The sequence below is a fragment of the Pseudoalteromonas sp. JC28 genome (genome assembly GCF_013319255.1).
Classification (GTDB): domain Bacteria; phylum Pseudomonadota; class Gammaproteobacteria; order Enterobacterales; family Alteromonadaceae; genus Pseudoalteromonas.
The window spans coordinates 691,706-749,376 of sequence record NZ_QOKX01000001.1 but is presented as its reverse complement, the minus strand read 5'-3'; the positions used below and the strand labels follow the sequence as shown (position 1 = coordinate 749,376).

47 protein-coding genes and 1 pseudogene (1 of these 48 cut by a window edge) are annotated in these 57,671 nt (G+C 42.5%); 14 read left to right on the top strand and 34 right to left on the bottom strand.

Annotated features, from left to right (window positions below; all coding sequences use genetic code 11):
- The 8 genes in view from tssC to tssJ are tightly spaced (at most 58 nt apart) and all read right to left on the bottom strand, a layout consistent with a single transcriptional unit that may run on beyond the window.
- Positions 1 to 253 carry the 5' end (the start) of a type VI secretion system contractile sheath large subunit gene (gene tssC / locus DS891_RS03235; RefSeq protein WP_174168826.1) on the bottom strand. It extends 1,274 nt beyond the left edge of the window, so the window shows 253 of its 1,527 coding nt (coding positions 1-253); it begins with the start codon at positions 251 to 253; the stop codon falls past the left edge of the window.
- An 11-nt stretch (positions 254 to 264) separates the two neighbouring features.
- Positions 265 to 783: a type VI secretion system contractile sheath small subunit gene (gene tssB, locus DS891_RS03230; RefSeq protein WP_174168825.1), complete on the bottom strand. Its 519-nt coding sequence runs from the start codon at positions 781 to 783 to the stop codon at positions 265 to 267.
- Positions 784 to 841: 58 nt separating this feature from the next.
- The gene (locus DS891_RS03225) at positions 842 to 2,425 is read right to left on the bottom strand and encodes a TssA family type VI secretion system protein (RefSeq protein ID WP_174168824.1); all 1,584 of its coding nucleotides are present in this window, start codon (positions 2,423 to 2,425) and stop codon (positions 842 to 844) included.
- Positions 2,422 to 3,414: a type VI secretion system-associated protein TagF gene (gene tagF, locus DS891_RS03220; protein WP_010604829.1), complete on the bottom strand. Its 993-nt coding sequence runs from the start codon at positions 3,412 to 3,414 to the stop codon at positions 2,422 to 2,424. The genes DS891_RS03225 and tagF overlap by 4 nt, the downstream gene beginning before the upstream one ends.
- 7 nt (positions 3,415 to 3,421) lie before the next feature.
- Entirely contained in the window at positions 3,422 to 7,132 is a 3,711-nt protein-coding gene (tssM, locus tag DS891_RS03215; RefSeq protein ID WP_174168823.1) for a type VI secretion system membrane subunit TssM, read from the bottom strand.
- Positions 7,133 to 7,136: 4 nt separating this feature from the next.
- A complete protein-coding gene (gene icmH / locus DS891_RS03210; protein WP_010604831.1) occupies positions 7,137 to 7,859 on the bottom strand; it encodes a type IVB secretion system protein IcmH/DotU in 723 nt (240 codons plus the stop codon).
- Positions 7,860 to 7,875: 16 nt separating this feature from the next.
- Positions 7,876 to 9,216, bottom strand: a complete 1,341-nt coding sequence (tssK, locus tag DS891_RS03205; protein ID WP_174168822.1) for a type VI secretion system baseplate subunit TssK — start codon at positions 9,214 to 9,216, stop codon at positions 7,876 to 7,878.
- The gene (tssJ, locus tag DS891_RS03200) at positions 9,216 to 9,647 is read right to left on the bottom strand and encodes a type VI secretion system lipoprotein TssJ (protein ID WP_010377046.1); all 432 of its coding nucleotides are present in this window, start codon (positions 9,645 to 9,647) and stop codon (positions 9,216 to 9,218) included. The genes tssK and tssJ overlap by 1 nt, the downstream gene beginning before the upstream one ends.
- Positions 9,648 to 10,819: 1,172 nt before the next feature.
- On the opposite strand from tssJ, the pseudogene DS891_RS03195 reads away from it, so the two are divergent.
- A pseudogene (locus DS891_RS03195) lies at positions 10,820 to 11,847 on the top strand (IS3 family transposase).
- Positions 11,848 to 12,442: 595 nt separating this feature from the next.
- Positions 12,443 to 12,763 (top strand): hypothetical protein, encoded by a 321-nt coding sequence (locus DS891_RS03190; RefSeq protein WP_010604838.1) that lies wholly within the window; start codon positions 12,443 to 12,445, stop codon positions 12,761 to 12,763.
- 74 nt (positions 12,764 to 12,837) lie between these two features.
- Here the strand turns inward: DS891_RS03190 and pyrF are convergent, their stop codons facing one another.
- From pyrF to gyrA, 9 genes are all read right to left on the bottom strand, one after another.
- Entirely contained in the window at positions 12,838 to 13,548 is a 711-nt protein-coding gene (pyrF, locus tag DS891_RS03185) for an orotidine-5'-phosphate decarboxylase (protein WP_010604839.1), read from the bottom strand.
- 28 nt (positions 13,549 to 13,576) lie between these two features.
- A complete protein-coding gene (locus DS891_RS03180; protein WP_010604840.1) occupies positions 13,577 to 14,713 on the bottom strand; it encodes a lipopolysaccharide assembly protein LapB in 1,137 nt (378 codons plus the stop codon).
- A 2-nt stretch (positions 14,714 to 14,715) separates the two neighbouring features.
- Positions 14,716 to 14,979 carry a lipopolysaccharide assembly protein LapA domain-containing protein gene (locus tag DS891_RS03175; protein WP_010377035.1) on the bottom strand — a complete coding sequence of 88 codons (264 nt, stop codon included), beginning with the start codon at positions 14,977 to 14,979 and terminating at the stop codon, positions 14,716 to 14,718.
- Positions 14,980 to 14,996: 17 nt separating this feature from the next.
- Positions 14,997 to 15,287 (bottom strand): integration host factor subunit beta, encoded by a 291-nt coding sequence (gene ihfB, locus DS891_RS03170; RefSeq protein WP_010377033.1) that lies wholly within the window; start codon positions 15,285 to 15,287, stop codon positions 14,997 to 14,999.
- Between the two features lie 61 nt (positions 15,288 to 15,348).
- Positions 15,349 to 17,016, bottom strand: a complete 1,668-nt coding sequence (gene rpsA, locus DS891_RS03165) for a 30S ribosomal protein S1 (RefSeq protein ID WP_010604841.1) — start codon at positions 17,014 to 17,016, stop codon at positions 15,349 to 15,351.
- A 96-nt stretch (positions 17,017 to 17,112) separates the two neighbouring features.
- On the bottom strand, positions 17,113 to 17,829 hold the full coding sequence (cmk, locus tag DS891_RS03160; protein WP_174168821.1) for a (d)CMP kinase: 717 nt from the start codon (positions 17,827 to 17,829) through the stop codon (positions 17,113 to 17,115).
- A 254-nt stretch (positions 17,830 to 18,083) separates the two neighbouring features.
- Positions 18,084 to 19,364 (bottom strand): 3-phosphoshikimate 1-carboxyvinyltransferase, encoded by a 1,281-nt coding sequence (aroA, locus tag DS891_RS03155; RefSeq protein WP_102056856.1) that lies wholly within the window; start codon positions 19,362 to 19,364, stop codon positions 18,084 to 18,086.
- Positions 19,364 to 20,446 carry a 3-phosphoserine/phosphohydroxythreonine transaminase gene (gene serC / locus DS891_RS03150; RefSeq protein ID WP_174168820.1) on the bottom strand — a complete coding sequence of 361 codons (1,083 nt, stop codon included), beginning with the start codon at positions 20,444 to 20,446 and terminating at the stop codon, positions 19,364 to 19,366. The genes aroA and serC overlap by 1 nt, the downstream gene beginning before the upstream one ends.
- Positions 20,447 to 20,657: 211 nt before the next feature.
- Positions 20,658 to 23,330, bottom strand: a complete 2,673-nt coding sequence (gene gyrA, locus DS891_RS03145) for a DNA gyrase subunit A (RefSeq protein WP_174168819.1) — start codon at positions 23,328 to 23,330, stop codon at positions 20,658 to 20,660.
- A 265-nt stretch (positions 23,331 to 23,595) separates the two neighbouring features.
- Here gyrA and ubiG point away from each other — a divergent pair, with 265 nt between their 5' ends.
- The 5 genes from ubiG (at position 23,596) to yfaE (ending at position 29,047) form a co-directional block, all read left to right on the top strand.
- Positions 23,596 to 24,306, top strand: coding sequence for a bifunctional 2-polyprenyl-6-hydroxyphenol methylase/3-demethylubiquinol 3-O-methyltransferase UbiG (gene ubiG / locus DS891_RS03140; protein WP_174168818.1), 711 nt, complete (start codon positions 23,596 to 23,598; stop codon positions 24,304 to 24,306).
- On the top strand, positions 24,303 to 24,950 hold the full coding sequence (locus DS891_RS03135) for an HAD family hydrolase (protein ID WP_174168817.1): 648 nt from the start codon (positions 24,303 to 24,305) through the stop codon (positions 24,948 to 24,950). Before ubiG ends, DS891_RS03135 begins: the two co-directional genes overlap by 4 nt.
- Before the next feature lie 355 nt (positions 24,951 to 25,305).
- On the top strand, positions 25,306 to 27,591 hold the full coding sequence (gene nrdA / locus DS891_RS03130; protein ID WP_174168816.1) for a class 1a ribonucleoside-diphosphate reductase subunit alpha: 2,286 nt from the start codon (positions 25,306 to 25,308) through the stop codon (positions 27,589 to 27,591).
- Between the two features lie 53 nt (positions 27,592 to 27,644).
- On the top strand, positions 27,645 to 28,775 hold the full coding sequence (gene nrdB / locus DS891_RS03125) for a class Ia ribonucleoside-diphosphate reductase subunit beta (protein ID WP_010604850.1): 1,131 nt from the start codon (positions 27,645 to 27,647) through the stop codon (positions 28,773 to 28,775).
- Entirely contained in the window at positions 28,775 to 29,047 is a 273-nt protein-coding gene (gene yfaE / locus DS891_RS03120) for a class I ribonucleotide reductase maintenance protein YfaE (RefSeq protein ID WP_010604851.1), read from the top strand. The genes nrdB and yfaE overlap by 1 nt, the downstream gene beginning before the upstream one ends.
- 71 nt (positions 29,048 to 29,118) lie before the next feature.
- On the opposite strand, the gene DS891_RS03115 is transcribed toward yfaE, so the two are convergent.
- Positions 29,119 to 29,643 (bottom strand): YaeQ family protein, encoded by a 525-nt coding sequence (locus DS891_RS03115; protein WP_039495785.1) that lies wholly within the window; start codon positions 29,641 to 29,643, stop codon positions 29,119 to 29,121.
- A 174-nt stretch (positions 29,644 to 29,817) separates the two neighbouring features.
- Between DS891_RS03115 and DS891_RS03110 the strand changes: the two genes are divergently transcribed.
- A complete protein-coding gene (locus DS891_RS03110) occupies positions 29,818 to 32,271 on the top strand; it encodes a TonB-dependent receptor (protein ID WP_174168815.1) in 2,454 nt (817 codons plus the stop codon).
- Positions 32,272 to 32,339: 68 nt separating this feature from the next.
- Here the strand turns inward: DS891_RS03110 and DS891_RS03105 are convergent, their stop codons facing one another.
- From DS891_RS03105 to DS891_RS03085, 5 genes are all read right to left on the bottom strand, one after another.
- The gene (locus tag DS891_RS03105; RefSeq protein WP_217448570.1) at positions 32,340 to 33,746 is read right to left on the bottom strand and encodes a M1 family aminopeptidase; all 1,407 of its coding nucleotides are present in this window, start codon (positions 33,744 to 33,746) and stop codon (positions 32,340 to 32,342) included.
- 144 nt (positions 33,747 to 33,890) lie between these two features.
- Positions 33,891 to 34,523 (bottom strand): uracil phosphoribosyltransferase, encoded by a 633-nt coding sequence (gene upp, locus DS891_RS03100; protein ID WP_010604856.1) that lies wholly within the window; start codon positions 34,521 to 34,523, stop codon positions 33,891 to 33,893.
- 12 nt (positions 34,524 to 34,535) lie between these two features.
- Positions 34,536 to 35,084, bottom strand: coding sequence for an NAD(P)H nitroreductase (locus DS891_RS03095; protein WP_010604857.1), 549 nt, complete (start codon positions 35,082 to 35,084; stop codon positions 34,536 to 34,538).
- Positions 35,085 to 35,269: 185 nt separating this feature from the next.
- The gene (locus DS891_RS03090) at positions 35,270 to 35,977 is read right to left on the bottom strand and encodes a DoxX family protein (protein ID WP_102056865.1); all 708 of its coding nucleotides are present in this window, start codon (positions 35,975 to 35,977) and stop codon (positions 35,270 to 35,272) included.
- Positions 35,978 to 36,040: 63 nt separating this feature from the next.
- Positions 36,041 to 38,002 (bottom strand): FAD-dependent oxidoreductase, encoded by a 1,962-nt coding sequence (locus tag DS891_RS03085; RefSeq protein WP_174168814.1) that lies wholly within the window; start codon positions 38,000 to 38,002, stop codon positions 36,041 to 36,043.
- A gap of 212 nt (positions 38,003 to 38,214) precedes the next feature.
- On the opposite strand from DS891_RS03085, the gene sppA reads away from it, so the two are divergent.
- Complete coding sequence (gene sppA / locus DS891_RS03080) at positions 38,215 to 40,095, top strand: signal peptide peptidase SppA (protein ID WP_174168813.1); 1,881 nt, start codon at positions 38,215 to 38,217, stop codon at positions 40,093 to 40,095.
- Between the two features lie 71 nt (positions 40,096 to 40,166).
- The gene (gene ansA, locus DS891_RS03075; protein WP_010376991.1) at positions 40,167 to 41,177 is read left to right on the top strand and encodes an asparaginase; all 1,011 of its coding nucleotides are present in this window, start codon (positions 40,167 to 40,169) and stop codon (positions 41,175 to 41,177) included.
- Positions 41,178 to 41,275: 98 nt separating this feature from the next.
- Here the strand turns inward: ansA and gndA are convergent, their stop codons facing one another.
- Positions 41,276 to 42,649 carry an NADP-dependent phosphogluconate dehydrogenase gene (gndA, locus tag DS891_RS03070; protein WP_174168812.1) on the bottom strand — a complete coding sequence of 458 codons (1,374 nt, stop codon included), beginning with the start codon at positions 42,647 to 42,649 and terminating at the stop codon, positions 41,276 to 41,278.
- 443 nt (positions 42,650 to 43,092) lie between these two features.
- Between gndA and pyk the strand changes: the two genes are divergently transcribed.
- Complete coding sequence (gene pyk, locus DS891_RS03065; RefSeq protein ID WP_102056869.1) at positions 43,093 to 44,526, top strand: pyruvate kinase; 1,434 nt, start codon at positions 43,093 to 43,095, stop codon at positions 44,524 to 44,526.
- A 131-nt stretch (positions 44,527 to 44,657) separates the two neighbouring features.
- Here the strand turns inward: pyk and DS891_RS03060 are convergent, their stop codons facing one another.
- The 6 genes from DS891_RS03060 to DS891_RS03035 all read right to left on the bottom strand — a co-directional run bounded on the left by DS891_RS03060 (position 44,658) and on the right by DS891_RS03035 (position 51,487).
- On the bottom strand, positions 44,658 to 45,482 hold the full coding sequence (locus DS891_RS03060) for a LytTR family DNA-binding domain-containing protein (protein WP_010376983.1): 825 nt from the start codon (positions 45,480 to 45,482) through the stop codon (positions 44,658 to 44,660).
- The gene (locus tag DS891_RS03055; protein ID WP_010604863.1) at positions 45,482 to 46,552 is read right to left on the bottom strand and encodes a sensor histidine kinase; all 1,071 of its coding nucleotides are present in this window, start codon (positions 46,550 to 46,552) and stop codon (positions 45,482 to 45,484) included. The genes DS891_RS03060 and DS891_RS03055 overlap by 1 nt, the downstream gene beginning before the upstream one ends.
- A gap of 173 nt (positions 46,553 to 46,725) precedes the next feature.
- Positions 46,726 to 48,282 (bottom strand): SulP family inorganic anion transporter, encoded by a 1,557-nt coding sequence (locus DS891_RS03050; protein ID WP_174168811.1) that lies wholly within the window; start codon positions 48,280 to 48,282, stop codon positions 46,726 to 46,728.
- A gap of 203 nt (positions 48,283 to 48,485) precedes the next feature.
- Positions 48,486 to 48,944: an Lrp/AsnC family transcriptional regulator gene (locus tag DS891_RS03045; RefSeq protein ID WP_010376979.1), complete on the bottom strand. Its 459-nt coding sequence runs from the start codon at positions 48,942 to 48,944 to the stop codon at positions 48,486 to 48,488.
- A 111-nt stretch (positions 48,945 to 49,055) separates the two neighbouring features.
- Entirely contained in the window at positions 49,056 to 49,697 is a 642-nt protein-coding gene (locus DS891_RS03040) for an MBL fold metallo-hydrolase (RefSeq protein WP_010604865.1), read from the bottom strand.
- A 2-nt stretch (positions 49,698 to 49,699) separates the two neighbouring features.
- Complete coding sequence (locus DS891_RS03035) at positions 49,700 to 51,487, bottom strand: M14 family metallopeptidase (protein ID WP_174169080.1); 1,788 nt, start codon at positions 51,485 to 51,487, stop codon at positions 49,700 to 49,702.
- A gap of 126 nt (positions 51,488 to 51,613) precedes the next feature.
- Between DS891_RS03035 and DS891_RS03030 the strand changes: the two genes are divergently transcribed.
- A complete protein-coding gene (locus DS891_RS03030; protein ID WP_174168810.1) occupies positions 51,614 to 52,447 on the top strand; it encodes an SDR family oxidoreductase in 834 nt (277 codons plus the stop codon).
- A 95-nt stretch (positions 52,448 to 52,542) separates the two neighbouring features.
- On the opposite strand, the gene rplT is transcribed toward DS891_RS03030, so the two are convergent.
- The 4 genes from rplT to thrS all read right to left on the bottom strand — a co-directional run bounded on the left by rplT (position 52,543) and on the right by thrS (position 55,830).
- Positions 52,543 to 52,902, bottom strand: coding sequence for a 50S ribosomal protein L20 (gene rplT, locus DS891_RS03025; protein WP_010376973.1), 360 nt, complete (start codon positions 52,900 to 52,902; stop codon positions 52,543 to 52,545).
- A 15-nt stretch (positions 52,903 to 52,917) separates the two neighbouring features.
- Positions 52,918 to 53,118: a 50S ribosomal protein L35 gene (gene rpmI / locus DS891_RS03020; RefSeq protein WP_010604868.1), complete on the bottom strand. Its 201-nt coding sequence runs from the start codon at positions 53,116 to 53,118 to the stop codon at positions 52,918 to 52,920.
- Between the two features lie 181 nt (positions 53,119 to 53,299).
- A complete protein-coding gene (gene infC, locus DS891_RS03015) occupies positions 53,300 to 53,863 on the bottom strand; it encodes a translation initiation factor IF-3 (RefSeq protein WP_095729294.1) in 564 nt (187 codons plus the stop codon).
- Between the two features lie 56 nt (positions 53,864 to 53,919).
- Positions 53,920 to 55,830 carry a threonine--tRNA ligase gene (thrS, locus tag DS891_RS03010; protein WP_095729293.1) on the bottom strand — a complete coding sequence of 637 codons (1,911 nt, stop codon included), beginning with the start codon at positions 55,828 to 55,830 and terminating at the stop codon, positions 53,920 to 53,922.
- Between the two features lie 229 nt (positions 55,831 to 56,059).
- Here thrS and DS891_RS03005 point away from each other — a divergent pair, with 229 nt between their 5' ends.
- Together DS891_RS03005 and DS891_RS03000 are read left to right on the top strand one after the other, a co-directional pair.
- Complete coding sequence (locus DS891_RS03005; RefSeq protein ID WP_174168809.1) at positions 56,060 to 57,052, top strand: endonuclease/exonuclease/phosphatase family protein; 993 nt, start codon at positions 56,060 to 56,062, stop codon at positions 57,050 to 57,052.
- Between the two features lie 34 nt (positions 57,053 to 57,086).
- Positions 57,087 to 57,533: a DUF3010 family protein gene (locus DS891_RS03000; RefSeq protein WP_010604871.1), complete on the top strand. Its 447-nt coding sequence runs from the start codon at positions 57,087 to 57,089 to the stop codon at positions 57,531 to 57,533.
- Positions 57,534 to 57,671 lie beyond the last annotated feature (138 nt).

Here is a 57,671-nt window from a genome sequence, read left to right as displayed (position 1 = left end):
CAAGTAATAACTTGTCGATACGCGACACTTCTTTGCTGTCATTAGTGGCCATGTCTAAAAAGACATTGATAGCAGCAGTTAAGCGCTCATTGGTGTCTGTTTCCGCAAGATTATTAGCATCACGGAAGTTATCAATGCTGATTTCGCTTGAAACCGGCTCAATAGACACAAGATTACAGATTGTTTCGTAAGCTGAAGCAGTCAAAGTCTCTTCTTTACGCGCTTCAACGTTTAACGTTTCTTGCATATTCATCGGTAGTATCCTTACTCTTGCGGTTGTTTTTCTTGCTCAGATAAAAGTGGCGCCAGCTCATTAAGGCGTGCTTTTAACTCATCTAGCTCTGGTTTGTTTTGTAAAATACGCTCCAGTTCTTTTCTCAGTGTTGAGTTATCAAGCAAGTTAGATTTCAGATCACGTAACAAGTTACGCATCGACATCATCTTGTTAAGCTCTGGCACTTGCGCTGCAACCTGCTCTGGGTCGAATGACTTAAAATCATCAAACGTCAGGTTGATACCGATTTCACCGTCACCTGCGATTTTGTTCGATACTTGAAACTTTGCCTTTGGTGACATGTCTTTAAGCACTTGCTCTAAATTATTTTTATTAATAGCAATGCGCTCTCGCTCAGCGAGGTCACAGTCGTTTTGGCCGTTGGAATAATCACCCACAACCAAAACTTTCATCGGTAGTTCACTCTTTTGCGTTGCACCTTCGGTTTCCAGCTCAAGCGCTATATTAATCCGCGCTCTTGGGATCTCTTTTTGAAACGTATCAGACATAGTCTTTCCTTATTTAATCAGTCGTTGCGCCTGCCGTTACAAGCCCAGCGGTTAACAATCAAACCCAGTCAATCGCTGAGCTTACTTTGGTTACGAGCATCTGCTGCTTTATCGCGGTTGCTCGTAGGTCAAATTCATCCCCTTGCTCCAAGGATATTGCTTCATTACATTGCTTGGCATAACGCCAAACCTCTAGAGCAAACGACTCATGCCATAGATCCAGTCGGTACTGTTCAATGTCTTTAAGCAGCTGCTCAAACATTGGATAGGCAAGATCAGCGCGTTCACTGCGCATCAATAAACGCGCTTGATATAATTTTTGCTTTGCAAAATCGAACTTGTCTTGGGCAAACCCTTCCATTAGCTGCAGTGCTTGCGCAAGCTTATTTTGGTCAACAAGCGCCTGCGCTTCTTTAAATTTATCTAACCAAATCTTCTGATTACCGTCTGTGCTCGCACCGTCACCTTGGCTTAATAGTTTATGCTCACCAATTCGCTCACGATTCGCCGCGGAGCAGAATTCACTTCCATCTTCATATTTAAGACTTAACAGTGTTGGATACTGATCAGCAATTGCCGCTAACTCTAATTCTATCCACTGTGCTTCTTTAAATAGCTTGAGCCCTTCAAGTGCAGCGATGGTTAGCCTTTGTAAATTAAGGTTAAAATGCATCGCCCCTTCCATAAATAAGGCTTCTGCCTTTTCTAACGCCTGAGCAAAGTTTTGTGCGGCTAAGGCGTTTTCAATAGGCACAAATGCCGCTTGCCTGGGAGCTGGTAGGCGCGTTTTCAGCTCACCATCATGTGGTGGTAATGCAAGCGCCCCCCACCTCACTGCACGTGCCAAGCGAATCGCTCTCATCCAATTTTGGCTTTCTTTGTCATACGCCAATAGTTTGCGAACTTGCTCTGTATAGGCCGAGTCTGACTGCGGTGCTTCCACGGCAATAGCAAGCGTGGAAACTGGCTTTGAAGCAACAGCTGTAGGCTGTGAAGTCGCCGCTACAGATTGCTGTACTTGAGGCTGTTCAGCGGTTGCCACTTCAGGGTTTTCAACAGGTTCTCGTACCGTCGCAACAGGTTGTACAGGAACTGGTTGCGAAACCAAACCTTGCTCACACCAGTGTTTTAAATCGGCAAGCGGCCCTGAGTCTGCATCAAGTATCGCCACCGAATCTGTTGCATACTGTTCAAGTACACGCTTTAATTCTGGCCACTGCTCCGGCATTGTCGCGCTGTGCGCTGTAGCAACACCAAGTAAGCGCTGTTGTTGTTGTAAGAACCAAGTATGAACCGATGCTCTCGCACGTTCTTTCACAGGGTGGATCTGTGCCTGATACTGTTGCAAAAGCTGATTGAACAAATCTAGCGAGTGGATCAAACCCTCAAGCCCAAACTCATTGGTAGCGGCCAACGCTAGATACGACGCAATGCGAATATCTTTGGTTTGTTTTTCTAACAGTTCTGATGCCAAAATAAAGTTGGCTTTGAAGTCTGGCTCGGCAACACCAGATGAAGAACCTTTTAGTAATTTAAATGACTCTTCGTATTTTAAATCGTCACCGCATGGCATACCGCCTAAAGGCGCCAATAAGTTTTCATGCCACTGCTGCCAGCTCTGATACTTATGTGGTTGACTCATAACTTACTCCAACTCCTTAACGCATCGAAAACACTCATATTTGATGCTTTTGCCAATTCATACATATGCGGTGTCACCGGATGTTGAGGCAAAGTCCCTGTTAGATTAATGGTCGTTGACAAGCTATTGTGCTCAAGCCAAACAGACGCAAAATACGAGGCTGGCATAGGTCTGCAATACACCACCAGCGAAGCTTTCTGGCTCAATTGACCATAGTTGTAAAAACACCAAGGCTGCCAGTGATGATCGGCCACCATATTGGTAATTAGATGTAGCCAAAATGCACCTAACAGCTGAGTATCTTCACCCACTTGTGGCATCGGTAATTTCAACCCGAACTGACAACGCAAACAGCCTTGTGTTTTGATCATTTTGAGCGCAGACATCACTTGGCTTATTAATTGTGCTCGCTGGTCAAGATCTTCTAGTTCAAGTGCATCCCATACACGCTGTATCGGTGAAGCTCGTAATGAAGACATCGCCTTATCGAAATCAATCGGTTGCGAAACCAGCTCACTTACCTGCTTAAGCTCCTGCGCGCTATGACGCATTTGCTCAACACTACTGCAGTTTCTGATCAGCTCATGGCTTAAGCTTAATGATTTAAACGCACTACCACATTCACTAAATAAAAATGCAGGGTTTTGTTTGTAGTCCGCATTACTCGATAACACGAACGAACAAAATGGATATTGTCTTCCACTTTTATCTTCGCTTGGCTGTAATGTGCCTAATAAACAGTTTTCGTCTTGACCTGAGGCGATAAAAAATAACGTTGACTGCTCTTTTTGAGAAGATGCATCTTTTATCAACGCCTGTCGGCTCATGTCTGCATACCCTTCTTGAAGCCAGCGCTCAAGCGTAATCGCTTCTCTTGAATCAACGTTAAACTTAATGAAGTCTGCTTGGATTGGGTTCTTACCCATAAATCCAAATGGCTGAGTCGTTGGTACCTTGGCGACTTTCTTATTATTAAAAAAACCGAACATGCCTGCGTTACCTCAACGCCAAGTTTTCATTAGAAGCAACACTCACCTTGGTATCAAACAAAGACTCCGGCAGCGCAAATGACGTCATAAAATATTTACTGAATATGCCACTGTTTCTGCTCGACTTAAGTGCAACTTGAACTTGGATTGGCTCAACACTAGCCTCAGCTTCTCTTTGTAATTGCCACGTTGCCATAAATTCAGTACCACGAACCCACTGCACATTCGCTTCATTCAATACTTTTAGGAATGCCCAAGGTCCTGACTTTTCGATTTCGATTCTGCGGCCTTCACTGTCTAAACCATATACCACTGCTTTTTCAGTGCCCGCTCTTGCAGGCCAGTTAAAACGACGCCACTCTTCAGGTTCGTTTCTATAACGGTAATTTTGGTCACTAAAGCCGATATAAGTTTCTTTTAATCCCTTTTGTGCCACAGGCATCATTTGGAAGCTAATACCCACCTCAGAACCGTCTCGAGGAAATAGCGAACGCGTAACCTTTCTCGCCTTAGTTAGCTTGTCTAGTACCCCAGGCTTAAAGCCGATACCAATCCCATTCCACGTTTTCTCTACCCACTCACCACGTTTTAAACGAAGGTAAGGAGATAGATTTTCAGCCATAAATTGCCAAAACACACCTGACTCTTGGTTTAGCAGTTCGCTAATATCTTCAACCGCTGCATCTGGGCCGTCGATATTGAACGGATATTTACCACGGATATTTTCTTTGTATGTTAAGAATACTTGATTAGACCAACGCTCATTAAGCTGTACTTTCGCTTCGTTCATTACTGTCTGCACACTAGCTAAAAGTGGTGCTTTTAGTAGTTTTTCAAGTGCTTGCTTAGTATCTGGGTCAAGCGCTCTTACTTGGCTTTCTACCACCACCCAGGCACTTTGCAGCGCATGGTTTTTGCTATCACCGTTTAACAACGTTTGAGTAAATGACATCGCCATATAGTCATCATTGTTACTCGCCGCGATCGTTTTGATGTCTGAATGAAATGCACTCAAAGCACCGAGATATTGCTCTAGGTAATCAGAGCGAGCGTTCTCTTCTCCTTTTGCCGTATAGCGGCGAAGATCTGCAAAGCGGCTCGACAGTTCAGGTACACGTTTTCTCGCAGCGGCTTCTATCTTTGCACCTTTAACCTTGCTGTTTTTAGACTTTGCAAGTAATGCATTTGCCTGCTCGGTCAACTTTTCTGTTTCTACCGTTTTGTTTGGCGAATCAATTAGATTCACGTTGTCGTCGATTGACGCCATTAAATCGACCAACGGACCTTCTGGTGATGACAACTGAGCCAGCGTTAAACTTGCCGCGTTGCTCGTATTAAATGGGCTTATTTCTACTGAATTTAAAAACTCAAACCACACATTGGCATAGTCTCTGAAATACAGCGCACGGATAGATTTAACTAAAGCGCTCGCTTTTGCTTCATCGACAGAACCTTGGCTTTCTGCGTTGTCTGTGCCCATCACCCAGTCGCCAGAGAATGCTTTGCTCGCGATGACCTTGATGGCGTCGTATACTTCATTTTCCCAAGCTTCTTTGGTGTAAACGTATGGAATACTGATCTTGGACTGCAAAAAGGTCTTGTTGTTTTGCTGCATCATTTGATCAAGCGTTAGTGCGGCTTTCGATACCGTTACTTTTGCTTTGATCTGCTCATATAACGCAGTCGGTTCTGGCGCACTCATTAAGTCTGAACGAGCCTGACTCACTAAGAAATCATTACTTTGCCAAATCGCAAGTTGCTGCGGTGCAGGCTCAACCGCTAATTGGGCTAAGTAAAAATCAATCAGTCCTGACAGTTGTTCTGTTAATACTTGCGTGTCTTCGTTTAGCGTTAGCTCTAAGCGGTCCGCCGTGTAGTCTAATAGCTCAGACTTAGCATAGTCTTTGTTTAAACGCTCAAACTCATTACTCATCATGAGTTGCAGCTTAAGTGCTTGATAGTACTTATCACGTAGCTTTGGCTCGATACGTTTAGCAACCTGCTCTTCTGTACTTAGCAATGCAATCCAGTTTTGATGGCTTTCAAACAGCGCTTGTTGCACAAGCTCCGAACTTGGTTCACCAATGAGCGCTTGTACACGCTGACGTAATACCTGTTCTATTGGCTTTATGGTGTTGTCAGCACTGTAAACACCAAGTAAGAAATACCAAGGCAGCTTTTTCTCATAGCCTATTAGCTCTTGATAGTGTGCAAAAAGAGACAAGGTAGAGTTAAATTGCTCGGCCAACGGCTGGTTTTCAACTCGTGTATTAACAACAGCAGTCGTTAATTTATCACTGGTTGTTAAAAGCTGCTGATTGTGGGTATAAGAGTTAACCAACAAGCCCGCTAGAGCAAATACCGACGTCACACACAAGCATACAGCAAAGCCTTTTAGCCATTTTTGTACGCGGCGCTTTTTCCGGTTACCCCGAGTGAGGTCTTGCAATTTAAACAACACATCTTTGAATACTTGGTTGATAAAAAATGCGGAGGTAATGCTTTCTTGACGATACTCAAACAATACTGATCTAAACGTAGATAGTTTGCTCGTTGCGCTACGCTCGATAGGCGTACCTTCTTGCGTACCAGAGGTAAAATACACACCAGCAAACCACGGTACTTCTTGGTACGGATTTTCTTTAAATAATGTGTCAATAAACTCTTCGACTTTAGCTGACGCCGCTTTAAACTGATTAGGAAAATCATAAATCAATTGTTTCCGTTGAGCGTTACGCTCACGCGTCATTTTAACTAGGCGCTGATCACACAGTCGCTCATACAGGCCAGTAAGATGCTTTGAAAAGTTCTCGCTCGCCACTTCACCGGTATTGGTGCCATCTTCTTCAAGTAAATACGCGCCCCAGGGTTGCTTACGCTCATCTTCACTTAGTTCATTAAAGAAAGGCTCAAAGCCGCTGATCAAATCACACTTGGTAAATACCACATATACTGGAAAGATAAGTCCAAGTTGATTGATTAACTCATCAATACGAGCGCGGATCTGTTTAACGTGGTCACGGATCTGTTCGCTGTCTGAAGTCAAGATATCAGCAACGCTAATAGCAACCATCACTCCATTGATTGGTTGTTTAGAACGGTATTTACGTAACAGCTTTAAGAATGACAACCATTGATCGTTATCTGATTCTTCAGTGGTATAACGACCTGCGGTATCAATCAAAACGGCTTGATCTGAAAACCACCAGTCACAATTACGCGTACCACCAAAACCTTGGATATGCAGTTGATTAGATTTTGAATAAGGGAAATGCAGTCCTGAATTTGCAAATAATGTGCTCTTACCCGCAGCCGACGGACCAATGATCATATACCAAGGCAAGGCATACAGCGCAGCGTTACCACGATACCCAGCCCCCAAATGAGAAGCTTTTAATGCAGACAGCGCTTCTTCCATTTTGGCTTTGATTTCTTCAACTTCGGCTTCTGTTCCCGCATGATTGTTGGCAATTTCTTTCGCTAACTTGTCACCAGAGCGCTTCACCCATAACCATCGAACTAATAAAGTAAGACAAAACAGACCAAATACAGCACCCATCACCATTAAACGATGATTTTGATCTTCAAGACCAATAAACCGGCCTGCAAACCAAATTAGCGTCAAAATTGCGAATATGCCGACCCAATGAGCCGTCGCACGAGATGACAAAAATCCTAAGACTAGGTGCACTAGTCCACTACGATTCACTCCTGACATGATGTTACCTCGCTTTCCCTGTTTTCTCTAACTGCGTTAGTACTTCAATATGCTTATCAATTTGCACGACTTGCTGGTTCGCGCGATTCTCAATGAAATACGTTGAACCAACATACATACTGGCAAGTAAGGCGAGCGTTACTGACAAAATAACCCAGTACGGTAGATTTCTTCCCACCTTAGTAACCATACTTTCTTGTGGTTTTGCATTATCAGAAAGCTGTAATTTTGCAGGTCCAGCAAGCTCTTCTAATTGCGCTCTAACATCCAACATCAACGCTTTGAGTTGCTCGACCCCTTTTATCTTATAGATCCCTTCGAAACCCAGTTGTAAACAAACAAAATAGACTTCTAGTAATGTACGTTGCTGCGCCGCTGCACGGCGGATATTTTCAAGCTTTTCAAAAAAAGCTTCTCCCCCACGCATATTGCCAAATAATTCTAATTGTAAAGGTCGCGCCATCCATTCCATACTATACGGCTTCTGTGCCGTCATGATTTGCTCATCAACCAAAGCAGTTAGTGCAAATTTGGCTTCTTGCATGTCTGACGCACTGATCCGTGCGTCATAACAGCTCTTTTCATATTCATCAAAAGCATCCATGACTTTACTGCGTAGACCGTCAACTCCTTGATGATCAGACCCGCCCTGGCGAATTGAAGTAAGCACTTCAAGCACCGGTGAAATGCAGGCGACTAGTTCAGATTTATTTTTCGACGCTTCCATGACCTTTACCTACTAACTATTTACTCGCCACTGAAACCACTTCGAGTTTCACGCCTTGAAGGCTAAATGGCACAAAGATTCTTAACGCTAGTTCCTGTACAACTTGTTCCCAAGCAGCGCCATGTGGCTCCACTTTAAAATACTCATACCCACCTTTAACTGACACTCTATTCGGTGGGCGCTGGCAATGCGTTAGCTTCACACCGCCAAGTGCTGAAGCAATTAAGATTTCCAACTGACTAGGTGCTGCCAGCTTAACCTGTTCTGCGAACAACTCGATCCATTGCGTAGATTCGTTTTCATAGAAAGCCGCAATGTACAACTCGCCTCGAGTCAAGGTACTGCTTTCTATGTCTTTAACCTCAAAAATAGACTGGGAGATTGCGCTGAGTACTAAATCAGACGAGCGTGCTGCGCTTATCGAACCAATAAGAGTGTGAATATGAGATTCGATTAAACCAAAGCTGCGCGTTAAGTCTTGATGGTCATAAACAGGTAACTCAAACTTAGTCGCTTCGGGTTCGAAATTTATCAGTTGGCAAACCAGCTTATTTAGCGCCATAAACAGTGCATCAGGACTAGTTTTAGCTGTAGTACTTAACTGCTTAATCTCAGGAAAAACAGAGCTAAATGTTTGTAATAGCAAAAAGTGTTTGAGTTCTGTTGGACCAAAATCTTCCACGATCCCCATACTCGCACGATTGGTAAACATCGCGGTGTACTTAGCTTCAACCATATTGACGAGTTTATTTACACGCTCGGCTAAATAGCCATGGGCTTTGATGTTTAACAGTGGAGGAATATAGCTTGAGTCAATTTCGAACTGCCCATGTTCACCACGTATAACTTTTATGCAAGGCAATTGCTCGATAAAACTGTTACTTGCGCTGAACTCAACCAGCATAAGTTTAGGCTTAGCAACCATCACTTCTGCTTTTCGGTTTGGATCATGTGCATCTTGAAGCTCAACAAAATCACAGTCATAAGCACTAAGCTGCCCAGTTTGCGGGTAACCTTGGATATTACTTACTGAATGATTGTTCGCGAGCGCCACACTAATGATGTATTCGCTTTTGTTATCTTCAAGCTCAAACATAGGTGCTTCGTTGTCAGCAAAAACATGATGTATATGACGACCACTTTTGAAGATTGCCGCAATACTTTGCAGTTTGACTACACCTTTGGCTAATGCCGATTCGTCGAATACAATTCGGTCTAAACCATATGCATTGTCTCTAAGACTTTGCTGTACACCAGCTAGTTGAGATTGCTGGTATTGATCGAACAGTTGTAAGTGCTGCTGACTGAGCATTAAACCTTCAGCCCAAACAGGTTTGTATACGTTGTTGTGCTGCATTACTTGTCCTCCTCTACTTCAGGTAAGCGAAGCGAGTTACTTGTAATTTCAATATCTAGAGAAGTAGATAAAGGCACAGGCCAATCATTTAAGTCATAAAATGCGCGCCAGTTACCACCCGTTCTATCTCTAAATAGTGCAACAAAAGCCACGTACTTTGCAGATTCAGCTTGTTCAAACTCGATTTTTATACGATCTGAGGGGTTTACGGTACGTTCTTCCACCGTAACTAAGGTGTTAGCCAGAATTGATTTATCGGACTTCCAAAGCTGTTCAAATGTAGAATTTTTAAACGCTTGAATATCAGTAAGTTGATATACTTTTAATACCACAGGTAGTGGCTCGTTAAACTGGTTTAAATTTATGTTATCAGTAGCAGTTACGTCTAACTTAACGTAAGTAGACATACAACCAGTCAAAAACAAAACCATTATAAATAAAGCATTCCTAGCCATATCCGCCTCAATTATAAGACATCCAAATTAGATTATTGGAAACAATTAATCTTTTTAATTTCCAGTACAATAGTAAAAATACATTTGATTTAACTATTTAACAAGAAATTACAGAACACAAGTATGCAGTTTGTAACTGAATACTAAGTTAACATTCAAAAATCTTCTTAAAAAATATTCAAACCATTGTTTTTTATAGATTTTACTTTCTATTGGGAATTCAGGGAGGAAGTCACGAGACTTAATGAGCAATTCAGTTTGCATTAAGCTTTCTTACAACTTGTTGAGATAGACACTTCCCTGAAAACAAAAACCACACTAAACATCTGGACTTTTGATGTACATTCTCGAACGGCGCATAAGATACACAAACGCTTTTTACAGATCAACCTTAATATCAAACTAATATTATCAACCACCAAAAAACACACTTACACTCCACCAAATCCATGTAATAACCTCCATTATTATATTAAATTAATTTAATAACAGATAATTACACATAAAAACCGTATTTACACTACATTAACCAAGCTTTATGGATTGTTGTGAGAGTTTTCAAATCAACCAAGGCTAAATTTCATGCACACAAAGGTGGTCATTCACGACACAATCCAAAGTGCTAAGGTCACTAGTTATGAACTAACCACTTGTATAAATGAAAGTTTTGTTTTCCATAGTACTTTAGAACCAGGTTCCGATATTCATGACAAACTTTCGACTGGGAATGATGTAACTTTTGAAACAATCAAGCCAGATCAAATAATCACTTTTTCCACGGATGCCCCTTTTTTAAATTCGTGCAAGGGTGACTTCAGAGCGTACCTATTCTTATAAATTAACCTTAAAGCCAAGGATAGAACCACTTAAACAAACAGAAAAAAGTCAAGCTTTTGTAAAAATCAATGTACAATCTTTGAACAACCCTCTTATTTTAATAGCCGGCTATTTACAAAACCGTATAAAGTGGCGAGTCACTAAAGCTCTCCCCACGCTATCACAGTGTGTACAGCACTAGAAAACGACTCACTGATCTGATCCAAAACTTTTGGACACCTCATTAAGTGAGTAAACTAACTCGTAGAGGTGAAAATAACGTCCCCAAAGAAAACCAGAAAACTTATTCAGCCGAATTTAAGTAAGAAGCCTTGGAGCTGGCGACCAAAATTGGAATTGCGCAGGCTGCACGAGACCTCACTGTTTATGAATCTCGGCTCTATGCTTGGCGTAATGTCGGGAGCGCAGAGAGTGCCAAGTTAAGACGCCAGTTGGCTGAGCAAGCTAAGGAATTAGAAATCTTAAAAAAGGCGGCCACCTACTTCGCAAAAAACCAAAAGTAACTCGATTTGAGTTTATAAAAGACAACTGCGGGTCATTCTCAATACACAGGATGGCCTATATATTGTCCGTGTCGCCAAGTGGGTATTATTTATGGCTAAAATCGTGCCAGCAGCTGAGTAAGCGCAAGCAAGCCCGCGATACAAAAATTAAAGATGAGTTGAGCGGGACAGTGCTCGACGCATTCCAGCTGAGCTTGAAGAGCAAGGTGAGAAGTATGATATTAAAACCATTATGTGCAGCATGGAGCGCTAAGGGCTTGTAGCCAAAGCGGCCCGCAAGTTTAAAGTTACAACGTACAGTAAACATTCATTGCCTGTTGCACCGGATTTGCTTGAGCAAGACTTTATCGCTGATGGGCCAAATCAAAAATGGGCAGGCGACATCACCTATTTAATAACGAGCGAAGGTTGGCTCTATTTAATTTAGCTTTCATCACCGATTTATATTCACGGTCAGTAGTTAATTGGTCGATGAGCAAGCGCATCACATCAAATCTTGGTGTGATGCTCTAAAAATGGCGCTTTGGCGACGCGACAAGCCCAAGGAGTTATTGTTCACAGTGACCGTGGCAGCCAGTATTGCTCTCATGCTTATCGGAATATGATTGAGCAGTACGGATTAACTCAGAGCATGAGCCGCAAAGGTAACTGCTGGGAGTGTCAACGCTTGTGTTGAGAGCCTCTTCCATTCACTGAAAGTTGAGGCGGTTCAATACGAACCAATTATGGATCGTTAAGCCATGTTTCAGAAAATACTTGAGTACCTAGAAATTGATTACAACAAAAAGAGAAGGCATAGTGTTATTGGCTATCTAAGCCCTGAAAGATTTGAATAACTGAAAGTAGCTTAATGAAGTGTCCTGTTTTACTGGATCAGATCACTTTTTTAGTTATGAGTTTAACGTTGCAGAGACAGACCAAATACAGAGGAAGAGCTAGGTACCACAGCCGTTTTCATATATGTGGCGAAAAATCTTACTGAACTTATCGCAAGCAAAATTAAGAGATTAAGAATCTGTTCTTACGGAAACATTCAGCGCTTCTTGAAAGCGACAGAAAATAAATAAAATAATTTACACATCAATTAATAAGAAAATACAATGATCACGATGGAACAATATTTTTATTGGCTTTTTAGTTTCTTTGATCAGTTTTATCGTTGCTGTATCGATTAGCAAACAGAGACATAAGCTAGTTCAACCTTGGATAAAAGCCATCGTGTTACTAACATCAGTACTTTCGTTTTTTATCTGTATGTCTATACTATCAAACCTATTCTCAAATGCGGTTATGATAAGTAAAGCCGCGGATCAGGCGATCATATTTATACTATTCGGTTTTGGGATCTACAAATTTATAGCACATACTAAAGCCAAAAGTCGCCAGTAAAATCAGATCAACATTTATCGCTGAACATAACAAGGAGTTGGAATGCGTGAAGAAAACCGACAAGTCCCACAACAATTGGGTCAATATCTGTATCAACAAATTAAAGAGCCGTGGAGCGAAGCGCGACTCGTATTGGACTATCATGACGACAATATGCCGAGGTGTTCCGCTTTCTACTATGACACCAGCACTCCCAAACAAGCACATGTCATACCTGTAAGTGATGAAATTTCCGTCCTTTTTCTAAGCTTGTTCGAAAATGCGACAGCAAATCAAGAAGAGAACTGGCAAAAGGCTATTTTCTCAGTACAGCGCAGTGGTCAATTTAGTTTGAACTTTGAAACTACGGAAAATGAAGATTAAGTTAAAATCTAACGCTTCGATTAAACTGGTCTCGTAAATTGAAAGAGGCCAACAATAATGTTGGCCTCTCATGTTTAAAGCGAAGCAATACTTTGGTTAATTGCTTCCAGAGCTCCTGCTGGATTGTCAGCTTTAGTGATCGGACGCCCTATCACTAGATAATCACTACCCGCTTTCACTGCTTTTTCAGGGGTCATAATACGTTTTTGATCGCCAGCATCAGCACCTGCTGGTCGGATACCTGGTGTCACAAGCTTGAATTCCTCACCGAGTTGAGCTTTTAAAAGTTCGGCTTCTTGCGCAGAACAAACCACGCCATCTAGACCTGATTCTTTCGCTAATTTTGCAAGATATAGCACTTGCTCTTGAGGTGTCTTTTCAATTCCAAGCTTTAGTAGCTGACCTTGATCCATACTAGTTAATACGGTCACAGCAATAAGTAGCGGCGCTTTATCACCGTATGCTGCCAACGCTTCTTTTGCTTTTGACATCATTTCATGGCCGCCGCTGGCGTGAACATTTACCATCCACACGCCAAGTTCAGCCGCAGCAGTTACCGCTTTTGCAACTGTGTTTGGAATATCGTGAAATTTTAGATCTAAAAATACATCAAAATTCATATCTACCAGTTTTTTTACAAACTGAGGGCCAAAATAGGTAAACATCTCTTTACCTACTTTCAATCGGCATTCGTCAGGTGAAAGCTGAGAAACAAATGATAATGCAGCTTCTTCATTATCATAATCAAGCGCAATCAAAACCTTTTTTAAATCTTGTGTCGACATAGTTACCCTATTTGGCCAAATTAAAAACCTAAAAACCGTCTAACCCACGGCTCGGAGCAAGTGACTCCCAATGTTTGCAGGAGGGACATAACCAGTACATTGTATGACTTGTAAACCCACAATGACCACATTGATAATTCGGCTTAGTTGCAATATAAGACTTTACCAACTTATCTATTTCTTGTAGTACGTGATCTATTTTAGCATCTTTGCCACTAATGAGTTGCAGCAAATAACTAAAGCCCCTAATTGATGGTTCACGCTTTAAACTATCAGTTAGAAACTCTATCGCCTCAGAAATATGACCTTTTTGGACTAATCCTTGGCAGAACTTAATTCTGATCAGCACACCTCCTTTTTCTAATAGCTCGGAGACTAACTCAAAGAATTGCTCATGAATATTTAATTTAACATAACAAGATTCGAGGTCTTCTATTACTAGTGGCGCCATAAATACAAATTGGCTCACGAGCTTTCGCCAATAATATATACACTTCACGTAATCGTCGTGTTTGTATGCATCTTTGCCCATTTCATACAAGGGTCTTACTGTTTCATGCGCGAGCGCTGTCGCTTTTTCGAATAAGCTTGGATTCTTTTCTTGATTTGCAGCTTCACAATAGAAGTTTGCAATAGTCGCGCAATGAGACGACTTTTTAAAAAGCTCAGGATGCGCTTCATACATATGAACGCCTTTTCGCCAATCTCTAGTTTGAGAGTATAGGTTTAAAATTGGATCGAGTGCATCCTTAAACCCAAGCTTTACAAGAATGACTAAGTGTTCTTCAGCGCTATCCAATAGACCGGCTAAGACGTAATCTTGAGCAAGCTCTAGACGACAGGACTTCACCACTTCTTCGTCTAGATTAGGTTGTTTAAGTAGTAGCTCATGAATTTTTATCGCTCTATCTAACTCTCCCCGCTTTCTAAAGAGCGATGCGAGTGTTAAATAATGGTCGACGGAGTCTGCTGAGACTTCAAGTAACTTTGTGAGGTGTTCAAGACCCTGATCTTCTTCCCTATCTAGTAGGAATTTTAGGCCTTTACTGTATTCAGAGGTAATTTGTCTACTTTGCTCTAGGGCTTGATTCTTAGCACTATTTTTACCCATAACATAACCGTAAGCGGCAGCTACAGGTAGTAATAAAAACAGTAGCTCGATCATAACTAGCGTTCGGCTGCTTGACTAAGCTTACTATTACTTTTTTTTAGGCGATGATTTTGCCATTTAAGCTTAGATAAAACCGACGCTGTTACAAGTAAACCAATAATTATCCCAAGAGCTAAGCAAATACTCATTAAGGTTGCGAGTGGTAACTCTGCACTTGCAATTACAAAATTGACATTAACAACTTGTGGATTTTGTGTTCCAACTAAAAATGCAATCAGTATGGCAACAACAGCTAATCCCTTTTTCAATACTGCAACCAAGTTTAGCTCCGTTAGACTTAATTATTTAAGCTTTCGTTTACTCTATCGCGCAGCTCTTTGCCTGGCTTAAAGTGTGGTACGTATTTACCATCCAATTCTACTGTCTCGCCCGTTTTAGGATTACGGCCAGTGCGAGGAGAACGGAAGTGAAGCGAGAAACTACCAAAGCCACGGATTTCGATACGTTCCGAGTCTGATAATGAGCCAGCCATTTGTTCAAGGATTTCTTTTACCGCATTCTCTACATCTTTAACAGGAACGTGAGCGTGCTGCAGTGCAAGTTGTTCTATCAATTCAGACTTTGTCATAATGTTTCCTTTAGTGTAAAAGGAAGGGCTGAGCGCCCTTCCTAGTTTAAAGACTGATTAATTAGTCTTTTTGAGCATTTTTGAAAGCTGCAGCCATTGCGTTTTCGAACGCAGGCTCATCTTTCTTAAGCTTCTCTAGTACTTCTTTTTCTTCAGCTTCGTAGATAGCTTTAACTGATAGGCTGATAGTACGGTTCTTACGATCAACACCTACAAATTTAGCTTCGATTTCGTCGCCTTCAGAAACAGCAGCAGTCGCGTCTTCAACACGCTCTTGCGCGATGTCAGCTACACGGATGTAACCTTCAACGCCTTCGATTAGCTCAACAGTTGCGCCTTTAGCATCAACTTCAGTCACTTTACCTTTAACAATAGCACCTTTTTTGTTGGCGTCTAGGTAGTTAGTGAATGGATCAGCGTCGATTTGCTTAACGCCTAGAGAGATACGCTCACGCTCTGGGTCAACTTGTAGAACGATAGCTGTGATTTCGTCACCTTTCTTGTACTCACGTACAGCTTCTTCACCTGGAGTGTTCCAAGAGATGTCAGATAGGTGTACAAGACCGTCGATACCGCCGTCAAGACCGATAAAGATACCGAAGTCAGTGATAGACTTGATCTTACCAGAAACTTGGTCGCCTTTGTTGTTAAGACGAGCAAATTCTTGCCAAGGGTTAGCTTTACACTGCTTAAGACCTAGAGAAATACGACGACGCTCTTCGTCGATTTCAAGAACCATAACTTCAACAGTATCACCTAGTGAAACTACTTTTGAAGGGTGGATGTTCTTGTTAGTCCAATCCATTTCTGAAACGTGTACTAGACCTTCAACGCCTTCTTCGATTTCAACGAAACAGCCGTAGTCAGTTAGGTTAGTTACACGACCAGTAAGCTTAGCACCTTCTGGGTAACGACCAGCGATAGCAGCCCATGGATCTTCGCCAAGTTGCTTAAGACCTAGAGAAACACGAGTCTTCTCTTTGTCGAACTTAAGTACTTTAACGTTGATTTCGTCACCTACGTTCACGATCTCTGAAGGGTGCTTAACACGCTTCCAAGCCATGTCAGTGATGTGTAGAAGACCGTCAACACCACCTAAGTCTACGAATGCACCGTAGTCAGTAAGGTTCTTAACGATACCCTTAACTTCTTGGCCTTCAACAAGGTTTTGAAGCAGCTCTTCACGCTCTTGTGAGTTCTCAGACTCGATAACAGCACGACGTGAAACAACAACGTTGTTGCGCTTCTGGTCTAGCTTGATTACTTTGAACTCTAACTCTTTACCTTCAAGGTGAGCTGTGTCGCGAACTGGACGTACATCAACAAGTGAACCAGGTAGGAATGCACGGATTGAATCAACTTCAACTGTGAAACCGCCTTTAACTTTACCGTTGATAACACCAGTAACAGTCTCTTGCTCTTCACAAGCTTTCTCAAGACGGATCCAAGCTTCGTGACGCTTAGCTTTTTCACGAGAAAGGATAGTCTCACCGAAACCGTCTTCGATTGCATCTAGTGCAACGTCTACTTCGTCGCCTACTGCAACTTCTAGTTCACCAGCAGCATTTTTGAATTGCTCTGCAGGGATTGCACTTTCAGACTTAAGGCCAGCATCAACAAGAACAACATTGTTCTCAATAGCGATTACTGTACCTTTAACGATTGAGCCTTGCTCAACTTCAAAACCCTGTAGGCTTTCTTCAAATAACTGCGCAAAATTTTCTGACATACTAAATACGTCTCTATAAAGTTAAATTACCAATTAGCAACCATGCTGCATGGGGTTATTAAATAAACACTAGCTTCCTGCCTGTGTCATTATAAATTACTTAGGTAAACAGCTTTTTGGAAGTTTACCGGCCACAATGGCGTCTTGAATAAAAGACATAACCTCTTTGAACACTTGCTCAGCATTATGCTCAGTTGTATCAACAACTATCGCATCGCTAGCAGGAACTAATGGGGCAACCTTGCGATTCATATCGCGATCATCGCGAGCTTTAATGTCTTCTAACAGACCACTTAGTGTAACATCATGGCCTTTCTCATTCAACTCAACAAATCGCCTGCGAGCACGCTCTTCTGCACTTGCAGTCAAATAAATTTTAAGTTCAGCATCAGGGAATACCACCGTTCCCATATCACGTCCATCAGCAATTAGGCCAACTTCAGTTCTAAAAGCGCGCTGACGTCGTAACAATGCTTCTCTCACTCGTGGCAATGCCGCAATTTTTGACGCAGCTGCGCCTACTTCTTCATTGCGAATAGTGTTAGTAACATCTTCACCTTCAAGTACAATTTTGCTTTTTTTAGTTTCTTTATCGATAGAAAACTGTACATCCAAATTGGCAGCGAGTGGGACTAAACCCTCTTCGTTATCAGTTGCAATTTGGTGGTGTAATGCCGCTAACGAAAGCACGCGATAAATCGCACCGCTATCCAACACTTCCCAATTTAATGTTTCAGCTAACAAGCGACAAACAGTTCCTTTGCCTGAACCACTTGGGCCGTCTACGGTGATAACTGGCATAGCTGCCTGCATTTAGACCTCCTAAAAATGCTCACCTGAATTTGACGGCGCATAGTATACGTCAATTTGCTGAATATATCCTTATTTACCTGTCATTTTTTGTTATATCTCAAATTATTAGTGCAACGCAAAATGCTATACGTCAGGTGCGAACTGGCTTTAATTGAATGAAATTCAGTCAAACACCCGTGTATTTGACTTTGTTAAGATTGACTATTTTATAGAAGATTTTAAGGTGTTGAAGATCTTCAACACCTTGGATGAAATTAATACTGACTAATGCTTTCTAACACTGAAAAATAGGTTGGGAAAGTTTTTGCCGTACATTTAGGGTCGTTAATCGTGATAGCTTGACCACCCACAGCAACCATCGAGAAACACATCGCAATACGATGGTCATTATATGTGTCTACATCCGTGAAATTAAAATTAGCCGGTGGCGTAACTTCGATAAAGTCGTGCCCTTCTACCACTTCTGCGCCTACTTTTTTTAGCTCAGTCGCCATGGCAGCTAGCCTGTCGGTTTCTTTCACACGCCAATTGTAGATATTACGAATTGCCGTTTTACCTTTTGCAAATAGCGCTACGGTTGCAAGCGTCATCGCCGCATCAGGGATAGCATTGGCGTCAATATCCACACCATTTAACTCACCTTTTCGGACAACGATACGCTCATCATGCCAATCAATGTTTGCACCGACTTGTTCCATCACTTTGGCAAAGCCGATATCACCTTGCACACTTTGTTTACCCACTCCCTTGATCTCAATTTCACCACCTGCAATTGCGGCTGCAGCAATGAAATAAGAAGCTGACGAAGCATCCCCTTCGACCATAAGTGTTCCAGGAGATTGATACTGCTGGCCTGCTTTTACCACAAAATGTTGGTAATCGTGGTTTTCGACATGAACCCCAAAGTGCGCCATCACGCCAATAGTAATATCAATATAAGGCTTTGAAACCAGTTCACCTTTAATCGCAATATTCGTATCGCCACTAAAAAGCGGTGCCGCCATCAATAATGCAGTTAAGAATTGGCTTGAGATACTGCCGTCAATCTCAACTTCACCACCAGCAAGTTGCTTACCTGCAACTTTTAACGGCGGGTAGTCTTTGTTTTTGAGATATTGAATATCGGCACCAAGCGTTTGCATGGCATCGACAAGATGGCCAATTGGGCGCTCTTCCATTCGTGGCTCACCAATCAGTTCATAATCACCGGGTATAGCTGCAAGCACTGCAGTTAATGGGCGATATGCTGTACCAGCATTGCCTAAAAATAGCGGCTCAACGGGGGTGTGAAAGTTGCCACCATTTCCTTTGACCAGTGCCACCGTATTATCGTCTTCTAACGTTACTTCAACGCCTAACTGGGATAGCGCACCTAACATATGGCGGATGTCATCGCTATCCAATAAGTTCGTCACTTTTGTCGTGCCTTCGCACAATGCTGCAAGCAACAAAATACGATTTGATAAGCTTTTAGAGCCAGGTAGCGTCACACTGCCACTGACTTTAGTAATAGGCTTGAGGGTCAATTGTTCCATCAACTGTTCTCCCGTGCAAATTTATCCATAAATGCAACTAACGCTTTGATCCCTTCAATTGGCATGGCGTTGTATATACTAGCTCGCATACCGCCAACAAAACGGTGGCCTTCAAGTGCAATTAAACCGTTTTGTTCTGCCTCTGCCAAGAATTTAGCATTTAGGCTGTCATCATTTAACCAAAATGGTACGTTCATCAATGAGCGACAATGTTTTGCAACTTTGTTTGAATAGAAGTCAGAGCCATCGATGTAATCGTATAAAATGGCTGCTTTTTCTTGATTGTGCGCTTCCATAGCTTTAACACCACCAATGCTTTCAAGATACTTGAATACCTCAAACGCAAGATACCATGCAAATGTCGGTGGTGTGTTGTACATGCTTTGCTGATCAGCCTCAATGGCGTAATCAAGGATAGCAGGTCTTGGCAGCCCTTCACGCTTCAATAACGTCTTACGTACAATGGCGATACTGAGACCCGAAGGACCGATATTTTTTTGCGCACCAGCATAGATCAAATCAAAGTCATCGACGTTAATTTCACGAGATAAAATATTGGAAGACATGTCCGCTACAATTGGTGCGGTTGCATGCTTTGGAACGTCAAATATTTCAATACCGTCGATGGTTTCGTTTGGACAAAAGTGAATGTATGAAGCGTTTTCTGGTAACTTCCACTCGGAGACAGGTAAAATATCGAATTGACCATTTTCGTCAGTACGAATATTAATCGCATGCGTTTGCGTGAATTTTTCACCTTCTTTCGTCGCACCAGTAGACCAGATCCCGTTCTCGATATATACGCCAGGTACACCATCTACATGTAGATTTAGCGGTACAGCAGCAAAGTGACCTCGGCCACCACCATGCATAAACAGGACTTCAAATTCATCAGAGATGTTCATCAAACGACGTAAGCTTGCTTCGCATTGCTTTGCCATTTCGAGATACGGTGCCGAACGGTGGCTCACTTCCATCACCGAAACACCCAGATTTTGCCAATCTAGAAATTCTTTTTGCGCTTTTTTCATAACTTCAACAGGTAACATCGCTGGACCCGCGCAAAAATTATAAACCGTCATATTTTTCCTCATTCCAAATAATCTAGATCATCCAAAGAATAGCGTTATTCTCATGACTTTTTGGATGAACAGTGGGCTGCCCGACTAAAACGTCGGATTGTTGGTAGCCTTAATTTATCAGGCTTCAGGCTCTTGTCATAGAGGAACAGATTGAAAAAATTGACAGAAAGAAAAAAAGCGACCGAAGTCGCTTTTTTTTGGATAGGGTTTTTTATTCCTCTGCGTCAGGTTCCGCAGCCGGTGTTGCTTCACCTTCTAGCTCTGCAACGTCACCTTCAGGCAACGCTTCCACTTCAATTTCTTCGATGCGTTGAAGACCAACTACCTTTTCTTCTTCCATCGTACGGATCAGAATAACACCTTGGGTGTTACGGCCTACCGTAGAAACTTCGTTTACACGCGTTCTAACTAGCGTACCACGGTTTGAGATCAACATGATTTCATCGTTGTCGTCAACTTGAACCGCGCCAACCACAGAACCATTTCTTTCAGTTACTTTGATTGATACAACACCTTGTGTTGCACGGCTCTTCGCTGGATACTCTTCAAGCGGTGTACGCTTACCATAACCATTTTCAGTTACGGTCAAGATTGCACCATCGCCTTGTGGTACGATTAGTGATACCACTTTCACGTCATCTGGCATCTTGATACCACGAACACCTGTTGCTGTACGGCCCATCGGACGTAAAGCCAACATTTCTTCGCCAGTTTCAGGGTCGCGCTTCACTTCACCTGTTTCAGAATCTCGCTGCTTCTCGTTAAAGCGTACAACTTTACCATGCTCAGTAAATAGCATGATGTCATTTTCACCTGTGGTGATGTTAGCACCGATCAGGCTATCGCCTTCGTTCAAGTTGATAGCAATAATGCCACTTGCACGCTGACGGCTGTATGCAGTCAGAGGTGTTTTCTTAACGATACCACTTGCCGTCGCCATGACGATAAACTTATCTTCTTCGTATTCACGAACCGGTAAAATTGTCGTAATACGCTCATCAGCTTCGAGTGGTAACAAGTTAACAATTGGCTTTCCGCGCGCAGCACGTGATGCAAGCGGCAGCTGGTAAACTTTCAACCAATACAAGCGGCCAGAAGTGGAGAAACAAAGAATTGTATCGTGAGTATTTGCAACGAGTAGACGTTCGATAAAGTCTTCATCTTTCATCTTAGTTGCAGATCGCCCTTTACCACCACGACGCTGAGCTTCGTAATCGCTAAGAGGTTGATACTTCACATAGCCTTCGTGAGAAAGCGTAACTACAACGTCTTCTTCGTTGATCAAATCTTCTAAACTGATATCGTGCGCAGCAGCGGTGATCTCTGTGCGACGCTCATCACCATACGTTTCTTTGATTTCAACTAACTCATCGCGGATCACTTCCATCAAACGCTCTGGAGTAGAAAGGATGTACAGTAGCTCAGCGATAAGATCGAGTAGTTCTTTGTATTCTGCTAGAATTTTCTCGTGCTCAAGACCTGTTAATTTGTGTAGTCTTAAGTCTAGGATTGCTTGGGCTTGTTGCTCAGACAAATAGTACTGACCATCACGGATCCCTAATTCTTCCGCTAACCAATCTGGACGCGCAACATTTTCTTCGCCAGTGCGCTCAAGCATTGATTTAACGTTACCAAGATCCCAAGCTCGCGCAGTTAGCGCCGCTTTCGCTTCCGCTGGTGTTGGTGACTTACGAATAAGCTCAATGATTGGGTCAATGTTAGCTAGCGCAATTGCGAGGCCTTCAAGCGTGTGCGCTCGGTCTCTTGCCTTACGCAGGTCAAATACAGTACGACGCGTTACAACTTCACGACGGTGAATAATAAACGCATCAAGCATTTCTTTCAGGTTGAAACACTTAGGCTGGTTGTTGTCTAGTGCAACCATATTGATGCCAAACACAGTTTGTAGTTGTGTTTGAGCATATAGGTTGTTTAGTACAACCTCACCGACTTCACCACGTTTGATTTCAATAACAATACGCATACCGTCTTTGTCCGACTCGTCGCGTAGTGCACTGATCCCTTCAACCTTTTTGTCTTTAACAAGTTCAGCAATTTTTTCGATTAGTCTTGCTTTGTTAACTTGGTAAGGAATTTCATGAACGATGATGGTTTCTTTGTTTGTTTTCTCATCGACTTCGATTTCAGCTTTCGCGCGGATATAGATCTTACCACGGCCTGTTTTATAGGCTTGTTCGATGCCGTTTTTACCGCTAATGATGGCGGCAGTCGGGAAATCAGGACCCGGAATATAGTCGATTAACTCTTCAATGGTGATGTCTGGATTCTGGATCACAGCCAAACAGCCATTGATCACCTCAGTTAAGTTGTGAGGTGGAATATTGGTCGCCATACCAACCGCAATACCAGATGAACCATTCACCAATAAGTTAGGCACTTTAGTTGGTAACACATCTGGAATTTGCTCTGTACCATCGTAGTTTGGTACATAATCAACGGTTTCTTTTTCAAGGTCAGCAAGTAACTCGTGAGCGACTTTCGCCATACGTACTTCGGTATAACGCATCGCAGCTGCAGAGTCACCATCGACAGAACCAAAGTTACCTTGTCCATCTACGAGCATATAGCGCAGAGAGAAAGGCTGAGCCATACGTACAATAGTATCGTAAACCGCGCTATCACCATGCGGGTGATATTTACCGATTACGTCACCAACTACACGAGCTGACTTTTTATAAGGTTTGTTCCAGTCATTTTTAAGTTCATTCATCGCGAACAATACACGACGGTGAACAGGCTTTAGGCCGTCACGTACGTCAGGTAATGCACGACCTACGATTACACTCATTGCATAATCTAGGTATGAATTTTTTAATTCATCTTCGATATTGACTGGCAGGATTTCATTGGCGAGATCAGACATTTGACTCCACTTTCCTTCAGTGTCCACCCCTTTTGTGTCACACTACAACTTGTGTTGAGATGCTATCTGAATAGCAAATTGCTTTTTCTGCTGAAGCGCCAATTAAACGCACTTCAAAAAATAGCCGAATTGCCTCAGAGTATCAGCGGGGGCTTTGTTTATTATAAAATTCGTCAAGCATGCTAACACACTTTTTACCGTTTTACAGGTGCTATTTTTATCTAATCCCCTTTATAATGCGCTCAATTCGACGAGGAAGTTTTTTATGACCGAACATCAAAATGTAGACCCTAATGAAATCGCTAAATTTGAAGAAATAGCAGAGCGCTGGTGGGACCGAGAGGGAGAATTTAAACCATTACACGACATTAACCCGTTGAGGTTGGACTTTATTAACGATAAGTGTGAAGGCCTATTCGCAAAAACAGTATTGGATGTCGGTTGTGGTGGCGGGATTTTAACAGAAAGCATGGCTAAGCTGGGTGCAAATGCAACCGGTATCGATATGGGGCAAGAGCCGCTTAACGTCGCAAAGCTCCACGCATTAGAGGTCGGCGTTAACGTAGACTATCAAAAAGTGCCAGCGGAAGAATTCGCAGCCATGCACCAAGGTGAGTTCGATGTAGTAACTTGCATGGAAATGCTAGAACACGTACCAGACCCAGAATCCATTATTCGTTCAGTCGCACAGCTAGTTAAGCCCGGCGGTCATGTATTTTTTTCTACCTTAAACAAAACTACAAAAGCGTATTTACTGGCTATCGTCGCCGCAGAAAAACTGCTTAAAATGGTTCCTGAAGGCACGCATGAGCATGATAAATTTATTCGCCCTTCGACCTTAATTGATTGGGCTGAAAAATACGACCTCAAAGTTAGGGCGGCGACAGGGGTTAACTACAACCCTATCGGCAAAACATTTACCTTAACTAAAGACGTTTCAGTTAACTACATTCTACACTTTGAGAAGCTGGCATGATCCAGGCGGTACTATTTGATTTAGACGGCACCTTGCTGGATACCAGTGATGACTTGGGAGCCGCACTAAACCACGTTTTAGCTGCTAATAAAATGCCTACTGTCGGCAAACAGGTTTATAGCAGTGCGATTTCAAACGGCGTAGCAGCGATGTTGCAAGTAGGATTTGGTGAGTCATTAAAGCACTACGACATTCAAATATTACGGCAGGGTGTACTCGACTACTACCTGGCGAATTTATCAGTACATTCCCAATGCTTTGCGCAAATTGGTGAGTTATTAGCGGCACTTTTAGAAAAAGAGATTCAGGTTGGGATCATGACGAACAAACCTGAGTTTTTAACACTTCCGCTACTAAAACAGATCCCTGAACTTGCAAAGATCGAGACAGTAGTATGCGGAGATACACTGGCGGTGGCCAAGCCTCATCCAGAACCTTTGCTATTAGTGGCTTCAAAATTGGGGATTTCGCCAGAGCAGTGTATTTATGTTGGCGATGCTGAGCGAGACATTATTGCTGCAAAATCCGCAAAAATGATTAGTGCAGCAGCAATGTGGGGATTCATTCCATCTGAATCCGAAGCTAAGTCTTGGCATGCGGATCTCTATCTTACTAACCCATTAGACACGTTATCGCATATTTAGTGTCGATAAAAAAATAAAACACCATATATTGTGTTTTTGCTATAATAGATACGAATTTGTGTAGAAAAAAATCAGTTAGAATTTTTTTTTATTTTTGCTGAAAAGCATCATCTTTTTGTTGATTTTTCTTTGTGGGCAGATAAGTGGATTGTCATAGGTTAGTGGGTACTTACATAAATAAATTATCCCAAACTTATCCACAATTCTGCCCGAGTTGTTCTCTTGCAAATTCACGTCAACCCCACTATCTTGTGATCCCTAGCCACTAGGGCACCATATATAGTGGTGGTTTGCTAAACAATTTTATATTCGTGCGATATCTAAAGCGCGTTCCTAAGGAATACAGGCACATAACATGAACCAACAGCTATCTGTATGCAAAAGAAACGGTCGCAAAGAACCGTTAGATCTAGATAAGATCCATCGTGTCATTACATGGGCGGCAGAAGGCCTAGATAACGTCTCAGTTTCTCAGGTTGAATTAAAGTCACACATCCAGTTTTATGACGGTATTCGTACTGGTGATATCCACGAAACGATTATTAAAGCTGCAGCCGATCTGATCTCAAAAGAGTCTCCAGATTATCAGTATCTAGCCGCTCGTTTGGCTATTTTCCACTTGCGTAAGAAAGCCTATGGCTGTTTTGAGCCGCCGCACTTACACGACCATGTGGTAAAGCTGGTTGAAGACAAGCGCTATGATCAGCACCTTCTCACTGACTACACAAAAGCAGAGTTTGATGAGCTAAACAGCTACATCGACCATAGCCGAGATATGAACTTCAGCTATGCAGCCGTTAAGCAGTTGGAAGGTAAGTACCTTGTACAAAACCGCGTAACAGGTGAGATCTATGAAAGTGCGCAGTTCTTATATGTTCTTGTTGCTGCAAGCCTGTTTGCAAACTACCCGAAAGAAACGCGTCTAGATTACATTAAGCGATTCTACGATGCGGTTTCAACATTCAAAATTTCATTACCAACGCCAATTATGGCTGGTGTTCGTACGCCGACACGTCAGTTTAGCTCATGCGTACTGATTGAATGTGCTGATAGCCTAGATTCAATCAACGCAACTTCTTCTGCGATTGTAAAATACGTCAGTCAGCGCGCTGGTATCGGTATTAACGCAGGTCGTATTCGTGCACTAGGTAGCCCAATCAGAAATGGTGAAGCGTACCACACAGGATGTATTCCGTTTTATAAGCACTTCCAAACAGCTGTTAAAAGCTGTTCTCAAGGCGGTGTGCGTGGTGGTGCAGCGACCCTATTCTACCCGCTTTGGCATCTTGAAGTTGAAAACCTATTAGTACTAAAAAATAACCGTGGTGTTGAAGAAAACCGCGTGCGTCATTTAGATTATGGCGTGCAGTTCAACAAAACCATGTATAGCCGCCTAATTAAAGACGACTATATCACGCTCTTTAGTCCATCAGATGTGCCAGGCCTTTACGACGCATTCTTTGAAGATCAAGATAAATTCGAAGAACTGTATGTTAAGTACGAGCAAGATGAGTCTATTCGTAAGAAACGCATTAAGGCGATTGAATTATTCTCAATGTTTGCGCAAGAACGTGCGAGCACCGGTCGTATTTATCTACAAAACGTTGACCACTGTAATACACACAGCCCGTTTGACTCTAAGGTTGCACCGATCCGCCAGTCAAACCTATGTCTTGAAATTGCACTACCAACGAAGCCGTTAAGCCATGTAAATGACCCTGAAGGTGAAATTGCACTTTGTACGCTTTCAGCGTTTAACTTAGGTGCTATCAAGTCTTTAGATGAGCTAGAAGAGTTAGCAGAGCTTGCGGTTCGCGCACTTGATAACCTATTAGACTATCAAGACTATCCTGTTCCTGCTGCGTACAATGCAACGATGGGACGCCGTACACTGGGTATCGGTGTGATTAACTTTGCTTATTATCTTGCAAAGAATGGTGTTAAGTACTCAGACGGTAGTGCTAACGGCCTAACACACAGAACATTTGAAGCGATCCAATACTATCTGATGAAAGCATCGAATGAACTGGCAAAAGAACGCGGCGCTTGTCCTAAGTTTAACGAGACGACCTACTCACAAGGTATCATGCCAATAGATACCTATAAGCGTGACCTTGATAAAGTCTGTGAAGAGCCATTACGCCTTGACTGGGATGCGTTAAGAGCAAGTATCCAAGAACACGGTATGCGTAACTCAACGTTGTCAGCCTTGATGCCATCTGAAACATCATCGCAAATTTCAAACGCGACAAACGGTATTGAACCACCTCGTGGTCATATCAGTGTTAAAGCAAGTAAAGATGGTATCTTGAAGCAAGTTGTACCTGAGTACGATCGCCTCAAGAACAACTATGAACTACTTTGGGATATTCCATCTAACGATGGTTACCTTGCGCTGGTTGGTATTATGCAGAAGTTCATCGATCAAACTATCTCTGCAAATACCAATTATGATCCAAGTAAGTTTGAAGCAGGTAAAGTTCCTATGAAGCTATTGCTAAAAGACTTACTCACCGCATACAAACTTGGTGTTAAAACACTTTATTACCATAACACCCGCGACGGTGCTTCGGATGCTCAAGATGAGATGAAACCAGAAGCAGAAGACGATGGTTGTGAAGGCGGCGCTTGTAAAATATAACTTTTTATGCGGGTGGTCATCACCCGCTTTTTTAGGTATTGAGTAACACATTTATGGCATATTCTACGTTTAGCAGAAATCATAACGACCAATTAAAAGAACCGATGTTTTTCGGACAAACTGTTAATGTATCTCGCTACGACCAACAGAAGTTCCCTATTTTCGAAAAGCTAATTGAAAAGCAATTATCGTTTTTCTGGCGTCCAGAAGAAGTAGACGTAAGTAAGGATAGATTGGACTTTCAGGCACTTCCTGAGCACGAAAGACATATCTTTTTGAGCAACCTAAAATATCAAACATTGCTAGACAGTGTGCAAGGTCGCTCTCCAAACGTTGCACTTTTGCCGATCGTCTCCATCCCTGAGCTTGAAACTTGGATCGAAACTTGGGCATTTAGTGAAACTATTCACAGTCGCTCTTATACTCACATTATTCGTAATGTAACGCAAAACCCTGAGTTAATCTTTGATGACATCGTGGGCAATGACAAAATTGTTGAACGTGCGGATGCAGTGACCAAGTATTATGACGAACTGATTGAAAAGGTAAGCCTTTATAATCAATACGGTGAAGGCAAGCATGAAATTAACGGCACAACGGTCGTCATAAACTTGTTTGAACTGAAAAAGCTTCTGTACCTTTGCATCATGTCAGTAAACATCTTAGAAGCTATTCGCTTCTACGTGAGTTTTGCCTGCTCGTTTGCTTTTGCTGAGCGAGAGCTTATGGAAGGTAATGCAAAGATCATCAAGCTAATTGCTCGTGATGAAGCGCTTCATTTGTCTGGCACACAGCACATGCTGAATATCATGCAAGAAGGCAAAGATGACCCTGAAATGTCTATCGTGGCAGCACAATGCCGTGACGAAGCGATTAAGATGTTTGTTGAAGCAGCTGAGCAAGAAAAAGAATGGGCTGAGTATCTGTTTAAAGACGGTTCAATGATTGGACTAAACAAAGATATTTTGTGTCAATACGTTGAGTACATCACAAATATTCGTATGTCAGCGGTTGGTTTACCAACGCAATTTGAGACCAAATCGAACCCGATTCCGTGGATCAATGCTTGGCTTGTTTCTGACAATGTTCAAGTTGCACCACAGGAAGCTGAGATCAGCTCATACCTTGTTGGACAAATCGACTCTGAAGTTGATGCCTCTGACTTTGGCGATTTCGACCTGTAATGGTTGAAAAGCCATCCTTCCTAATTCAGGTTGAGAATATTGAGGAGCCACTGGAATATGTGGCTTCTTCGTCTTCGATACTCGAAACCCTTGAAGCCGCAAATATTGAAGTCCCCTATCAATGCCGCGAGGGTTTTTGCGGCGCCTGCCGCGCCAAGCTCATTGAAGGACAAACACAGTACGCGAACGAGCCGCTTGCTTTTGTGAGAGATGGGGAAATTTTATTGTGCTGTAGCAGACCCACAAGCCATATTAAAATAGAGTTGCCGTAAATAACCAAAATCCGCGACATAACAACTTGTTCTCTAGCAGCCGTTATCCCGAGTTTAGGTTAACTAGTGCGTTAAATCAGCTTGGTAATTTGAGTACGAATGTAGTGTTCACTATCAGTAACACTCATCGCCCCATTTTCAAAAATCACGTCCCAATGTAAACTTCGCGTCAGCATTTCACACAATTCAGCTACAAAGTCCGTGGGAATACTAAACACAGAGAAAGATCCAATAAACTGTAATTGCGCTCGACGCTCTTCAAACCATTGCTCACCGTCAGCACACAACACTACAACCTTAGCATAAAGCTTTTCATACTTGAGTATCTCATCGACCTCTAAGGTACCAATAAACAAAGCGACTTCAACCTGGTCGTTGTCGTCTTCTAGCCATACGTCCGGCCAATGTTTTTTCTCCGCCTTGCTCCACTTTGCCGGCTTATCAAAAGACAGTGCGCATATCCCAAGCAGTTTCATCGCAAAATGCTCGCTACTTTCTTTTGACAACATGGCGGTAGTAAACGCTTCTTCATGGTGGCTATGGTGAAATAAGTCAGCAACCTTAATCCTTGCCTTGAAAACAAATGGCTTGTTCATTATGTTGTGCTCACTTTAGCTTGTTTCTTAACTATAGCTGTAATTCTAATTTCAACAATAACTAAGTTATAGTATAACGTTATTGATCCGCAAAATTTGTAGTGTTATATTATCACTCTATTAGTCGAACAGCTCACTCGTTCAATACATAACCTAACTCGTGGTAATAAAAATATGTTTAAGCAGTCTCTTATCGCCAGCGCATTAATTTCAATAATAGGTGCAGCGCCAGCTTATGCTGCACAACTAACAGGTAAAGTTGTTGACGCAAACAATCAACCACTTAGTAATGTAACCATCCATCTTCATGGCAAAAGCAAGTCAGTTAAATCAGATAAGAATGGCCAATTTACCATTGCAATAGATGCTGATTCTCAATTACACGTTACTAAGCCTAATTATCTTGATAAACGTGTAGATGTAGATGAAGCCCAAGGATTTGTTCGAGTCGAACTAAAACCAACATCTGTTGAGAGCATTGTTGTTTACTCTTCTGCCCTACATAAAAATAGTATGGAAATGACCTCTCCGGTCAGTGTATTAAGTGGGGATGAGCTAAAAAACCGTGCCAAACCAACACTGGGTGAAACACTAAAAGGCCAACCAGGGATCAATGCTAGTTACTTTGGTCCGGTGAGTTCAAGCCCTATCATCCGTGGTTTAGATGGTCCTCGGGTTAAAATCACGCAAAACGGGTTAGACAGTAGCGATGCCTCGCGCGTTGGCCCAGATCACGCCAACACTAATGACTCGCTGGCTGCGCAGCAAATTGAAGTGCTAAGAGGTCCTGCAACCCTACTTTACGGCTCAGGTGCAATCGGTGGTGTGGTTAATGTTGTTGATAATCGTATTCCGACAGACGTGATCGATAGCCTTCAGGGCGCTGCCGACTATAGCCATGATACCAACTCAAATACCAATACCTTTGCGGTATTATTAGAATCCGGCTTTGACGGATTTAACTTCCATTTCGATGGCGTTAAGCGTAAAGGTGGTGATTATGAAACCCCTAATTTCGCGCTTCCACACGACGAACATGAAGAACACGAGCATGAACATGAAGGCGAAGCTCATGCCCACGAAGCAGAAGAGCATGAAACAGAGTACGCCAATCGCGTCGACAATACCTTTATCGATTCTGAGCAATTTAACTTAGGTACAAGTTACGTTGGCGATCATCTGACCGTTGGTTTCTCTTATGGCCGTGTTGATACGGACTATGGCATTCCTGCTCACTCTCATATTGGTCATGACCATGATCACGAGCATGAAGAGGAAGGGCATGACCACGAAGAAGAATCCGTATTTGCTCGAGTAAAACAAGACCGTTGGCAAGGGCTTGTAAATTATGCAGTACACAGTGACTGGCTTGAATCTGTTGGTCTACGTGTCGGCTACACCGATTATGAACACGCTGAAATTGAAGATGGAAACATTGGCACTGTATTTGAGAATGATACAACTGAGTTACGCTTAACGGCAGAGCACCGCTTAGGAGAGTGGCACGGCACTGTTGGTTATCATTTCTCCGACAGCGATTACGCCGCAAACGGTGCAGAAGCTTTCACGCCATCGACCAATACCAAAACGCACGCACTTTATATCCTTGAAGAACGTCGTTTTGGAGACTTCACACTTGAGTTAGGTGCTCGTATTGAAGACTACCAGTTATCAAGCAAAGGCAATCAACTGGAAGCGTACGAAGAAGATCATGACCATGAAGGTGAACACGACCATGATCACGACCACGGCCATGGTGGTAACTTAGATAATGGGTTTATTTCTTATGACCTGGAAATGACCAATCTAAGCTTGTCTATTGGTGGCGTGTACGACTTTGCTGAAGGCCAAAACGTCGCTGTTTCGCTGTCTCGCTCGGAGCGCGCACCATTAACCGCCGAATTGCTTTCAAATGGCATTCATATCGCAACCAGCACCTATGAACTAGGGCTTGGTTATGAGCTAGAAGGTAATCATTTACACTTTGAGCCGCAAGATATCGAACAAGAAACATCAAACAACCTAGACATTAGCTTTAGAAAGTTCTCAGGTAACTTTGGCTATACCGTTAATTTCTTCTATAACGACATCGAAAACTTCTACTATCAGGCATTAACAGACTATATCTATAGTCCAGAGCACGGTTTAGAAGTGGCGGATCATGCACATGAAGGCGCTGTTCCGGTGTTTAAGTTTGAAAGCAGTGATGCCAAGCTATACGGCCTTGAGTTTGATGCCCATTATAAACTAAGCAACTTTGCACGCGTCAAAGTGTTTGGTGACTCGCTGACAGCGAAGTTAGATAACGACGAATATTTACCACGTATTCCAAGCAACAAGCTAGGTCTCGATTACGAGCACAGTTACGAGAACCTAACAGCTAACTTCACGGTGACACATTACTTCAAGCAAGACAACATCGCGAGCTATGAAAGTGAAACTAAGGGCTATACGTTAGTGGATATGTCGTTTAACTATGACTTTGAGTTTATGGGCAGTGACATGGTTGGTTATGTTAACCTTGATAACCTAACAGATGAGCTAGGCTTTGTGCATAGCTCGTTTATCAAAGAGCAAGCCCCTCTTCCAGGTCGTAATATCAAGCTTGGTATCAGAGGCTACTTTTAATACCGATTCCTTTCTTTTATAGAAGCCAAAAAGCTACCTCTTGTGGGTAGCTTTTTTATTTGGATTATTTATATTTTACTACTTCTTATACTCAACGTGATGAAGTTCTCAAAGTTGGTAGCGTCTAAAATATCAAGCGTGAACCTATGGCTATTCACCCAACGAGATAATATCCAATCAATGTTAGGATCTTTCAAATCACGCAGTGCAAGGATAAAGTCGCCTGTTGATGCTCCGCTTTTAACATGTGCTGCATAAAAAGTACGTAGTAAATGATTAAACCTTTCCTCTCCTAGCTCATGATGCAAAAGCGCAAAAAATAGCGCCCCTACCGAATAGGCATTAAGCCCTGCTTTTCCATACTCTTCAAACGCAGTCGTTAAATATTTAGGCTGTTTAACGAACTGGTTTTTTGCTCGTTTTAGTACGTTTGTCATATGCGAGCTTAAAGACACCCTTTTATTCAGCCGTGAATCCGTTAAATATTCTAAAAAGGTAGCCTTACCTTCATTCCAGCGTGGTGAGTAGCTTTCATTCGAACGTGGGTCCCATAGATGACTCAGTTCGTGATACAAACGAGTTACCTCCACAAACCCCTCGCTGTCTTGAATAATTGCGGTAACACCAGCTTGAGCACCAAACCCCTTTGGGATCTCTATAAAGCTAAACTCACCAGTGCTTTGACGTTGACCAAACCAACTTTCATACAATGTTATGGTTTGTTTTGCCTTTTCCATATAGTCAGTTGCATATTTATTTCCCGGTAACGTAAATAGCTTAAAGCCATGCCCTTTTGTCACGGTATATGGTGCGACCATGAAGTCCATTCTCCATGAAGGTTTCTGGTTTTTGTATGAATAAACCTTTCGTCCTTGATCGGTTTCTGTTACGCCTAGTAAAATTCCACCATTTGCTACTACTAAGCCGCTATCCACTTCGATGCTAGCGGTGTAGTTATACAGCTTCTGCCAAAAGCGTGACGCGCGATTGACCCTATCATCAGGCACTGTGATGAGCGGATAAGCATATGCGTCCATACGAATAATAGAAAACAAAGGGGTGATGTCATCTTTAATATAAGCCATCCCAGTTTCTACATACCCCTTTATATGGCCAGAATAATTAACAGTAAAAGTTGTTTGTTGATCGGGTTGGAGCGCCTCAGATAACGATAATTTAATATAATTAGACTGAAATAGTGAGTCATCAATATTACTTACTACTCCTTGTGTATAGTTGAGGGACTTACCCGCTTCCGAAGTGATATCGACAACACTAAGCAAGCGATAAAGTCTTAATGGGATTACTCTAGTTGGTGTTGTTCCTTGATTTTTAACCGTTATCGTTGCGCTGCCAGATAGACTGCTTGTTTGTGTATGTATGTTGAGATTGAGATGATAGTTGGTTGCAAATGTTTCTATTTTTTCAATGCTGGGGAGCTCGCTTGCTGAAGCAGAAATGCAGCTTAGCCACAAAAAATACGTAGCAAATACATCGTCTATCCTTAATATTATTTTGTTGTTTTAACAAAAATAGAGCGGAAGGCATGTTTTTACTACCATATTTTTTTGTATCATTGTTTTAGATCAAAAAACAAAATCTGTTAATCACTAAACCTGCTAGGTTCTCGTACCAAAGATTTTGTCACCGGCATCACCAAGCCCAGGGACTATATATCCTTTCTCATTTAAGTGGCTATCTAATGCTGCCGTGTATATTTCAACGTCAGGATGCGCTTCTTCCACTAACTTTACTCCCTCAGGCGCAGCTACCAGCACAATCGCTCTGATCTCTTTTGAACCTGCTTTTTTTAGCATGTCGATAGTAGCAATCAGCGAGCCACCCGTTGCCAGCATTGGATCAATAACCAAAGCGAGTCTAGCATCGATATTGCCCACCAACTTCTCAAAATAAGGCACTGGCTCAAGTGTTTCTTCGTTACGCTGTAAACCCACAACACTTACTTTAGCTGCTGGGATCAATTGCAGTATGCCATCTAGCATTCCCAAACCGGCTCTTAAAATTGGCACCAAGGTGATCTTTTTGCCTGTCAGCCTTTTAACTGTTAATTCGTTACCATCCCAAGCAGAGATGACCTGATCGCTCAACGTCAAATCTTTTGTTGCTTCGTAAGTGAGTAAGTTGCCAACTTCTGAGACAATTTCGCGAAAGTTTTTGGTTGATATACCCTGCTCTCGCAAGAGTCCAAGTTTATGCTGAACTAATGGGTGATCAATTACATGTAATGCCATGGCTGCGTATCCTTATAAACTGCTAAAGAAATCTTCTGGTTTATGCCTTACTGGCTTTGTACACTGCACCGTAGGCGTACCTAAATAAAGATAGCCAACGATCTCATCTTTTTCATCGAGACCAAGTTGCTTTTTCACTTCTGGACTCTGGGCAAAGTAACCCGTTCGCCACACACCAGACAACCCCTGTGCAAAAGCGGCTTGCTGCATAGCAAGTACACTACAACCGGCACTTTGAATTTGCTCAATACGAGGCACTTTTGGATGTTCTTGATAAGGAGATACTGCGATGATCAACATAGGCGCGCGCTCTGGTAGCTCTCTCGCTCTATCTATCACCCGCTGCTCTTGCAGCTCTTTCACCGCCGCTTGATAATAGATTTCACCTAGCTTTTCGCGGCCTTTTTCTTCAACTGTAATAAATCTAAACGGTGTTAAGCCACCATGATCTGGCACTTTTAGTGCTGCTTTTTTAATGATTTCTAACTGAGCTGGATTAGGTCCAGGAAAAGACAGATTGCTATCTGACTGGCGTGTTAAGAGTAATTCTATGGCGTCCATTAACTCATCCCGTGTTGTGCCTTCAAAATGGCCGTGAATTATACCAATTTGACTTAATACGTGTCCCGAAATAGACCAAATACTTAAGCAAATTGGTATTACGTGGCTTGTAGTCTATCATTTTCCCTTAAATTCGACCACGTGACATCACGGATTTCTGGATAGCATCCTTGCAATATTTCGTTTTACTCTGGAAGTAAATTGCGTTGTTTCCTATCAATAAGTAGCCTCAACCAATAGTCAGCACTGACATAACGTCCACCACCGGTAAAAAATAGTGAAAGTAGTAATACAAAGTAAGTTGCCGCAAATTCAATTCCATTGTTTAAAATAACAATATTGCCTTTTTCATAGAGATAATTTGGTCTGCCATTTTCTTCGACTATCTCTTTAATTGAATCCAAACGTTGCTTCGCTGCTACGCTATTTTCTAAGCTCACTTTAGCTTCGTCAAAGCCAAGCCAGTCTAATACTTTAGCGGCGCTGGTGTCTGGGTTTGTTGGCGTTACCGAAAACCAGCCATGCTCCAAATGCACCGTCGTTGCAGCAACGACCATAGTCACCATGAGCGGTATAGACACTAAACGCGTAAGCAAGCCAAGCAAAATCAACCAACCACCTAAAAACTCTGTCCAAGCGGCAAGAAAGGCAAGTAAGTCAGGAAAAGGTAAACCTAAGCCCCATTCACTATTGCCAAACCATGCGACAATATCGGGATCGGCGAGGAGGCGTTGTAAAAATGTCGCGTCCGGATTAGCCAAATTTAATTTATTGTAACCTGCAATGATCATAACTGGCGCGAGAATAAGGCGCATGAGTAATGGCGCGATACCAGAAAAATGTTGAGATAAATGTTGTAGTTGCCGATACGGCTTTAGTAGGTTGGCAAGCATATGCGATCCATAGTTGATGTTTGAATTATCAGTATAGACCGCAGATTGGGTTGGGTTATTTCGTTAGATCTTTCTTGCTACCTGAAGGGCTTCTGCAATCGCTCGCTTAGCATCAATCGCTGCCGCCAGTTTAGCCCCACCGATAACGTGCTGATTTTCAGGTAGCACCTCTTTATCGAACAAGCTATCGTTAGAAACTTGTCCAATACAAGCAATGACCGTATCGACATCTAACAGTTGCTCTTCACCCGCAACTCTTACGGTCAAACCTTGATTATCAAAGCTGATATATTCGCATTCTGCAATTTGCTGAACATTGTGGTGTTTTGCAACGGCTCTGTGGATCCAACCGGTGGTCTTACCTAAGTCTTTACCAAAACGTCCTTCAGAGCGTTTTAACATATAAATCGGCCTTTGCTCTTGTGAAGGCTGCGCTTCGCATTCTATTCCCCATTGAGATTTAAAATCAGGGATCGTTTGTTCTCGCTGTTCAGTTAAAAACGCTACCATGTCAAAGCCAATACCACCGGCACCTAAAATAGCAATTTTATTACCTAATTCTACTTCACCTTTAATCACTTCGTCATAGGCAAACACACGTTTCCCATCTGCGCATTCTATTTTCGACATACGTGGGCTTACTCCCGTTGCAAATACCACATCATCAAACGCGTTTGCCATTGTTTCTTCGTATGGTGTATTTAAGCAAAGCTCAACGCCCAAGCGATTTATTTCGCTGACATAGTATTTAAGCGTATGTTGGAAATCTTCTTTACCTGGTATTCGCATCGCTAAATTAAACTGACCACCAAGCTCGCTACCTTTATCAATCAACTTAACTTGGTGGCCTTTTTTAGCGAGATAGTAACTTACAGACAACCCAGCAGGTCCTGCCCCAACAACGAGTACTTGTTTTTTCCTTTGGGCACTCTGAAGTGGATAATCCAATTCAAATCCGGCTTGTGGATTTACCAAACATGTTGCTCGTTTACCTTTAAATACGTGGTCTAAACAACCCTGATTACAGCCGATGCAAATATTGATTTGTTCCGAGCGCTGCTCTTGATATTTGTTAAAGAATTCAGGATCAGCCAGCAATGGACGCGCCATAGAAATAAGGTCGGCATCACCTTTGGCTAAAATGTCATTAGCAAGATCTGGCGTGTTAATCCTATTTACTGCTACAACGGGTATATCGACAGCCTGTTTTAGCCTATGTGACGCTTCACGGTAGGCACCAGGAGGCACCATTGATGCAATTGTTGGAACGCGCGCCTCATGCCAACCAATACCGGTGTTAAGAATATCCACACCTGCCGCGACCAAAGCTTTGGCTTGAAGCACAACTTCTTCTGGAGTTGAGCCATTTGGGATTAAGTCCATGACCGACAGGCGAAAAACGATAATGAACTTATCGCTCACTTTCGCTCTAACCGCTTTTACAATATCTGTTGCCAATCGCATTCTGTTTTCTAAGCTACCACCATAGTCATCAGTGCGCTTATTGGTATGACCCGCCATAAACTCATTGATTAAATAGCCCTCTGAACCCATGATCTCCACACCATCGTAGCCTGCTTTTTCGGCCAACTTAGCTGAGTGAGCAAAGTCTTTAATCGTACCTTTGATGGCACTTAAGCTCATTGCTTTTGGTTTATATGGATTAATCGGTGCTTTGATCGCACTAGGTGCAGTGTTGAATGGATGATAAGCATAGCGCCCAGCATGTAGTAACTGTAGACAAATTTTGCCGCCGTGTTTATGTACTACCTCGGTGTATGCTTTGTGTTTAATTACATCGTATAACGAGTTAAAAGAAGAAGAAATTGGTGTCAACTTACCACGTAGGTTTGGACTGTAACCACCAGTTACGATCAGGCCCACTCCACCTCTTGCTCGTTCTTCATAAAATGCAGCGAGCCGCTTTCGGTTGTGCCACCCTTCTTCAAGCCCGGTATGCATTGATCCCATTACCAAGCGATTTCGCAAACTGGTATGTTTAAGTTGTAGTTCTTGTTCTAACATTTGCCGCCCCACAAAACTGGTCTTACCTGTGAACATTAACGTTTTTTTATTATTTGGCAAGTCTTAAGAAGAAAGAAATTAACGAATTTGGCAGCATTGGCGATATTTCAATCATGAAAATACTTCGTTACGTTTTTCTATTATTCATGAAACTCGCTCTGATATATGATAAATGTATAGAGTTGTATTGAAGTTAAGCATAAGGGATCATTTTGAAACTGATAGCGAATATTTTTAAGGGCATTTGGGCCACACTGAACTTTTCTAGGCGATTAATTCTAAATCTGCTGTTTTTATTCATTCTTATCGCCATAGTGATAAGCATTGTATCTGGTGAGGATCAGGTTGAGGTCGAAAGTAAAAGCGTATTACGTTTAAACCTAAACGGTATCATAGTCGAACAATTGACCTATGTTGACCCAGTTGAGGCGGCCATGAGTGATGCTTTCGCCGATTCAGAAGAGCCAAGTGAAATTTTGTTAGATGATGTCATTGATGTTATCAATAAAGCAGCTCAAGATGACCGCATTACAGTGATGTATCTTGATTTACAACGTCTTCATAGCGCCCATCTCGACAAATTACGAGATATCAAAGACGCGCTCGCGCAATTCAAAGCTGCGGGCAAAAAAATCTATGCTCACGGCGCTTATTACACTCAAGCTCAATATTATCTCGCCTCAGTAGCCGATGAAATTTCTCTACATCCTTACGGTGGGGTTAACATCACCGGTTTTGGCATGTACCCGCTGTATTTCAAAGAGGCGCTTGATAAGCTTAAAGTTACGCAGCATATTTTCCGCGTTGGTACATACAAGTCGGCCGTTGAACCTTATATTCGCAGCGATATGTCACCAGAAGCAAAAGAATCAAATCTTGGATGGATCACCCCGCTTTGGACACAATATAAAACAGAAGTAGCCGAAAACCGCGGTTTTGATGTGGCTAATTTTGATGAAACCTTCGCAGCATTAACAGACAAAATGGAAGCTGCACAAGGCGATTCCGCCAAATATGCTATCGACAACCAATGGGTCGATGCATTAACCACCAATCAAGCATTTGCTCAGAAACTGATCGATGAAGTTGGTCTTGATGCAAAGGGAAAATCTTTTAAACAGGTCTCGTTCAGTCAATATCTATCGACGTTACCGCCTAAAGAGTTTGCAGAAAATCCATTTACCGAGAAAGTCGCTGTGGTTGTTGCTAAAGGTCAAATCTCTGATGGCAAGCGTAAAGCGGGAGCTATTGGTGGCGATTCAACAGCAGCACTACTTAAGAAGGCTCGCCTTAACGACAAAGTGAAAGCCGTTGTATTAAGAATTGACTCTGGCGGTGGTAGCATGTTTGCTTCTGAAACCATTCGTAATGAAGTTATTGCACTAAAGGCCGCAGGAAAACCCGTGATAGCATCAATGGGTTCAGTTGCAGCTTCCGGCGGTTATTGGATTGCGGCATCAGCTAATGAAATTTGGGCATCGCCAAGCACTATCACGGGTTCTATTGGTGTATTTGGCATGATAATGACCTTTGAAAATGCAGCAAACTCATTAGGAATATACTCTGATGGTGTCGCGACAACCGAACTAAAAGGCCAATCTCCATTCAGAGGGATAGATGGTGGCTATAAAAATCTAATCCAAATGGGCGTTGAAGATGCCTATGATAAATTTATTTCCATGGTTGCAACCGAACGAAACCTTGATAAGTCAGCGGTTAATGAGGTTGCGCAAGGACGAGTATGGCTAGCAACTCAGGCGCTTGATTTTGGCCTAGTCGATAAGTTAGGTAACAAAAATGATGCCATTGAAGCGGCTGCAAGTCTTGCTAATTTAGAGATGTATGATGTTATCACTATTGAACAAACACTCACCGAGCAAGAAAAGCTGATGCAGCAATTATTTGGTGCGTCTATGGTGCAAAGTGCCATTAGTGCCCTTGTACCTGAGCAATCAATATTCGCAAAAACTGCATTAAATGCCCTAGACAGCGTTAGCAATACAATAGCACTACAAACTCAAATGTTAGGCCAGCTTAACGACCCTAACCATGTCTATACGCTTTGCTTAGTGTGTAACGTTTCACCTGAGTAAAATCGATTAAGCACTGCAATTGTGGTGCTGTAATTGTTATACTGAGCCCAGATTTTATTCTGGGCTTTTTTATGAAAAGAAAAAAAATATATATCGCCTATACCGGTGGTACCATTGGTATGAAGCAATCCAGTCGCGGTTACGTTCCGGTTGCGGGATATCTAACAGATACGGTAAAAAATAACGCTGAGTTTACTCGCGATGAAATGCCGCTTTTTGATATTCATGAATATTGCCCGTTAATTGATTCGTCAGATATGTCACCGCATCACTGGCAGCTTATCGCGGATGACATTCAATCAAAATATCACGACTACGATGGTTTTGTGGTGCTCCATGGCACAGATACCATGGCCTATACTGCCTCTGCGCTATCCTTTATGTTTGAGAACTTAACTAAACCTGTGATAGTGACCGGCTCTCAAATTCCGTTGTCACAACTGCGCTCTGATGGTCAAGTGAATCTGTTAAACGCGATGTATTTGGCTGCTAACTACCCTATCGCCGAAGTGAGTTTGTTTTTCAACAATAAACTTTACCGCGGTAATAGAGCAATCAAAGCTCATGCTGATGGCTTCGATGCATTCGCCTCTCCAAACCTTTCGCCGCTGGCACAAGCTGGGATCAATATTCAGCTGATCGAAGGGAAGCTAAGCCCTTACGTTGAGCAAAGCTTGCAAGTCACCAAGATTTCACCTCAACCTATCGCGGTAATGCATTTGTATCCTGGGATCTCAACAGAAATCCTTAAGAACCTAATGCGTGGTGAGATGAAAGCATTAATCTTATTGAGCTTTGGTGTTGGTAACGCGCCACAAGACGAGCATTTTTTAACTGAGCTTAAAGCAATCAGCGATCGCGGAGTGGTAATTATCAACCTCACCCAATGTATTCAAGGAAAAGTGAATATGGGCGGCTACGCGACAGGAAATGCGTTATTAAACTGTGGTGTGATCAGTGGCTACGATATGACACTAGAAGCGTGCTTAACAAAGCTACACTATTTATTTAGCCAGCAGCTTGAGCTAGAAACGATCCGCCATTTGATGCAAGACAATCTGCGCGGCGAGCTAACTCGATAGTAATCGATATCAATAAAGCGAAAAGTATCGCAACAAAAAAGCCGTGATATCTTCACCACGGCTTTTAAATCAGCTCGAACTACTCCGAACGTCGATTATTATCTAACTTTTGCTTCGATATCGACAAGATCAGTAAGGTGACAAGTTTCACCACTGTGTGTCTTTACACCGTGCTCACCAAAGTAATCACGCTGTGCTTGCACCAAGTGTCCGTTGCTTGGCGTGCTCAGTGTTGCAATATAAGTTTGCGTCGCAGCAAGCACTGGGAAAGACAAACCAGTCGCCACCGCTTTACCTGTAACACTACGTAGTGCAAGTGCAGGCTTCTCAAGTGAATCGATAAATTCAACACCTTCAGCAATATCGTCTAAGTAATCAGCTCGGATAATACAGCCCGCACGCCAGGTTTGTAGCGTTTTATTGAGATCTACTTTCCATTGGTGTGCACGAGACGCGCCCTTAATCAGTGCAAGACCTTGGCGGTAGCATAGCAAACTGGCAAAATAAAACGCATCTTTTAACTCGTCTAAATCAACCTCAATTGTTTGCGTTGATTTATTCGCATACGTCATTTCTTTTGCAGCTGGAGTATCAATAGTATTGGTGAGATGGCGAGCTTGTACCGCAGCCACAAGCGAAGGTACGGCAATACCAAGCTCCAGTGCGTTTTGCGCCGTCCAAAGGCCAGTGCCCTTAGCTCCTACCTTATTGTCGATAAGGTCGACTAAAGACTCGCCCTGATCTGTTTCTAGACTTAAAATGTGGCTAGAAATTGCAAGTAGATAACTATTTAATTTACCTTCAGACCAAGATTCAAAAATCTCAGCAACTTCTTTAGGAGAGCGACCGGTCCCCAAGCGTAGCAATTGATAAAGCTCGGCAATAAGCTGCATCAACGCATACTCAATACCATTGTGCACCATTTTAACAAAGTGACCGCTGGCCGATTGCCCTACACGCGCGAAACATGATTCGTTGTTGTAGCTCGCAGCAACTTTTTCGAACCAAGGCTCGATACGCTCCCAGCCACCTTCTGAACCACTTGCCATCATTGCAGGACCATGGCGTGCACCTTCGGCACCGCCAGAAATCCCCATAGTGGCAAACTCAAATTTATTCTGATATTTCAATTTACGTGCAATACCATCTTTGTAATTACTGTTACCACAGTCAACGATGATATCGTCTTTCTCAACTCCAGCTTCAACCAAATCGCTACAAACTTTATCTACTAGTTCACCTGCTGGAACGAGTAATAAAATCGAGCGAGGAGTCTCTAATCTTCTGATCATATCACCGAGATCAGACACTATGTGTAAGCGCTCCGCCATACCTAACGACTGTGCGCAACTCAATAATTCCGCACCTACTTCGGGGTTCTTGTCATAAGCGACTAAGGTCATCCCCTTCTCAATTAGATTTAGCGCGAGGTTTTTACCCATCACACCCAAACCAACTAATGCAACCTGCATTTAGTTTCCTCCTCGGTAACATCAAAACTTTATGCGTTCGTGTATGTGCATTATACCTGAGCGACCATGATTGACCAGCGAGACACACAATTCACTGGTATCATATCGGTCCCCAAAATATGACAGCTAACACAATTCACTGTATAGCAATATAGTGACAGCAGCACGAATTCACCAATTTTGTGATAAATCTCAAATGGTCCCCCTAAGCTGTAAGGTAGAATATTCGAGATTGACGGCCACTGACACCGGTGTCATAATGATGACATATAGATCATATAACTTAATTCGAGTGTTAAAAAGGGTTTTGCATAATTCTTTATGCTCTAATTAGTTAAATCGTGATTTTACAATGTGGCATGTGTAAAAAAACAGCAATTTTGATTTACTTTTAACACATTCATAAGTTTTTGCTTACCTTGATAAGCTAACAGGAGAATCTGATGCTTAGACGCACAAAAATCGTCGCAACACTGGGGCCAGCGACGGATAGAGATAACAACTTAGAAAAAATCATTCGTGCCGGCACCAACGTAGTCAGACTAAACTTTTCACACGGTGTAGCTCAAGATCACAAAAATAGAGCCGAAGCCGTTCGCGAAATTGCTAAACGCTTAGGTGTAAATGTAGCGATCCTTGCAGATTTGCAAGGTCCTAAAATCCGCGTTTCAACATTTAAAGAAGGCAAAGTGTTCTTAGAAGTGGGTGTAAAATTCACGCTCGATGCAAAAATGGAGCCTGGCCAAGGTCACGTTGAAGCCGTGGGTATCGACTATAAAGAATTACCGAATGACGTAAAACAAGGTGATTTGCTGTTATTAAACGATGGACTTATTCAGCTTGTTGTTGAAGAAGTACAAGGTCACTTGGTTCACACTAGTGTTAAAGTGGGCGGCGTATTGTCGAACAATAAAGGGATCAACCGTTTAGGCGGCGGCTTAACAGCACCTGCATTTACTGACAAAGACAAAGAAGATTTGATCACAGCAGCTGAAATTGGTGTGGATTATATTGCGGTTTCGTTCCCTCGCAGTGGTGACGACATGCGTTACGTTAGAGGGTTGGCGGAGAAAGCAGGTTCTAATGCACAGTTACTTGCAAAAATCGAACGTGCAGAAGCGGTTGAAACCGTAGAAGCGATTGACGATATCGTATTGGCTTCTGATGCGGTGATGGTTGCCCGTGGTGATTTAGGTGTAGAAATTGGCGATGCCGCTCTTGTTGGTAAACAGAAGCAAATTATCAGCCGTGCCCGCTCACTAAACCGTACTGTGATCACTGCCACCCAAATGATGGAGTCAATGATTGACAACCCAATGCCAACACGTGCTGAAGTTATGGATGTTGCAAACGCAGTGCTTGATGGCACAGATGCGGTAATGCTTTCAGCAGAAACCGCTGCTGGTGATTATCCTGAGCAAACGGTCGCGGCAATGGCACGTGTGTGTTTAGGTGCTGAATCTCAACCGCAGATCCATATCTCTAAACATCGTTTAGACAGCCGTTTTGCTGATACCTGTGAAACTATCGCGCTGTCGGCAATGTACGCTGCGAACCATTTAGATTCAGTAAAGGCGATTGTCGCACTAACTGAATCGGGTAATACCGCAAAATTAATGTCTCGTATCAGTTCTGGATTGCCTATTTACGCACTGTCTCGCCATCAATCAACACTTGGGCAGGCATCACTCTATCGTGGTGTATATCCGGTAAGATTTGACTCGACGCAATGCTCAGATGATTCAACTGTTCGCGAAGCGCTTGATACGCTAGTTGCTGCTGGCTCATTGGAAAAAGGCGACACAGTGATCATCACACACGGTGATAAGATGGAAACTATCGGCGCCAGTAACACGCTGAAAATCGTCACAGTGTAAAAGCGTTGAACTAGGTAGCCTTGCTGCCTAGTTCATCTTTCCTTAGAATACTCTAAAGTGTACAAGCACATAAAATACACTACGTCACCGTAGGCTAAACACGGCGCAAATCACTTTAGCTCGCGCTTTTATTAGCTTGCGAGTGCGGCCTTTACTTTGTCACGGTAACTACGGCTGACTTTAAGCTCTTGACCATTCTCAAGTACCAATAAATACTCGCCACTGCTTTGTGTGACTAGTTTACTAATCTGCTTAGTATTAACAATTGCAGAGCGATGTACGCGCACAAATAACGTTGGATCTAACTCTTGTTCTAGATCTTTCATTGTTTTACGTAAAATATGAGTCTGACCATCGCTACAGTGTAAGCACATATAGTCACCGGCTGCATCAATCCACTGAATTGACGATGTCGAAACTCGAATGATTTCACCCTGCTCTTTTACTGCGAGCGACTCTGGGAATTTTTTATCTTCAATTGTATCTCCTGTTGCAAGTTTTTTAAGGATTTCTTCACAGTTATTACCAGTGATCCCTGCAACAAAGCTGGCTAGCTTTTTCTTATGCGCATTGTCTTGTTGTGTTTTTAAATAGCTTTGCACTTTCTCCACCGCCTGTTTTAATCTGTTGTCATCAACGGGTTTTAAGATGTAATCCAGCGCATGGATCTCAAATGCCTTTACAGCATATTGGTCGAACGCGGTTACAAATACGATAGCAGGCAATGGTTTAACACTTTCACTCAGCGCTCTCGCTACTTCAAAGCCATTCATGTTCGGCATTTGAATATCGAGAAAGACCAGATCTATGTCCTCAGATTTGCATAGATCGATTGCTTGTTGACCACTGCCACACAATTCTACAACTTCAATTTCAGAAAAATCTCTTAACCTTACCGCTAGCCCTTTTCTCGCTAACGGTTCATCATCTACGATTAGTGTTCTAATTTTGCTCATTACTTCTTCGCCCTTTCATATGGAACGCGAATGTTTACCTTCAAACCAGTTGGCTCATTATCCGAGAGCACAAATGAATAGTTGTTTTCGTACAAGGTTTTTAAACGGTCTTTGGTATTCGCTAAACCCACTCCCTGTGCACTTTTCAGTTGCCCATCTTCCAATTCTGCGCCAGGACCATTGTCTCCTACTTCCAAGAGTAGTTCATTGGCAAACACCTGCGCTTTTATTTCAATTTTGCCGCCATGCTCCATATGGGCAATTGCGTATTTAATGCTGTTTTCAATGAGTGGTTGTAGGATCAAGCTAGGTACCAACGCCTGTTCAGCCTCTTCTGTCACATCAAGCTCAATAGATAAGCGCTCATCAAAACGGACCTTTTCAATTTCTAAGTACAGTCTCAACGCATGTAACTCTTGCTCAAGCGGTACCTTTTTTATCGGATCTGTATTTAATGTATGGCGCAAGAAATCACTGAGCCTTGAGACCATTTGATTCGCATCTTTATTTTCTTCAACCAATATAAGCGTCGAAATTGCATTAAGGGTATTGAATAGAAAATGCGGATTCAGTTGATAACGCAACATTTTCAATTGCGCTTCATGGGCCATAGTATTGGCTTTCAACGCCTTTTGACGCTCACTTTGTAACAACTGGTAATACTTAATACCAAAATACAGCCCACTCCAACAGAGTATGATATAGACAGAGTCTAGTCCCTGCTGTAAGTAATAAAACCATTCATCAGGTCTATACCCGTGACGATAAATTTCCCAATGATTAAACTTCTGAACGACCGCCCATAGTGTTCCAGTTACATATGACGCCGTAAACACAACGAATATCAGCACCAACGGTGTTGCATTCCAAATTTTACGATAGAGGTATCGTAGCGGTACGGTCATCAAACAACCTGCGTAGGCATTTAAAGCGATGACAAATACATAAATATCCCGCATTTCAAAGACTTTTGAGCCAATATAGTTAACTAGCGCGTAGCCCAGCCAACCAGCTATTTGTAATACCCAGAAAAATCTCTGCCTGTTATCAACCAGTGATTGCCACTTCAAAATGATTATACCTCTTCTATCTTAACTGGATTATATCTCAGCATGTCGTCTCTATTCACTGCTGGTGGTCTCAGTTTTTACACGCCCTGCCGCAAATAAAAAAGGCACCTCAGTGCCTTTTTTTGAAATAAATTAACCAGTTAATTTATCTTCATCTATTCAAACTGTCGCTCTTAAGCAAGCTTGTCAGATGCCACTTTATAGGTAGGATCTGCTTGGCCGTCTAGCTCAACGAGATCTTTAGCCTTACTTAGCAGTACTTTACAGTCTTGGCTCAAGTGGCGAAGATGAAGCGTTTTACCAGCCTTTTTATAACGTTCAGCTAGCGTATCTATTGCTTCAATTGCACTATGATCGGCAACACGACTATGTTTAAATTCTACAATGATGTCGTCTGGATCATTATTAACGTCAAACAGCTCTGCAAAGTTTTTCACCGACCCAAAAAATAGAGGTCCGTGTAATTCGTACACTTTTGAGCCTTGCTCATCAATATAATTATTGGTGTAAATATGTTTCGCATGCTCCCACGCAAATACCAGTGCCGAAACAATGACACCAACGCAAACTGCGATGGCCAAATCTGTAATCACTGTAACCCCCGACACCAAGACGATTACAAATGCATCTGATTTAGGGATCTTTCTAATTAATCTAAAACTTGACCATTCAAAAGTCCCCAATACCACCATAAACATTACACCAACTAACGCCGCTAGCGGGATCATCTCAATAAGGCTTGCTGCAAACAGAATAAATACAAGTAGTAATAATGATGCTGTGATACCTGACAAACGGCTACGGCCACCAGAATTAATATTGATCATTGATTGCCCAATCATCGCACAGCCACCCATCGCACCAAACACACCACAAGTAACATTAGCCGCACCTTGGCCGATACATTCGCGGTTACTGTGACCACGTGTTTCGGTGATTTCGTCGATTAGCGTGAGCGTTAATAAAGATTCAATCAAACCAATCGCCGCTAGGATAAGCGCGTATGGGAAGATAATTTTAAATGTTTCAAATGTCCAAGGAACTTCTGGAATATGGAAAGCAGGAAAACCACCGGCAATCGTTGCATCTACGTTACCTGACATATCTTTCAGATAATCAAGCACATTACGAGCGTCTAAATCTAAACCAATAACAATACCAGTTACCACTAAAATTGCCGCTAGGCTAGACGGAACTGCAGTTGTTAGCTTTGGTAGAAAGTGAATGATGGCCATAGTCAATGCTACCAAGCCCACCATCACATAAAGGGTTTCCCCTTGCATCCAAGTCAGCTCACCTTCACTATTAAGTACTTTGAACTGACCAAGTTGCGCAAGAAAGATAACGATGGCTAAACCATTCACAAAGCCTAGCATCACAGGGTGCGGTACCATACGTATAAACTTGCCAAGTTTAAATATACCTGCGAGTATTTGTAAGAGCCCCATGAGTAATACAGTTGCAAAAAGATACTCGACACCATGATCAATAACGAGACTCACCATTACCACGGCAAGAGCCCCTGTTGCACCCGAGATCATACCCGGCCTACCACCAAAGATTGAAGTCACAAGACCGACAATAAATGCTGCATATAAACCGACTAATGGGTCTACTTGTGCAACAAAAGCGAAAGCCACAGCCTCAGGCACAAGTGCCAAAGCGACCGTAAGCCCAGACAGTACATCGTTTTTAGCAGAGCTAGGCGCTTTGCTGATAAGATTAAACATCAATATCCTCTGGTGTGAATTGACTATGAACACAAAGGCGGCGGATTTTAGCAAAAAGCAGCGCCTTTAACAAATAAGATACAAGCCTGTATCACAAACTCGCTTGCAATACATAACTTAATAAAGCGGTCTGTATTGTAGTATAGAACAATGGTGAAAAGATGACGGGAAGCCCTACCCAACGAGCAGGGCAACAAATTGCATTAAAGTGGTAAGGAAGTGCTGCGCTTAACGCAAGTCATTGTAACATTTGAATGTACTTCTTGGACGAACTCTAAATTAAGTAAGTTATCACGAACAAATTGCTCATAACCTTCAATGCCTTTCGAAATGATACGCAACATAAAGTCCATGGTGCCTGCCATAGAGTAGCACTCTGTCACTTCGTCATAACTTAAGATCAATTTTTCAAACTCGGCAAGGTTGTTGCGGCCATGGTTTGAAAGCCTAACATGCGCATAAACCAACATATCAAATCCGAGTTTCTTCTCATCCAGCAATGCAACTTTGCCTTTGATGTAGCCGTCTTGCTCTAATTTAGCGATGCGACGCCAACAAGGTGACTGAGATAGCCCTACTTTATCAGCGATTTCAGCGGTAGAAAGACTTGCGTCTTGCTGTAACAATGCCAGTATCTGGCGATCTACTTGGTTTAATGACATATCTATTCTAGTTTAATTAGCACACCAGTCTATTAACCGATGCTGATTGTTATTCCCTGAAGCATAGCAAATTAAAAAATGCACATCACTACTATGCCACTTCCACTATATCTAACCAAATCGGCCACTCATAAAAGGATTTGTCGCCTTTTCGAAGCCAATTGAGGTATTTTCACCATGGCCAGAATGCACCACGACCTCATCAGGCAAAGTAAACAGCTTATCTTGTATAGACTGTTTTAGTTGGGCTGCATCGCCTTTTGGAAAGTCAGTACGACCAACAGAGCCTTTAAACAACACATCTCCTACTAAGACCTGTTTTGAGCTTGGTTCATAAAAAACCACATGCCCCGGAGTATGCCCTGGACAATGTCTGACTTCGAGTGCGAGGTTCCCCACTTTAACCTTATCCCCATCATTTAACCACTTAGATGGTAAAAAAGCTTCATGATTAGGAAAACCAAACATCTGTGATTGCATTGGCAAGGCTTCCAGCCAAAATTGGTCGCTCTGATGAGGCCCGATAATCTCGATATTAAAATGCTCACTTAATACTGTACTTGCTCCCACATGATCAAGGTGCGCGTGGGTAAGCAAAATCATGCTTGGCGCTACCCCTTGTGTGTTCAACTGCGCAATAATTTTTTCCGCTTCACCACCTGGGTCTACAATTGCAGCGGCTTGTGTTTCTGGACACACAATGACACGACAATTTTGCATAAATGGTGTAACTGGAATGGTAAACACTTGCATGGTTAGTTTGCTCCAAACGACATCAAAACAGGATATTTAAGATACGCTTTATCATAAAACGGCGTTCTTGCATAAAGCCACTCCATCCGCGCTTTTGGATCGTTTGCAAACTGCTTGTCTTCACGTATTTTTTTATCAAAGGCTAATGCCATAGCTGGATTTTGTTTTAGCATTTTTCGTGCAAAAGGTTCAAGTGCATAATTTTCAACATATTCTGTACGTTGGAAGATAGTATTGAACTCCCCCCAAGCAAAAAATGAGTCAGGCGCTTCTGGATGTAGTAAGTGAGTCACCAGCTCTCCAGATTTTTGCGCCGTTGCCACTTTATACCACCCACTGAGATCGACCTTATCTGAGAGCTCCTTAATGTCGAAAGTCGCATTCACTCTAAAGCGCCCTTCAAAAGGAGCAGTATCGAACTTGTAGTCTTTTACTGTAGCTTGACTTACTTTTTCCACTACCGTTCCATCTGGTAATGTAGAAACGGTTATTCCATGCAGTTTTAATTTTTCGACCACTTCAGGGTATGCGGGTGGAATGTAAAACTGCTCAGGTACATTCACCGCTGTTTTTACTTCCTTCTGCCAATAAATTGGCAGCTTCTCATAGTTTTGTGGCTCGCCTAAGTACTTAGCTTCCAAATGACCAGACAATGCACTTTCAAACTGCTTGTATTGGATGCCTTTAAATTGAATGTAGTCGGGCTCTTTTGCATAGCTGCGTTCAACTACCAATTGTTTAGGTGTGAATTCGGCCTCTTTTTGAACCGCTTCTCGTAATGCCTGAATATTGCTTGAGAGGCCACTGATAACGCCATCCATAAACACATAGGTGCCCAGTACACGCTGCTTATAGGGTTTCAATGAGTGATTTTCTACCAGTATAGTCGGCAGTCCCTTTAAATCTCCCCAACCATTTGAAAATCGCGGCGTTGCCACCCATCCAGCCAGCCCTTTTTTAAAGTCTCGTTTATCCATCACAAACACAAGTGGACCAGGAATATGTCCTTGAGCAGCAAGCGCTGCATTAATTTGTGGCGAAATCTGATTCTCTAACACCTCAGCTATTGCCGGTGACTCACTTGCAAAAGTCGGGTTAAAACCATAAGTGACATCGTATTGGTAGTCTGCGCCATCCGTTACATGAACATCAATGTACAGATCCGGATTGTATTCGTTAATTACCTGCATGACCGCCTTGACTCCTGGCGTGTCCAATTTAGTGTAATCACGATTCAGATTTAAGTTATTGGCATTGGTCCTAAAGCCCATAACGGTCGGACCGCGTTGATTTATACGGTTAAACTCACTGCGCCTTTCATGCCCATCGACGTTGAGAATAGGGATAAAGAGTAAATTCACTTTCGTCAAAATATCACGGCGCTTACCTGTTGCAACATCGCGAAGCAACATAAACATGGCATCTTTGCCGTCAATTTCTCCGGCATGAATACCAGCTTGTACTAAAATGGTTGGCTTACCATTATTAATAACATTTGATTTATCACCGCCCTGCTCCGTTGCAACAATCATCTTAATTGCGCGATTACTATTGCTAAACCCAATGGTCTCTAGCTTAAATTGGGTCGGATTGGCAGCCACTAGGCGGTCAACAAATGCCATCGTATCTGCGTAATTAGGAGAATCTATCGCACCGCTTAGTTCAAAATCAGTCGTTAATGGGCCCTGTTGTTGTAATAGTTGTTCGCTTTTGCCCTGCCACTCCATCAAGGGTGGTAAATGACCGTTCATACCTAGCATTGCAGTAAGCATAATAATGCTGGAACTCATCATATTTCTCTATTCCTCTGCTTTTATCTGCCAATTATATCAATATTTTAGATATCGGCTTACAATGTGCGGTGATTCAACAAAAATTTGCAGTTAATCGCAGATAACCATAACTTTAGGGATCAAATGAGCATACAAAAATCAATTTTAATCACAGGTTGTTCTAGCGGGATTGGTTATTACTGCGCTGTGCAATTGTCAAAAGCAGGATATCAAGTTATTGCTTCGGTTAGAAATGCAAAAGACTTGAATAAATTTGAAGGCACAAACATTCAATGTATTCTGCTAGATTTAGCATGTGAGCAAAGTATAAACGATGGCTTTAACCAAGCTTTGACAATCGCAAATGGTCAGCTAGACGCCTTATTCAATAACGGAGCCTACGGCCAACCTGGTGCGGTAGAAGACTTGCCTACAGACGTGTTACGGCAACAATTTGAAGTTAATTTTTTTGGCTGGCATACGCTCACCTGTCTCGCAGTTGAGCAAATGCGTAGGCAAGGCGCAGGCCGCATTGTTCATAACTCATCCGTGCTTGGATTAGTCGCATTGCCATATCGCGGCGCCTATAACGCGAGCAAATTTGCACTTGAAGGACTTACCGATACCCTACGCATGGAGCTTTCAGGTAGCAATATTCAAGTTAGCCTAATAGAGCCAGGTCCAATCGTGTCTAAATTTAGAGAAAACGCGAAACACGCCTTTTTAGCGAATATCGATCACGAAAATAGCGTACATCGCAATGCATATCAGGCGCAGCTTAACCGCTTAAGCTCAGAAGAAGCTCCGCAAAAATTCACTTTGGGGCCAGAAGCTGTTTATAAAGTGCTGCAACACGCGCTGAGTGCTAAGACTGCAAAGCCAAGATATTACGTCACGTTTCCGACCTATTTGATGGGATACTTGAAACGAATATTGAGCAGTAAGATGCTGGATAAAATCTTAATAAAAAACCGCTAACGTTAGAGTTTATAACGAATATAAAACTAAAAAAGGAGCCAAAGGCTCCTTTTCAATACCAGGTTTAGTCCTAAGACTAATTCTAGTTCCGCTTATTAAGCAGCTAGACCATCTTTTGCTTTAGCAACTAGTGCTGCGAAAGCTACTTGGTCGTATACTGCGATATCAGCTAGGATCTTACGATCAATTTCAATCGATGACTTTTTAAGGCCATTGATGAAACGGCTGTAAGAAAGACCATTTTGACGTGCAGCTGCGTTGATACGAGCAATCCATAGTTGACGGAAAGTACGTTTCTTAGCACGACGGTCACGGTAAGCATATTGACCAGCTTTAGTTACCGCTTGGAAAGCTACGCGGTAAACGCGTGAACGCGCTCCATAGTAACCTTTAGCTTGCTTTAATACTTTTTTGTGACGTGCACGTGCAACTACGCCGCGTTTAACTCTTGCCATTTCTGATATCCTCTATTAAGCGAATGGTAACATACGATCGATTAGGCCTAGGTCATTCTTATGAACCATAGACTTAGCACGAAGGTGTAATTTACGCTTTGAAGATTTCTTAGTCAGAATGTGACGAAGATGCGACTGTTTACGCTTGTAACCGCCAGAAGCAGTCTTTTTGAAGCGCTTAGCAGCACCTCTGTGTGATTTTAGCTTATAAGCCATTTGCAATAACTCCGAATGATATTGCTTTAACACAATGTAAGTAGGCGGAGATAAACTCACTTGTAGGCCTAGCTTACTACCTAAAACCGGTGAAGGATCAATACCTTACTTTAGAACCGGATAACGCAGGTGGCGTTAGCACTTGAGACCTGCGTTAAATTCGATACGTATTATGCCGAGATTAAGACTTTTTAGCAATAGGTGCCATCATCATTATCATCTGACGACCTTCCACTTTTTTCGGGAAAGACTCAACAGATGCGATATCTTCCAACTCAGTCTTGATACGGTTTAACAGGTCGATACCAATTTCTTGGTGCGCCATTTCACGACCACGGAAGCGAATTGTGACTTTAGCTTTGTCACCACCCTCAAGAAACTTGCGAAGGCTACGTAGCTTAACTTGGTAATCACCAACATCAGTACCAGGACGGAATTTAACTTCCTTAACCTGAATTTGCTTTTGCTTTTTCTTTTGTTCTTTTTGGATTTTTGCTTTTTCAAAAAGGAACTTACCGTAGTCCATCACTTTACAAACTGGTGGTTCAGCGTTTGGACTGATCTCAACTAGATCTAGACCGGCTTCTTCCGCCATGTTTTGTGCGTCTCTTGTTGAGACAATGCCAGCTTGCTCGCCTTCAGCGTCAATTAAGCGAACTTCTTTCGCTGTAATCTCTTCGTTAATACGATTTTTCTGAGCGTTATTTTGCCCTTTTTTGCCGCCTCTAATGGTACGTTCCTCCAAAAAATTCAAAAGTAAATGCGTGCACCAGAAAAAGTAAAGTACACGCAAGTTTATATTTATAGTCGATTTTTAATCTCTTCGCTAACTTTCGCGATGAAATCGTCAACCGAGAATTTACCTAAATCTTCACCAGTACGGGTTCTTACTGCAACTTCTTGTTGCTCGACTTCTTTATCACCCACCACTAGTAAATAAGGTATACGTTTTAAAGTATGCTCGCGGATTTTAAAACCAATCTTCTCATTTCTCAAGTCGGCACAAGCTCTTATTCCAAGTTTATTCAACTTTTGTACAACTTCGTGGACATAATCGGCTTGTTTGTCCGTGATATTCATGATCACAACTTGCTTTGGTGCAAGCCAAGTTGGGAATTGACCAGCGTATTCTTCCGTTAGGATACCAATAAAGCGCTCTAGTGAGCCTAGAATTGCGCGGTGGATCATAACAGGGGTTTTACGCTCGTTATTTTCCGCAACATATGTTGCCCCTAAACGGCCAGGTAGTGCAAAGTCTAATTGCACTGTACCACATTGCCATGCACGCTCTAAACAGTCATATAGCGTGAATTCAATCTTCGGTCCGTAAAACGCACCTTCCCCAGGTAAATATTCAAACTCGATGTCATTGGCTTTCAAAGCATCTGCAAGTGCAGCTTCCGCTTTGTCCCACATTTCGTCTTCACCGATACGTTTTTCAGGGCGCGTCGATAATTTAACAACGATCTTTTCGAAGCCAAAAGTTGAATACGTATCATACACCATTTTGATACATGCTGATACTTCGTCCATGATCTGTTCTTCTGTGCAGAATACGTGCGCATCGTCTTGTGTAAATCCACGAACACGCATCAAACCATGTAGTGCACCAGATGGTTCATTACGGTGACAACAACCAAACTCAGCCATACGCAATGGTAAATCACGGTATGACTTTAGACCCTGGTTAAAGATCTGCACGTGACCTGGGCAGTTCATCGGCTTAATAGCATACTCACGTTTCTCTGACTCAGTCGTGAACATGGCATCTGAATACTTGTCCCAGTGGCCTGATTTTTCCCACAAACCACGGTCCATCATCAACGGACCTTTTACTTCTTCGTACTGATATTCGCGTAGTTTTTCGCGAACAAAATCTTCAAGCTCACGATAAATGCTCCAGCCATCATTGTGCCAAAATACCATGCCTGGCGCTTCTTCTTGCCAATGCCACAGATCGAGTGCTTTACCAATTTTACGGTGATCACGCTTCTCAGCTTCTTCTAGACGCTTAAGATACGCCTTTAGCTGCTTTTTGTCAGCCCAAGCTGTACCGTAGATACGCTGTAACATCTTGTTTTCTGAGTTGCCGCGCCAGTATGCGCCCGCCACTTTCATAATCTTGAAGTGGTGACAGAACTTCATATTTGGTACGTGCGGACCACGACACATATCAACATATTCTTCGTGGTGATATAAACCTGGGCGGTCATCTTTCGCGATATTCTCGTCTAGGATTTCCATCTTATAGGTTTCACCGCGTGCTGCAAATGCATCGCGCGCTTCTTGCCAGCTCACCTTTTTCTTTACTACGTCGTAGTCGGTTTTTGCCAACTCCAACATACGCTTTTCTATCGCTTCAAGGTCCTCTTGAGTAAGCGAATGCTCTAAGTCAACATCGTAATAGAAACCGTTGTCGATAGTAGGACCAATCGCCATTTTAGCTTCTGGGAACAATTGTTTTACAGCGTGACCAATCAAGTGCGCACACGAGTGACGAATAATTTCAAGACCGTCGTCGTCTTTTGCGGTGATGATTTCAAGCGCTGAGTCATTTTCGATGAGGTCACAAGCATCAACACGAACGCCATTTACACGGCCAGCAATCGTTGCTTTCGCAAGGCCAGGACCGATGTCTTGAGCGACTTCTAGAGTAGTGACAGGGTTTTCAAAAATACGCTGACTGCCGTCAGGGAGAGTAATAACTGGCATGATAAATCCTATTTACAGTGGTGACACCTACAATGCATCACATGTATTTAATTAATTTTAAAGTGTGCCTATCAACGCTTTTACGAATAAGCATTGTCTTGCGCGAATTATCGCGGCTCATCCGAGGACTTTCGAATAAGAGCCACTATTCTCGCGTGTTACTTGGCTAAGTGCAAGCCTAGAGCTAAAATTAATCTATTAATTTACAAAAACTATTTTGGGATTATTCGTGGCCAAAAAGCGTTATCGGTTTGCAACCTTTAATCTACTAAATTTTGCAGCGCCGCCTTATTCTTTTTATCAACTTCATGAGCACTATAATGAAACACAGTGGCAAACCAAAACTCAGTTTATTACGGGACTCATTCAGCATATAAACCCCGATGTCATTGTGTTTCAAGAGGTCTTCTCACCTGATAGCTTACAGATGCTGTGCGAAGACTTGGGTCTTGTCCACTTTGCCACTGTAGATGCGCCAAGTCCTGATCACGTCTACCCGTCGGTACTGTTTAAACCCGTGGTCGCTATCGCATCAAAACTACCATTTAAATCCTTTGCGCCGTTAGAGCCCTGCCCCGAATTACTCGAATACCTTAATAATCAACATCAGTTTAAATTCAATCGCACCCCGATAAAATGCAAGTTCGACATTCCAGGCTTTGGGTTACTCGCGTGTTATGCCGTGCACTTTAAGTCTCAACGCGTACATTCAATGGCCCACATGCTGGGAGATTCCAATCAAGATGACCCGCTACTTACATTGCTTCACGAAACCGTAGGTACGATGCAGTCGCAGATCTCACGTTCACTCGAAGCTTCCATCATTTATTACGATGCATTAAAAACACAAAGGGAGAAACAAGCTGCAACATTGGTGATGGGCGACTTCAATGATGCATTAGACAGCCCGGCATTATCTTTTATGACGCAAGCCTTTCCACCCGTCCTTGCTAGTAATGGCTTTGATAATGTCGGTTTGTTTGACAGTTTTCTTTACGCCGACAACAACCACAAAGAAAAACCAGCCAGTCATTACTATCAAGGTGAAGGTAACGTACTTGATTACATTCTTTGTTCAAAAGAGTTCAATCCCAACCGAGAAACGCCCAGGGTGAAGTCGTTACATTACTACAGTTACGATGCTCACCTTGATCCAAAGCGCATGGACGAAGATATTTGCTATTCTGACCATGCAGCGATAGCAATAGAAATAACACTGTGAGATAATTCAATTTTTGCATAATCTGGACACGAAAATGAGAACACTTGGGGTTGAAATTTCAGGCAGCGAAGCTCTGCTTTGTATGCTAACGAAAGAAGATGATGTTTTTGATATTAGAGACATTCGTCAGCGCCGCTTTACGTTAAGTAACCAAGGGACAGAACTTGATGAAATGCGCAAGTTCCAATTCGACTTTGCAAAACTAGTAGAAGATTACGGCGTAGATTCTATCGCCATTCGTCAGCGCCCACACAAAGGTAAATTCGCAGGTAGTGCGGCTGGTTTTAAAATGGAAGCTGCAATCCAGTTAATTTCAGGCGTGGACGTGCAGTTACTTTCTGGCACTGAAGTTAAAGAGCAATTAAAAAGAAACCCAATTCCTGTTGACTATGAAGACACTGGGTTGAAAAAGTTTCAAGAGCAAGCTTTCATCAATGCCTATGTTTATATTCTTCGTAAAACATACGGCAAAGAAGAATAATCATATCAAGGGCCAGCAGTTACTTAGCTACTGGCCTTTTTATTTGCTTCCACACTTCTCTCCCCTGTAAATAATTCAAATATAAAATACTTGTAAAAAATTTGCTTTTATTTGATTCAGCCCTCCGCGCTTTTATGC

What these genes read in the sequence shown, in the direction of transcription:
- tssB (WP_174168825.1), bottom strand. Translation starts at nt 783, where the DNA reads ATGTCTGATACGTTTCAAAAAGAGATCCCAAGAGCGCGGATTAATATA.
- DS891_RS03225 (WP_174168824.1), bottom strand. Translation starts at nt 2,425, where the DNA reads ATGAGTCAACCACATAAGTATCAGAGCTGGCAGCAGTGGCATGAAAAC.
- tagF (WP_010604829.1), bottom strand. Translation starts at nt 3,414, where the DNA reads ATGTTCGGTTTTTTTAATAATAAGAAAGTCGCCAAGGTACCAACGACT.
- tssM (WP_174168823.1), bottom strand. Translation starts at nt 7,132, where the DNA reads ATGTCAGGAGTGAATCGTAGTGGACTAGTGCACCTAGTCTTAGGATTT.
- icmH (WP_010604831.1), bottom strand. Translation starts at nt 7,859, where the DNA reads ATGGAAGCGTCGAAAAATAAATCTGAACTAGTCGCCTGCATTTCACCG.
- tssK (WP_174168822.1), bottom strand. Translation starts at nt 9,216, where the DNA reads ATGCAGCACAACAACGTATACAAACCTGTTTGGGCTGAAGGTTTAATG.
- tssJ (WP_010377046.1), bottom strand. Translation starts at nt 9,647, where the DNA reads ATGGTTTTGTTTTTGACTGGTTGTATGTCTACTTACGTTAAGTTAGAC.
- DS891_RS03190 (WP_010604838.1), top strand. Translation starts at nt 12,443, where the DNA reads ATGCGTGAAGAAAACCGACAAGTCCCACAACAATTGGGTCAATATCTG.
- pyrF (WP_010604839.1), bottom strand. Translation starts at nt 13,548, where the DNA reads ATGTCGACACAAGATTTAAAAAAGGTTTTGATTGCGCTTGATTATGAT.
- DS891_RS03180 (WP_010604840.1), bottom strand. Translation starts at nt 14,713, where the DNA reads ATGATCGAGCTACTGTTTTTATTACTACCTGTAGCTGCCGCTTACGGT.
- ihfB (WP_010377033.1), bottom strand. Translation starts at nt 15,287, where the DNA reads ATGACAAAGTCTGAATTGATAGAACAACTTGCACTGCAGCACGCTCAC.
- rpsA (WP_010604841.1), bottom strand. Translation starts at nt 17,016, where the DNA reads ATGTCAGAAAATTTTGCGCAGTTATTTGAAGAAAGCCTACAGGGTTTT.
- cmk (WP_174168821.1), bottom strand. Translation starts at nt 17,829, where the DNA reads ATGCAGGCAGCTATGCCAGTTATCACCGTAGACGGCCCAAGTGGTTCA.
- aroA (WP_102056856.1), bottom strand. Translation starts at nt 19,364, where the DNA reads ATGGAACAATTGACCCTCAAGCCTATTACTAAAGTCAGTGGCAGTGTG.
- serC (WP_174168820.1), bottom strand. Translation starts at nt 20,446, where the DNA reads ATGACGGTTTATAATTTTTGCGCGGGTCCAGCGATGTTACCTGTTGAA.
- gyrA (WP_174168819.1), bottom strand. Translation starts at nt 23,330, where the DNA reads ATGTCTGATCTCGCCAATGAAATCCTGCCAGTCAATATCGAAGATGAA.
- ubiG (WP_174168818.1), top strand. Translation starts at nt 23,596, where the DNA reads ATGACCGAACATCAAAATGTAGACCCTAATGAAATCGCTAAATTTGAA.
- DS891_RS03135 (WP_174168817.1), top strand. Translation starts at nt 24,303, where the DNA reads ATGATCCAGGCGGTACTATTTGATTTAGACGGCACCTTGCTGGATACC.
- nrdA (WP_174168816.1), top strand. Translation starts at nt 25,306, where the DNA reads ATGAACCAACAGCTATCTGTATGCAAAAGAAACGGTCGCAAAGAACCG.
- nrdB (WP_010604850.1), top strand. Translation starts at nt 27,645, where the DNA reads ATGGCATATTCTACGTTTAGCAGAAATCATAACGACCAATTAAAAGAA.
- yfaE (WP_010604851.1), top strand. Translation starts at nt 28,775, where the DNA reads ATGGTTGAAAAGCCATCCTTCCTAATTCAGGTTGAGAATATTGAGGAG.
- DS891_RS03115 (WP_039495785.1), bottom strand. Translation starts at nt 29,643, where the DNA reads ATGAACAAGCCATTTGTTTTCAAGGCAAGGATTAAGGTTGCTGACTTA.
- DS891_RS03110 (WP_174168815.1), top strand. Translation starts at nt 29,818, where the DNA reads ATGTTTAAGCAGTCTCTTATCGCCAGCGCATTAATTTCAATAATAGGT.
- upp (WP_010604856.1), bottom strand. Translation starts at nt 34,523, where the DNA reads ATGGCATTACATGTAATTGATCACCCATTAGTTCAGCATAAACTTGGA.
- DS891_RS03095 (WP_010604857.1), bottom strand. Translation starts at nt 35,084, where the DNA reads ATGGACGCCATAGAATTACTCTTAACACGCCAGTCAGATAGCAATCTG.
- DS891_RS03090 (WP_102056865.1), bottom strand. Translation starts at nt 35,977, where the DNA reads ATGCTTGCCAACCTACTAAAGCCGTATCGGCAACTACAACATTTATCT.
- DS891_RS03085 (WP_174168814.1), bottom strand. Translation starts at nt 38,002, where the DNA reads ATGTTAGAACAAGAACTACAACTTAAACATACCAGTTTGCGAAATCGC.
- ansA (WP_010376991.1), top strand. Translation starts at nt 40,167, where the DNA reads ATGAAAAGAAAAAAAATATATATCGCCTATACCGGTGGTACCATTGGT.
- gndA (WP_174168812.1), bottom strand. Translation starts at nt 42,649, where the DNA reads ATGCAGGTTGCATTAGTTGGTTTGGGTGTGATGGGTAAAAACCTCGCG.
- pyk (WP_102056869.1), top strand. Translation starts at nt 43,093, where the DNA reads ATGCTTAGACGCACAAAAATCGTCGCAACACTGGGGCCAGCGACGGAT.
- DS891_RS03060 (WP_010376983.1), bottom strand. Translation starts at nt 45,482, where the DNA reads ATGAGCAAAATTAGAACACTAATCGTAGATGATGAACCGTTAGCGAGA.
- DS891_RS03050 (WP_174168811.1), bottom strand. Translation starts at nt 48,282, where the DNA reads ATGTTTAATCTTATCAGCAAAGCGCCTAGCTCTGCTAAAAACGATGTA.
- DS891_RS03045 (WP_010376979.1), bottom strand. Translation starts at nt 48,944, where the DNA reads ATGTCATTAAACCAAGTAGATCGCCAGATACTGGCATTGTTACAGCAA.
- DS891_RS03040 (WP_010604865.1), bottom strand. Translation starts at nt 49,697, where the DNA reads ATGCAAGTGTTTACCATTCCAGTTACACCATTTATGCAAAATTGTCGT.
- DS891_RS03035 (WP_174169080.1), bottom strand. Translation starts at nt 51,487, where the DNA reads ATGAGTTCCAGCATTATTATGCTTACTGCAATGCTAGGTATGAACGGT.
- DS891_RS03030 (WP_174168810.1), top strand. Translation starts at nt 51,614, where the DNA reads ATGAGCATACAAAAATCAATTTTAATCACAGGTTGTTCTAGCGGGATT.
- rplT (WP_010376973.1), bottom strand. Translation starts at nt 52,902, where the DNA reads ATGGCAAGAGTTAAACGCGGCGTAGTTGCACGTGCACGTCACAAAAAA.
- rpmI (WP_010604868.1), bottom strand. Translation starts at nt 53,118, where the DNA reads ATGGCTTATAAGCTAAAATCACACAGAGGTGCTGCTAAGCGCTTCAAA.
- thrS (WP_095729293.1), bottom strand. Translation starts at nt 55,830, where the DNA reads ATGCCAGTTATTACTCTCCCTGACGGCAGTCAGCGTATTTTTGAAAAC.
- DS891_RS03000 (WP_010604871.1), top strand. Translation starts at nt 57,087, where the DNA reads ATGAGAACACTTGGGGTTGAAATTTCAGGCAGCGAAGCTCTGCTTTGT.